Annotated in this window: 56 protein-coding genes and 2 pseudogenes (1 of these 58 cut by a window edge); 37 read left to right on the forward strand and 21 right to left on the reverse strand. The window is 71.0% G+C overall.

The genetic code is table 11. The annotated features are described in order from the left end of the window. From PYR91_RS15350 to PYR91_RS15425, 16 genes are all read left to right on the forward strand, one after another. A protein-coding gene (locus tag PYR91_RS15350) for a geranylgeranyl reductase family protein (protein ID WP_279780476.1) crosses the window boundary here: on the forward strand, window positions 1–429 show its 3' portion. 846 nt of this gene lie to the left of the window's left edge; only the last 429 of its 1,275 coding nucleotides appear in the window; the start codon falls outside the window, past its left edge; the stop codon is at window positions 427–429. A gap of 93 nt (window positions 430–522) precedes the next feature. Continuing rightward, window positions 523–882, forward strand: a complete 360-nt coding sequence (locus tag PYR91_RS15355; RefSeq protein ID WP_030506854.1) for an NADH-quinone oxidoreductase subunit A — start codon at window positions 523–525, stop codon at window positions 880–882. Between the two features lie 39 nt (window positions 883–921). Further along, window positions 922–1,473, forward strand: coding sequence for an NADH-quinone oxidoreductase subunit B (locus PYR91_RS15360; RefSeq protein ID WP_279780477.1), 552 nt, complete (start codon window positions 922–924; stop codon window positions 1,471–1,473). Next, on the forward strand, window positions 1,470–2,147 hold the full coding sequence (locus PYR91_RS15365; RefSeq protein WP_279780478.1) for an NADH-quinone oxidoreductase subunit C: 678 nt from the start codon (window positions 1,470–1,472) through the stop codon (window positions 2,145–2,147). Before PYR91_RS15360 ends, PYR91_RS15365 begins: the two co-directional genes overlap by 4 nt. Then, window positions 2,144–3,493, forward strand: a complete 1,350-nt coding sequence (locus PYR91_RS15370) for an NADH-quinone oxidoreductase subunit D (protein ID WP_279780479.1) — start codon at window positions 2,144–2,146, stop codon at window positions 3,491–3,493. Before PYR91_RS15365 ends, PYR91_RS15370 begins: the two co-directional genes overlap by 4 nt. Further along, window positions 3,490–4,158: an NADH-quinone oxidoreductase subunit NuoE gene (nuoE, locus tag PYR91_RS15375; protein ID WP_279780480.1), complete on the forward strand. Its 669-nt coding sequence runs from the start codon at window positions 3,490–3,492 to the stop codon at window positions 4,156–4,158. The genes PYR91_RS15370 and nuoE overlap by 4 nt, the downstream gene beginning before the upstream one ends. Next, a complete protein-coding gene (gene nuoF, locus PYR91_RS15380; RefSeq protein ID WP_279780481.1) occupies window positions 4,155–5,444 on the forward strand; it encodes an NADH-quinone oxidoreductase subunit NuoF in 1,290 nt (429 codons plus the stop codon). The genes nuoE and nuoF overlap by 4 nt, the downstream gene beginning before the upstream one ends. Then, complete coding sequence (locus PYR91_RS15385) at window positions 5,441–7,852, forward strand: NADH-quinone oxidoreductase subunit G (RefSeq protein WP_279780482.1); 2,412 nt, start codon at window positions 5,441–5,443, stop codon at window positions 7,850–7,852. Before nuoF ends, PYR91_RS15385 begins: the two co-directional genes overlap by 4 nt. After that, entirely contained in the window at window positions 7,849–9,207 is a 1,359-nt protein-coding gene (nuoH, locus tag PYR91_RS15390) for an NADH-quinone oxidoreductase subunit NuoH (protein WP_279780483.1), read from the forward strand. Before PYR91_RS15385 ends, nuoH begins: the two co-directional genes overlap by 4 nt. After that, the gene (gene nuoI / locus PYR91_RS15395) at window positions 9,194–9,709 is read left to right on the forward strand and encodes an NADH-quinone oxidoreductase subunit NuoI (protein WP_279780484.1); all 516 of its coding nucleotides are present in this window, start codon (window positions 9,194–9,196) and stop codon (window positions 9,707–9,709) included. The genes nuoH and nuoI overlap by 14 nt, the downstream gene beginning before the upstream one ends. Next, on the forward strand, window positions 9,702–10,601 hold the full coding sequence (locus tag PYR91_RS15400; RefSeq protein WP_279780485.1) for an NADH-quinone oxidoreductase subunit J: 900 nt from the start codon (window positions 9,702–9,704) through the stop codon (window positions 10,599–10,601). The genes nuoI and PYR91_RS15400 overlap by 8 nt, the downstream gene beginning before the upstream one ends. After that, entirely contained in the window at window positions 10,598–10,894 is a 297-nt protein-coding gene (nuoK, locus tag PYR91_RS15405) for an NADH-quinone oxidoreductase subunit NuoK (protein WP_184978609.1), read from the forward strand. Before PYR91_RS15400 ends, nuoK begins: the two co-directional genes overlap by 4 nt. Window positions 10,895–10,960: 66 nt before the next feature. After that, window positions 10,961–12,811 carry an NADH-quinone oxidoreductase subunit L gene (gene nuoL, locus PYR91_RS15410; RefSeq protein WP_279780774.1) on the forward strand — a complete coding sequence of 617 codons (1,851 nt, stop codon included), beginning with the start codon at window positions 10,961–10,963 and terminating at the stop codon, window positions 12,809–12,811. After that, window positions 12,811–14,340, forward strand: a complete 1,530-nt coding sequence (locus PYR91_RS15415; RefSeq protein WP_279780486.1) for an NADH-quinone oxidoreductase subunit M — start codon at window positions 12,811–12,813, stop codon at window positions 14,338–14,340. Before nuoL ends, PYR91_RS15415 begins: the two co-directional genes overlap by 1 nt. Next, entirely contained in the window at window positions 14,337–15,896 is a 1,560-nt protein-coding gene (gene nuoN, locus PYR91_RS15420; protein ID WP_279780487.1) for an NADH-quinone oxidoreductase subunit NuoN, read from the forward strand. Before PYR91_RS15415 ends, nuoN begins: the two co-directional genes overlap by 4 nt. 12 nt (window positions 15,897–15,908) lie before the next feature. Beyond that, window positions 15,909–16,904, forward strand: coding sequence for a polyprenyl synthetase family protein (locus PYR91_RS15425; protein WP_279780488.1), 996 nt, complete (start codon window positions 15,909–15,911; stop codon window positions 16,902–16,904). Window positions 16,905–17,014: 110 nt separating this feature from the next. Here the strand turns inward: PYR91_RS15425 and rarD are convergent, their stop codons facing one another. Then, window positions 17,015–17,932 (reverse strand): EamA family transporter RarD, encoded by a 918-nt coding sequence (gene rarD / locus PYR91_RS15430; RefSeq protein WP_279780489.1) that lies wholly within the window; start codon window positions 17,930–17,932, stop codon window positions 17,015–17,017. 139 nt (window positions 17,933–18,071) lie between these two features. Here rarD and msrA point away from each other — a divergent pair, with 139 nt between their 5' ends. Beyond that, window positions 18,072–18,731, forward strand: a complete 660-nt coding sequence (msrA, locus tag PYR91_RS15435; RefSeq protein ID WP_279780490.1) for a peptide-methionine (S)-S-oxide reductase MsrA — start codon at window positions 18,072–18,074, stop codon at window positions 18,729–18,731. 141 nt (window positions 18,732–18,872) lie between these two features. Here the strand turns inward: msrA and PYR91_RS15440 are convergent, their stop codons facing one another. Then, on the reverse strand, window positions 18,873–19,307 hold the full coding sequence (locus PYR91_RS15440; RefSeq protein ID WP_279780491.1) for a PIN domain-containing protein: 435 nt from the start codon (window positions 19,305–19,307) through the stop codon (window positions 18,873–18,875). A gap of 402 nt (window positions 19,308–19,709) precedes the next feature. Here PYR91_RS15440 and PYR91_RS15445 point away from each other — a divergent pair. Beyond that, window positions 19,710–19,814 (forward strand): annotated as a pseudogene (locus tag PYR91_RS15445) (peptide-methionine (S)-S-oxide reductase); the annotation flags it as partial. Window positions 19,815–19,912: 98 nt separating this feature from the next. Here the strand turns inward: PYR91_RS15445 and PYR91_RS15450 are convergent. Next, complete coding sequence (locus PYR91_RS15450) at window positions 19,913–21,181, reverse strand: ATP-binding protein (RefSeq protein ID WP_279780492.1); 1,269 nt, start codon at window positions 21,179–21,181, stop codon at window positions 19,913–19,915. A 149-nt stretch (window positions 21,182–21,330) separates the two neighbouring features. Here PYR91_RS15450 and PYR91_RS15455 point away from each other — a divergent pair, with 149 nt between their 5' ends. The 3 genes and pseudogenes from PYR91_RS15455 (at window position 21,331) to PYR91_RS15465 (ending at window position 23,759) form a co-directional block, all read left to right on the forward strand. Continuing rightward, window positions 21,331–21,534 (forward strand): Fic family protein, encoded by a 204-nt coding sequence (locus PYR91_RS15455; protein WP_279780493.1) that lies wholly within the window; start codon window positions 21,331–21,333, stop codon window positions 21,532–21,534. A 507-nt stretch (window positions 21,535–22,041) separates the two neighbouring features. Further along, window positions 22,042–22,251 (forward strand): annotated as a pseudogene (locus PYR91_RS15460) (helix-turn-helix transcriptional regulator). A gap of 245 nt (window positions 22,252–22,496) precedes the next feature. After that, entirely contained in the window at window positions 22,497–23,759 is a 1,263-nt protein-coding gene (locus PYR91_RS15465; RefSeq protein WP_279780494.1) for an endo-1,4-beta-xylanase, read from the forward strand. A gap of 83 nt (window positions 23,760–23,842) precedes the next feature. Here PYR91_RS15465 and lgt read toward each other — a convergent pair whose 3' ends face one another. Continuing rightward, complete coding sequence (gene lgt, locus PYR91_RS15470) at window positions 23,843–24,733, reverse strand: prolipoprotein diacylglyceryl transferase (protein ID WP_279780495.1); 891 nt, start codon at window positions 24,731–24,733, stop codon at window positions 23,843–23,845. A 283-nt stretch (window positions 24,734–25,016) separates the two neighbouring features. Between lgt and PYR91_RS15475 the strand changes: the two genes are divergently transcribed. From PYR91_RS15475 to PYR91_RS15490, 4 genes are all read left to right on the forward strand, one after another. After that, window positions 25,017–25,745 (forward strand): hypothetical protein, encoded by a 729-nt coding sequence (locus PYR91_RS15475; protein WP_279780496.1) that lies wholly within the window; start codon window positions 25,017–25,019, stop codon window positions 25,743–25,745. Window positions 25,746–25,834: 89 nt separating this feature from the next. Further along, window positions 25,835–26,215: a protein kinase gene (locus PYR91_RS15480; protein WP_279780497.1), complete on the forward strand. Its 381-nt coding sequence runs from the start codon at window positions 25,835–25,837 to the stop codon at window positions 26,213–26,215. A 2-nt stretch (window positions 26,216–26,217) separates the two neighbouring features. Then, window positions 26,218–27,102 carry a WD40 repeat domain-containing protein gene (locus PYR91_RS15485; protein ID WP_279780498.1) on the forward strand — a complete coding sequence of 295 codons (885 nt, stop codon included), beginning with the start codon at window positions 26,218–26,220 and terminating at the stop codon, window positions 27,100–27,102. Continuing rightward, window positions 27,099–27,536, forward strand: a complete 438-nt coding sequence (locus PYR91_RS15490) for a hypothetical protein (protein ID WP_279780499.1) — start codon at window positions 27,099–27,101, stop codon at window positions 27,534–27,536. The genes PYR91_RS15485 and PYR91_RS15490 overlap by 4 nt, the downstream gene beginning before the upstream one ends. Window positions 27,537–27,638: 102 nt before the next feature. On the opposite strand, the gene PYR91_RS15495 is transcribed toward PYR91_RS15490, so the two are convergent. Then, entirely contained in the window at window positions 27,639–28,157 is a 519-nt protein-coding gene (locus PYR91_RS15495) for a hypothetical protein (protein ID WP_279780500.1), read from the reverse strand. 333 nt (window positions 28,158–28,490) lie between these two features. After that, window positions 28,491–29,330, reverse strand: coding sequence for a helix-turn-helix transcriptional regulator (locus PYR91_RS15500; protein WP_279780501.1), 840 nt, complete (start codon window positions 29,328–29,330; stop codon window positions 28,491–28,493). Window positions 29,331–29,596: 266 nt separating this feature from the next. Here PYR91_RS15500 and PYR91_RS15505 point away from each other — a divergent pair, with 266 nt between their 5' ends. Together PYR91_RS15505 and PYR91_RS15510 are read left to right on the forward strand one after the other, a co-directional pair. Further along, a complete protein-coding gene (locus PYR91_RS15505) occupies window positions 29,597–30,943 on the forward strand; it encodes a M23 family metallopeptidase (RefSeq protein ID WP_279780502.1) in 1,347 nt (448 codons plus the stop codon). A gap of 153 nt (window positions 30,944–31,096) precedes the next feature. Continuing rightward, on the forward strand, window positions 31,097–32,491 hold the full coding sequence (locus PYR91_RS15510) for a hypothetical protein (protein WP_279780503.1): 1,395 nt from the start codon (window positions 31,097–31,099) through the stop codon (window positions 32,489–32,491). A 106-nt stretch (window positions 32,492–32,597) separates the two neighbouring features. On the opposite strand, the gene PYR91_RS15515 is transcribed toward PYR91_RS15510, so the two are convergent. Beyond that, window positions 32,598–33,341: a class I SAM-dependent methyltransferase gene (locus PYR91_RS15515; protein ID WP_279780504.1), complete on the reverse strand. Its 744-nt coding sequence runs from the start codon at window positions 33,339–33,341 to the stop codon at window positions 32,598–32,600. 202 nt (window positions 33,342–33,543) lie between these two features. On the opposite strand from PYR91_RS15515, the gene PYR91_RS15520 reads away from it, so the two are divergent. Then, the gene (locus tag PYR91_RS15520; RefSeq protein WP_279780505.1) at window positions 33,544–33,906 is read left to right on the forward strand and encodes a DUF2203 domain-containing protein; all 363 of its coding nucleotides are present in this window, start codon (window positions 33,544–33,546) and stop codon (window positions 33,904–33,906) included. A gap of 105 nt (window positions 33,907–34,011) precedes the next feature. On the opposite strand, the gene PYR91_RS15525 is transcribed toward PYR91_RS15520, so the two are convergent. Continuing rightward, window positions 34,012–34,749: a MerR family transcriptional regulator gene (locus tag PYR91_RS15525; RefSeq protein ID WP_279780506.1), complete on the reverse strand. Its 738-nt coding sequence runs from the start codon at window positions 34,747–34,749 to the stop codon at window positions 34,012–34,014. Window positions 34,750–34,802: 53 nt separating this feature from the next. Here PYR91_RS15525 and PYR91_RS15530 point away from each other — a divergent pair, with 53 nt between their 5' ends. Continuing rightward, entirely contained in the window at window positions 34,803–35,471 is a 669-nt protein-coding gene (locus tag PYR91_RS15530) for a hypothetical protein (RefSeq protein WP_279780507.1), read from the forward strand. Here the strand turns inward: PYR91_RS15530 and PYR91_RS15535 are convergent. The 3 genes from PYR91_RS15535 to PYR91_RS15545 all read right to left on the reverse strand — a co-directional run bounded on the left by PYR91_RS15535 (window position 35,407) and on the right by PYR91_RS15545 (window position 39,773). Then, window positions 35,407–36,813 (reverse strand): alpha/beta hydrolase domain-containing protein, encoded by a 1,407-nt coding sequence (locus PYR91_RS15535; protein ID WP_279780508.1) that lies wholly within the window; start codon window positions 36,811–36,813, stop codon window positions 35,407–35,409. The genes PYR91_RS15530 and PYR91_RS15535 overlap by 65 nt on opposite strands. Window positions 36,814–37,023: 210 nt before the next feature. Beyond that, entirely contained in the window at window positions 37,024–38,598 is a 1,575-nt protein-coding gene (locus PYR91_RS15540) for a choice-of-anchor I family protein (protein ID WP_279780509.1), read from the reverse strand. 185 nt (window positions 38,599–38,783) lie between these two features. After that, window positions 38,784–39,773 carry an LD-carboxypeptidase gene (locus PYR91_RS15545; RefSeq protein WP_279780510.1) on the reverse strand — a complete coding sequence of 330 codons (990 nt, stop codon included), beginning with the start codon at window positions 39,771–39,773 and terminating at the stop codon, window positions 38,784–38,786. 192 nt (window positions 39,774–39,965) lie between these two features. Here PYR91_RS15545 and PYR91_RS15550 point away from each other — a divergent pair, with 192 nt between their 5' ends. Then, window positions 39,966–40,778, forward strand: a complete 813-nt coding sequence (locus tag PYR91_RS15550; protein ID WP_279780511.1) for an SAM-dependent methyltransferase — start codon at window positions 39,966–39,968, stop codon at window positions 40,776–40,778. 23 nt (window positions 40,779–40,801) lie between these two features. Here the strand turns inward: PYR91_RS15550 and PYR91_RS15555 are convergent, their stop codons facing one another. The 6 genes from PYR91_RS15555 to PYR91_RS15580 form a co-directional block, all read right to left on the reverse strand. Then, window positions 40,802–41,164: a hypothetical protein gene (locus tag PYR91_RS15555; RefSeq protein ID WP_279780512.1), complete on the reverse strand. Its 363-nt coding sequence runs from the start codon at window positions 41,162–41,164 to the stop codon at window positions 40,802–40,804. 205 nt (window positions 41,165–41,369) lie between these two features. Next, window positions 41,370–42,002 carry a fasciclin domain-containing protein gene (locus PYR91_RS15560; RefSeq protein ID WP_279780513.1) on the reverse strand — a complete coding sequence of 211 codons (633 nt, stop codon included), beginning with the start codon at window positions 42,000–42,002 and terminating at the stop codon, window positions 41,370–41,372. 62 nt (window positions 42,003–42,064) lie between these two features. After that, complete coding sequence (locus tag PYR91_RS15565; RefSeq protein WP_279780514.1) at window positions 42,065–43,660, reverse strand: molybdopterin-dependent oxidoreductase; 1,596 nt, start codon at window positions 43,658–43,660, stop codon at window positions 42,065–42,067. 208 nt (window positions 43,661–43,868) lie between these two features. After that, entirely contained in the window at window positions 43,869–44,615 is a 747-nt protein-coding gene (locus PYR91_RS15570; protein ID WP_279780515.1) for an anti-sigma factor, read from the reverse strand. Window positions 44,616–44,653: 38 nt separating this feature from the next. Further along, window positions 44,654–45,244, reverse strand: a complete 591-nt coding sequence (gene sigK, locus PYR91_RS15575) for an ECF RNA polymerase sigma factor SigK (protein WP_279780516.1) — start codon at window positions 45,242–45,244, stop codon at window positions 44,654–44,656. 118 nt (window positions 45,245–45,362) lie between these two features. After that, a complete protein-coding gene (locus PYR91_RS15580) occupies window positions 45,363–45,950 on the reverse strand; it encodes a hypothetical protein (protein WP_279780517.1) in 588 nt (195 codons plus the stop codon). Between the two features lie 307 nt (window positions 45,951–46,257). Here PYR91_RS15580 and PYR91_RS15585 point away from each other — a divergent pair, with 307 nt between their 5' ends. Together PYR91_RS15585 and PYR91_RS15590 are read left to right on the forward strand one after the other, a co-directional pair. Beyond that, window positions 46,258–46,548, forward strand: coding sequence for a hypothetical protein (locus tag PYR91_RS15585; protein WP_279780518.1), 291 nt, complete (start codon window positions 46,258–46,260; stop codon window positions 46,546–46,548). Window positions 46,549–46,752: 204 nt separating this feature from the next. Next, window positions 46,753–47,604: a 4'-phosphopantetheinyl transferase superfamily protein gene (locus tag PYR91_RS15590; protein WP_279780519.1), complete on the forward strand. Its 852-nt coding sequence runs from the start codon at window positions 46,753–46,755 to the stop codon at window positions 47,602–47,604. Window positions 47,605–47,721: 117 nt separating this feature from the next. Here the strand turns inward: PYR91_RS15590 and PYR91_RS15595 are convergent, their stop codons facing one another. Both PYR91_RS15595 and PYR91_RS15600 read right to left on the reverse strand, forming a co-directional pair. Continuing rightward, on the reverse strand, window positions 47,722–48,237 hold the full coding sequence (locus PYR91_RS15595) for a DUF6114 domain-containing protein (protein WP_279780520.1): 516 nt from the start codon (window positions 48,235–48,237) through the stop codon (window positions 47,722–47,724). After that, on the reverse strand, window positions 48,228–48,824 hold the full coding sequence (locus PYR91_RS15600) for a DUF6230 family protein (protein ID WP_279780521.1): 597 nt from the start codon (window positions 48,822–48,824) through the stop codon (window positions 48,228–48,230). Before PYR91_RS15600 ends, PYR91_RS15595 begins: the two co-directional genes overlap by 10 nt. A gap of 211 nt (window positions 48,825–49,035) precedes the next feature. On the opposite strand from PYR91_RS15600, the gene PYR91_RS15605 reads away from it, so the two are divergent. From PYR91_RS15605 to PYR91_RS15625, 5 genes are all read left to right on the forward strand, one after another. Further along, window positions 49,036–49,497: a PPOX class F420-dependent oxidoreductase gene (locus PYR91_RS15605; RefSeq protein WP_279780522.1), complete on the forward strand. Its 462-nt coding sequence runs from the start codon at window positions 49,036–49,038 to the stop codon at window positions 49,495–49,497. Window positions 49,498–49,605: 108 nt separating this feature from the next. Beyond that, complete coding sequence (locus PYR91_RS15610) at window positions 49,606–50,907, forward strand: glycoside hydrolase family 18 protein (protein ID WP_279780523.1); 1,302 nt, start codon at window positions 49,606–49,608, stop codon at window positions 50,905–50,907. A gap of 87 nt (window positions 50,908–50,994) precedes the next feature. Further along, window positions 50,995–51,945: a glycosyltransferase gene (locus PYR91_RS15615; protein ID WP_279780524.1), complete on the forward strand. Its 951-nt coding sequence runs from the start codon at window positions 50,995–50,997 to the stop codon at window positions 51,943–51,945. Between the two features lie 79 nt (window positions 51,946–52,024). Then, window positions 52,025–52,504, forward strand: coding sequence for an HIT family protein (locus tag PYR91_RS15620; protein WP_279780525.1), 480 nt, complete (start codon window positions 52,025–52,027; stop codon window positions 52,502–52,504). A 91-nt stretch (window positions 52,505–52,595) separates the two neighbouring features. Then, entirely contained in the window at window positions 52,596–53,492 is an 897-nt protein-coding gene (locus PYR91_RS15625) for an NAD(P)-dependent oxidoreductase (RefSeq protein WP_279780526.1), read from the forward strand. On the opposite strand, the gene PYR91_RS15630 is transcribed toward PYR91_RS15625, so the two are convergent. Next, the gene (locus PYR91_RS15630; protein ID WP_279780527.1) at window positions 53,489–54,517 is read right to left on the reverse strand and encodes a zinc-binding alcohol dehydrogenase family protein; all 1,029 of its coding nucleotides are present in this window, start codon (window positions 54,515–54,517) and stop codon (window positions 53,489–53,491) included. The genes PYR91_RS15625 and PYR91_RS15630 overlap by 4 nt on opposite strands. 125 nt (window positions 54,518–54,642) lie before the next feature. After that, the gene (locus PYR91_RS15635; RefSeq protein WP_279780528.1) at window positions 54,643–55,767 is read right to left on the reverse strand and encodes an acetate/propionate family kinase; all 1,125 of its coding nucleotides are present in this window, start codon (window positions 55,765–55,767) and stop codon (window positions 54,643–54,645) included. Window positions 55,768–55,807: the final 40 nt, after the last annotated feature.

Raw genomic sequence — 55,807 nt, forward strand, 5'->3', positions numbered from 1 at the left:
GCCGCGCTGCCGATGGCCTTCAACCGGCAGCCGCACTACACCAACGGCCTGGTGCTGGTGGGCGACGCCGGCGGAATGATCAACCCGTTCAACGGGGAGGGCATCGCCTACGCGATGGAGACCGGCCGCATCGCGGCCGACACCATCGTCTCGGCCCTGTCCGGCACCTCCCCGGCGCGGCGCGAGCGTGTGCTGCGCGCATATCCGAAGACTCTCAAGGACGCCTACGGCGGTTACTTCACCCTCGGCCGGGGGTTCGTCGAAGCGATCGGCAAGCCCGGTGTCATGAGCTTCGTGACGAGGCACGGGATGCCACATCCCACTCTGATGCGGTTCGCGCTGAAACTCCTTGCTAATCTCACGGACCGGCGGGGCGACGCGTCAGACCGCATCATCCAAGCTCTGTCCAAGGTCACGCCGCCGGCATGACATCCAGCACCCGGAACGAAGATCGATGATCGCCCTGCCTAGACTCAGCAACCGACTGACCGACGCTTCAGCGCCAAGAGGGGACGCATAGCGATGGAACTGTATGTGCCGATCGTGGTGCTCGCGGTCCTCGCGGCGGGCTTCGCCGTCTTCTCCGTGGGCATCGCCCCCTTCACCGGCCCCAAACGCTGGAACCGGGCCAAGCTCGACGCCTACGAGTGCGGCATCGAGCCGACGCCGCAGCCCGTGGGCGGTGGACGGTTCCCGCTGAAGTACATGATCACCGCGATGCTCTTCATCGTGTTCGACATCGAGATCATCTTCCTTTATCCGTGGGCGGTCGCCTTCGACAAGCTCGGGGTCTTCGGGTTGGTCGAGATGGTGCTGTTCATCGTCACCGTCCTGGTCGCGTACGCCTACGTGTGGCGTCGCCGCGGCCTGGACTGGGACTGAGAGGCGGCGTGCCGGAGGCGCGCGAGAGGGAGCGTTGATATGGGTCTCGAAGAGAAACTGCCGAGCGGGTTCGTCCTGTCCACGGTGGAGCAGGCGGCCGGATGGGCGCGCAAGAACTCCGTCTGGCCGGCGACGTTCGGCCTGGCCTGCTGCGCCATCGAGCTGATGGCCACCGGCGGCCCCAACCACGACCTGGCCCGGTTCGGCATGGAGCGCGCGTCCGCCACGCCCCGCCAGGCCGACCTGATGATCGTGGCCGGCCGGCTCTCGCAGAAGATGGCGCCGGTGCTGCGGCAGATCTACGACCAGATGCCCGAGCCGAAGTGGGTCATCGCGATGGGCGTCTGCGCCTCCAGCGGCGGCATGTTCAACAACTACGCGATCGTGCAGGGCGTCGACCACGTCGTGCCGGTGGACATCTACCTGCCCGGCTGCCCGCCGCGCCCCGAGATGCTCATCGACGCCATCGTCAAGCTGCACGACAAGATCCAGAACATGAAGTTCGGCGCGCACCGCGCCAAGCAGATCGAGGAGCTGGAGCTGCGGGCTCTGCGGTCGCTTCCGCTCATCGATCAGGGGACCTCCAAATGAGCAGTGACAACCTTCCCGGCATCCCGCAGGAGCCCGTCGCCCGCCGCGGCATGTTCGGCGCCGCGGACGCCGGCGACACCTCCGGCTACAACCGGCTGGTCGTGCGCCGGGCGCCCAAGCTCTCCAGCGCCCGGCCCTACGGCGGCTACTTCGACGAGGTCGCCGACGCGCTGGAGCGCGTCGCGGGCGACTCCTTCGATGGCATGGTCGAGCGCGTGGTCGTCGACCGCGGCGAGCTGACGCTGCACGTGGCCCGTGAGCGGCTGCCGGAGGTCATGTCGCACCTGCGCGACGACCCCGCCCTGCGCTTCGAGCTGTCGCTCGGCGTCTCGGGCGTGCACTACCCCGAGGAGGCCGGCGCCGAGCTGCACGCGGTCTACCATCTGTGCTCCATCACCTTCAACCGGCGGGTACGGGTCGAGGTGTCCTGCCCCGACGCCGACCCGCACATCCCGTCCACGGTGTCGGTCTACCCCACGCACGACTGGCACGAGCGCGAGACCTACGACTTCTTCGGCATCGTCTTCGACGGCCATCCGGCGCTGACCCGCATCGAGATGCCCGACGACTGGGACGGTCACCCGCAGCGCAAGGACTACCCGCTCGGCGGCATCCCGGTGGAGTACCGCGGCGCCACCATCCCCGCGCCGGACCAGAGGAGGTCGTACGCATGACCGCCATCCACGGCGGCGAGACCGCCCACGACGACACCGCCACCGAGGGCAGGGTCTACAACGTCAACGGCGAAGACTGGGACGACGTCGTACGCGGCGCCGCCTCCTCCTCCGAGGAGCGCCTGGTCATCAACATGGGCCCGCAGCACCCGTCGACCCACGGCGTGCTCCGGCTCGTGCTGACCCTCGACGGCGAGAACGTCACCGAGGCCCGCACGGTGATCGGCTACCTGCACACGGGCATCGAGAAGAACATGGAGTTCCGGACGTGGACCCAGGGGGTCACGTTCGTCACCCGCATGGACTACCTGTCGCCGATCTTCAACGAGGCGGCGTACTGCATGGCGGTGGAGAACCTGCTCGGCATCTCCGACCGCGTCCCGCAGCGCGCGCAGGTCATCCGGGTCATGATGATGGAGCTCAACCGCATCTCCTCCCACCTCGTGGCGATCGCCACCTTCGGCCTGGAGCTGGGCGCGACCACGCCCATGCTGTTCGGCTTCCGTGAGCGCGAGCTGGTGCTCGACCTGTTCGAGTACATCACCGGCCTGCGCATGAACATGGCGTACGTCCGGCCGGGCGGCGTGTCGGTCGACCTTCCCGCGGGCGCCGTCGACAAGATCGGCGAGTTCCTGAAGATCATGCCCGGCCGCATCAAGGAGATGCGCAAGCTCCTGGACGCCAACCCGGCCTACACCCGGCGCACCAAGGACGTCGCCTACCTCGACCTGACCGGCTGCATGGCCCTCGGCATCACCGGGCCGATGCTCCGGGCGGCGGGCCTGCCGTGGGACCTGCGCAAGTCGCAGCCCTACAGCGGGTACGAGACCTACGACTTCGAGGTGCCCACCGAGACCTCCTGCGACGTCTACGGCCGCTACCTGGTGCGCGTGGCCGAGATGGAGGAGTCTCTCAAGATCATCAGCCAGTGCCTCGACCGGCTCTCCGGCTCCGAGCTCAAGGGCAAGCCGGTGATGATCGAGGACAAGAAGATCGGCTGGCCGGCGCAGCTCGCGCTCGGCCCGGACGGCCTCGGCAACTCGCCCGACCACATCGCCCACATCATGAGCTCCTCGATGGAAGCGCTCATCCACCACTTCAAGCTGGTGACCGAGGGCTTCAGGGTGCCGGCCGGGCAGGCGTACGTCGCCGTCGAGTCGCCCCGGGGCGAGTTGGGCGCGCACGTCGTGAGCGACGGGGGCACCCGCCCCTACCGCGTGCACTTCCGCGACCCGTCCTTCACGAACCTGCAGGCCGTGCCCGCCACCTGCGAAGGCGGTATGGTCGCCGACGTCATCGCCGCGGTCGCGTCCATCGACCCGGTCATGGGAGGTGTTGACCGGTGACGACCTATTCGCCGGAAGTCCGCGAGCGTCTCGAACGCGACGCCAAGGAGATCATCGGGCGCTACCCGAAGACCCGCTCCGCGCTGCTGCCCCTGCTGCACCTGGTGCAGGCCGAGGACGGCTACGTCTCCGACGCCGGGCAGGAGTTCTGCGCCGAGATGCTCGGCCTGACCAAGGCCGAGGTCGTGGGCGTCTCGACGTTCTACACGATGTACAAGCGCAAGCCCGTGGGCGAGTACCACGTGGGCGTGTGCATCAACGCCCTGTGCGCCGTCATGGGCGGCGACCAGATCTGGGACGAGCTGTCGGAGCACGTGGGCGTCGGCAACGGCGACACCACCACCGACGGCCGGGTGTCGCTGGAGCGCATCGAGTGCAACGCCGCCTGCGACTTCGCCCCGGTCATGATGGTCAACTGGGAGTTCTTCGACAACCAGACCCCCGAGTCGGCCAAGCGGCTCGTGGACGACCTTCGCGCGGGCAAGGAGGTCAGGCCCACCCGCGGGCCCGACCGCCTGTGCAGCTTCAAGGAGGTCTCGCGTGTGCTCGCGGGGCTGCCGGACGGCCAGGCGGGCGAGGGCCCGTCGGCGGCCGGCCCGTCGGTCGAGGGCCTGAAGCTCGCCAAGACCAACGGATGGACGGCACCGAAGGGGGCCTCGGAATGACCACCCTGACTCCGGTCCTCACCGCGAACTGGGACCGGGCGGACTCCTTCACCCTCCAGGGGTACGGGGAGTACTCGGCTGCCAAGAAGGCGCTGGGCATGGAGCCCGACGCCATCATCAAGGCCGTCAAGGACTCCGGGCTGCGCGGCCGCGGCGGCGCCGGCTTCCCGACCGGCATGAAGTGGGGGTTCATCCCCCAGGGCGACGGCAAGGCGCACTACCTCGTCGTCAACGCCGACGAGTCGGAGCCGGGCACCTGCAAGGACATCCCGCTCATGATGGCCAACCCGCACGCCTTGGTCGAGGGCGCCATCATCACCGCGTACGCCATCCGCGCGAACCAGGCGTTCATCTACATCCGCGGCGAGGTCGTCCACGTCATCCGCCGGGTGCAGGCGGCCGTCCGCGAGGCGTACGAGAAGGGCTACCTCGGCACCGACATCTTCGGCTCCGGCTACGACCTTGAGCTGGTCGTGCACATCGGCGCCGGCGCCTACATCTGCGGCGAGGAGACGGCGCTGCTCGACTCGCTGGAGGGCTACAGGGGCCAACCTCGGCTCAAGCCCCCCTTCCCCGCCGTCGCGGGCCTCTACGCGTGTCCCACCGTCATCAACAACGTCGAGTCCATCGCCAGCGTTCCCAGCATCGTCGCCAACGGCGCCGACTGGTTCGCGGGCATGGGCACCGAGAAGTCCAAGGGCTTCGGCATCTTCTCGCTGAGCGGGCACGTCACCCGCCCCGGGCAGTACGAGGCGCCGCTCGGCATCACGCTGCGCGAGCTGCTCGACATGGCTGGCGGAGTGCGGGCCGGGCACCGGCTGAAGTTCTGGACGCCCGGCGGGTCGTCCACCCCGATCTTCACCGACGAGCACCTGGACGTGCCGCTCGACTTCGAGTCGGTCGGCGCCAAGGGCTCTATGCTCGGCACCCGGGCGCTGCAGATCTTCGACGACACCACCTGCGTGGTGCGGGCCGTGATGCGCTGGACCGAGTTCTACGCCCACGAGTCCTGCGGCAAGTGCACCCCCTGCCGGGAGGGGACCCACTGGCTCAAGCAGGTGCTGCGGCGCCTCGAGAAGGGCCAGGGCACCGAAGAGGACCTCACCACCATCACCGACATCGCCGACAACATCCTGGGCCGTTCGTTCTGCGCCCTGGGCGACGGCGCCACCAGCCCGATCCATTCTTCGGTGAAGTACTTCCGCGACGAGTACCTCAAGCACTTCGAGATCGGCGGATGCCCGTTCGACCCGGCGGCGTCCACCGTGTGGGGGGCCAGCGCATGACCGTTCAGACACCTTCGGAGGGACAGGTCGAGCAGCCCGTCGACATGGTCAGCCTGACCATCGACGGCTTCCAGATCGCCGTGCCCAAGGGCACGCTGCTGATCCGGGCGGCCGAGCTGCTCGGCATCCAGATCCCGCGCTTCTGCGACCACCCGCTGCTGGAGCCGGTGGGCGCCTGCCGGCAGTGCCTGGTCACCATCGAGGGCATGCCCAAGCCGGCCGCCTCCTGCACCATCGTGTGCACCGAGGGCATGGTCGTGCAGACGCAGCTCACCTCGCCGGTCGCCGAGAAGGCGCAGCGCGGGGTCATGGAGCTGCTGCTCATGAACCACCCGCTCGACTGCCCGGTCTGCGACAAGGGCGGCGAGTGCCCCCTGCAGAACCAGGCCATGTCCAACGGGCAGGGCGAGACCCGCTTCCAGGAGGAGAAGCGCACCTTCGAGAAGCCCATCCCGCTCTCTACCGAGGTGCTGCTCGACCGCGAGCGGTGCGTCCAGTGCGCCCGCTGCATCCGCTTCGCCGACGAGATCGCCGGCGACCCGCTCATCGACTTCTTCGAGCGCGGCGCCGCCGAGCAGGTCGGCGTGGCCGACGGCGAGCCGTTCCAGTCGTACTTCTCCGGCAACACCATCCAGATCTGCCCGGTGGGCGCCCTCACCGGCGCCGCGTACCGCTTCAGGGCCCGACCGTTCGACCTCGTGTCGACCCCGAGCGCCTGTGAGCACTGCGCGAGCGGGTGCGAGCTGCGCACCGACCACCGCCGCGGCCGGGTCACCCGCCGCCTGGCCGGGGACGACCCGCAGGTCAACGAGGAGTGGAACTGCGACAAGGGCCGGTGGGCGTTCGCCTACACCAACGCGCCCGACCGCCTGCGCAGCCCGCTGGTCCGCGACGAGACCGGCCACCTGCGGCCGGCGTCCTGGCCCGAGGCCCTCACCGCCGCCGCCGAAGGGCTGGCCAGGGCCAGGGGCAGGGCCGGCGTGCTGGTCGGCGGCCGCGTCACGGTCGAGGACGCCTACGCCTACGCCAAGTTCGCCCGCGTCGCGCTCGGCACCAACGACGTCGACTTCCGCGCCCGCCCGATGTCGGACGAAGAGGCCGAGTTCCTCGCCCACGCCGTCGCCGGCAAGGGCATCGAGGTCTCCTACGCCGACCTGGAGAAGGCCCCGGCCGTGCTCCTGGCCGGGTTCGAGCCCGAGGAGGAGTCCCCGATCGTCCACCTGCGCCTGCGCAAGGCGTGGCGCAAGCGGGGTCTGCCGGTCTTCGCGATCGCGCCGTTCGCCACCCAGAGCCTGGCCAAGATGGGCGGCACGCTGATCCGCGCGCTGCCCGGCACCGAGGCCGAGGCGATCGGCGAGCTGATCTCCGGCTCCACGCCCTCCGCCGAGGCGCTGCGGCGGCCCGGCGCGATCATCCTGGTCGGCGAGCGGCTGGCCACCTCGCACGGCGCCCTGTCGGCCGTCCTGCGCCTGAGCGCGGCCACCGGCGCCCGCCTGGCCTGGGTGCCCCGGCGCGCGGGCGAGCGCGGCGCGATCGAGGCCGGCGCGCTGCCCGGCCTGCTGCCCATCGGCCGCCCGGTGTCCGACGAGGCCGCCCGCGCCGAGGTCGCCCGCGCCTGGAACGTCTCGGCCGTCCCGCAGACGCCGGGACGCGACACCGCGGGCATCCTGGCCGCCGCGCTCGAAGGCGACATCGACGCCCTGGTCGTCGGCGGAGTCGACCCCTACGACCTGCCCGACCCCGAGGCGGCGCTCGCGGCCCTGGAGAACACCCCGTTCATCGTCTCGCTGGAGATCCGCGCCAGCGCCGTCACCGACCGCGCCGACGTGGTCCTGCCGGTCGCGGCCGTCTCCGAGAAGAGCGGCACGTTCGTCGACTGGGAGGGCCGCGGCCGCTCGTTCGAGCGGGCCATCGAGGTTCCCGGCGTGCTCAGCGACCTGCGGGCGATCAGCGCCATCGGCGACCACATGGACGTCCACCTGGGCCTGCCCGACCCCGCCGCCGCGCGCCGCGAGCTCACCGCCCTCGGCGCCTGGCGCGGCCCGCGCGCCGCCGGGCCGAACGTCTCCGGCGGCGGGCACGCCGAGCCGGCGGCCGGCGAGGCCGTCCTGGCGACCTGGCACCTGCTGCTGGACGCCGGCCGCCTCCAGGACGGCGAGCCCTACCTCGCCGGCACCGGCCGCGCCGTGGAGATCCTGGTGTCGGAATCCACGGCCGCCGAGATCGGAGCCGTCGACGGCGGTAAGGTCACGATCACCACGGAGGGCGGCACGGTCACCCTGCCCGCACGGGTGGCCGATCTTCCCGACCGGGTCGTCTGGGTGCCGTCGAACTCCGCCGGCTGCTCGGTGACCCGCGACCTGCGCGCCGTGGCCGGTGACGTCGTCAAGATCGGGAGCGCCCAATGACCCCGCGCATGCTTCTCGCCGACCCGAACGTGCCCGGCTTGGCCGACTTCGGCAAGGATCCTCTGTGGATCACCATCATCAAGGCGCTGTTCATCTTCGTCTTCCTGATGCTGGGCGTGGTCTTCGGCGTTTGGACCGAGCGCAAGCTCATCTCGCGGATGCAGCACCGCTACGGCCCCAACCGCGCGGGCAAGTTCGGCCTGCTGCAGTCGATCGCCGACGCCATCAAGATGGGCCTGAAGGAGGACATCCTCCCGAGGACCGTCGACAAGGTGATCTACCTGCTCGCGCCGATCGTCATCGCGGTGCCGGCGTTCCTGTCGTTCTCGATCATCCCGTTCGGCCCGATGGTGTCGATGTTCGGCGTCCGCACGCCGCTGCAGCTCACCGACCTGCCGGTGGCGGTGCTGCTCGTGCTGGCCATGGCCTCGATCGGCGTGTACGGCATCGTGCTCGCCGGGTGGGGCTCGCGCTCGCCGTACGCCATGCTCGGCGGCCTGCGCTCCACGGCCCAGGTCATCTCCTACGAGATCGCGATGGGCCTGTCGTTCGTGGCGGTGTTCCTGTTCGCGGGCACGCTGTCGACGTCAGAGATCGTGGCCAAGCAGGCGTCCGGCGGCAGCTTCGCGCTCGGCGGCCTCGACATCCCGTTGCCGTCCTGGTACGCCGTGCTGCTGATCCCGTCGTTCCTGATCTACGTGATCACGATGCTGGGTGAGACCAACCGCGTCCCCTTCGACCTGCCCGAGGGCGAGGGCGAGCTGGTCGGCGGCTTCCACACCGAGTACTCCTCGTCGCTGAAGTTCGCGATGTTCCAGCTCGGCGAGTACATCAACGTGTTCACCGTCTCAGCGCTGTGCATCACGCTCTTCCTCGGCGGCTGGCACGCGCCGTGGCCCATCTCGCTGTGGGACGGCGCGAACGTCGGCTGGTGGCCGATGCTGTGGTTCTTCGTCAAGCTGGTGCTGCTGTTCGGCTTCTTCGTCTGGGTGCGCGCCTCGCTGCCGCGTATCCGGTACGACCAGCTCATGGCCTTCGGCTGGAAGGTGCTGATCCCGCTGAACCTGGCGTGGATCCTCCTGGTCGCCTCCGTCCGCGCCCTGAACCTGGCCGGCGCGCAGCGCACGATGGTGCTGGTCATCGCGGCGGTCGTCGTGGTCGGGTGCCTGGCGATCTACTTCCGGTTCGACACGGTCAACCAGCGCCGTCGCGAGGCCCAGGAGGAACGGGTCCGCGAGGAGTACGAGCGGCTCGGTGAGGAGCCCACGGCCGGCGGCTTCCCGGTGCCCGCGCTCGACCTGCCGCACTACCACGGCGTCAACGGACGCAAGGAGGTCCCCAGTGGGACTAACTGATTTCCTGAACCCCGTGAAGGGGTTCGGGGTGACCTTCCACCACATGTTCAAGAAGCCGGTGACGGTCCAGTATCCCGAGGAGAAGCGGCCGACCGCGCCCCGGTTCCACGGCCGTCACCAGCTGAACCGGTGGCCCGACGGGCTCGAGAAGTGCGTCGGCTGCGAGCTGTGCGCGTGGGCCTGCCCCGCGGACGCCATCTTCGTGGAGGGCGCCGACAACACCGACGACGAGCGCTACTCGCCGGGGGAGCGGTACGGCAGGACGTACCAGATCAACTATCTGCGGTGCATCCTGTGCGGCCTGTGCATCGAGGCGTGCCCGACACGCGCGCTCACGATGACCAACGAGTACGAGCTCGCCGACTCCAGCCGTGAGAGCCTGATCTACACCAAGGAGATGCTGCTCGCGCCGCTGTCTCCGGGCATGGAGACCCCGCCGCACCCCATGCGGCTCGGCGAGACCGAAGAGGACTACTACCGGTTGGGCCGCAGCAATGGGTGAGACCATCACGTTCTGGGTGCTGGCGGTCGTCTCGGTGACCGCCGCGTTCGGGCTCGTCTTCAGCCGCAAGGCGGTGTACTCCGCGCTCATGCTGGGCGTGGTGATGCTCTCGCTCGCGGCGCTCTACGCCGTGCAGGACGCCCCGTTCCTGGCCGTGGTGCAGATCATCGTCTACACCGGCGCGGTCATGATGCTGTTCCTGTTCGTGCTCATGCTGGTGGGCGTCGACTCCTCCGACTCCCTGGTCGAGACGATCAGGGGTCAGCGGTTCTGGGCGTTCGTGGCGGGCCTCGGCTTCGCCGTCCTGCTCGCCGCGGGCATCGGCAACGTCGCGTTCGCCGCTCCCACCGGGCTGGCCGGCGCGGTCGCCACCGAGGGCGGCAACGTGCCGTCCCTCGCGGCCCTGATCTTCACGCGCTACGTGTTCGCGTTCGAGATCACCTCCGCGCTGCTCATCACCGCCGCGCTCGGCGCGATGGTGCTGGCGCACCGCGAGCGCAGCGCGCCCAAGCCCACGCAGAAGGACCTTTCGCGCGCCCGGTTCCTCGGCGGGCATCCCGCGCCGCTGCCCGGCCCCGGCACCTACGCCCGGCACAACGCGATCGACATGCCCGCGCTGCTGCCCGACGGCTCGGTCTCGGAGCTGTCGGTCAACCGGTTCATCGCCCGGCACGACGTCGAGGGCGGCAGGCTGCCGGACAACCCCCGGCTCGCGCAGGCGATCCGCAACGTCGCCGCGGGCGGCACCCGCGCCGAGCAGCCGAAGGTCGTCCAGGGCGTCGCAGAGGAGCCCGAGGCCGCGGCGCCCGCCGGCGACAAGCCGAAGGCCGCGCAGACCACCGGCCCGGCCGCCGAGAGCCGCGACGGCCGTGCCGAGGAGGAGAGCAAGTGACCACCCACTACCTGGTGCTCTCCGCGCTGCTGTTCGCCATCGGCGGCGTGGGCGTGCTGGTGCGCCGCAACGCCATCGTGGTGTTCATGTGCGTGGAGCTCATGCTCAACGCCTGCAACCTGGCCTTCGTCACCTTCGCCCGCCAGCACGGCAACCTTGAGGGGCAGGTCATCGCGTTCTTCGTGATGATCGTGGCCGCCGCGGAGGTCGTCGTGGGGCTCGCGATCATCGTGACGATCTTCCGAACCCGCAGGTCCGCGTCGGTGGACGACGTCAACCTGCTGAAGTACTAAGAGGTGGCCGTGGAACCCGCTGAGATCGTCCAGCACTCCGGTGGAGTGGTCGGCGCCTCCTGGCTGATGATCGTCCTGCCCCTGCTGGGCTCGGTGATCCTGCTGCTGGCAGGGCGCAGGTCGGACCGCTGGGGTCACCTGCTGGGCGTGGGCATGTCGCTGGCGTCGTTCGTGGTCGCCGTGCTGGTCTTCCTCGACCTGCTCGGCCTCGGCGACGACCAGCGCCGGCGTCTGGTGGAGTTGTACGACTTCATCCCCGGCCCCGCGTTCGACGTCAAGATGGGTCTGCTGCTGGACCCGCTGTCGATCTCGTTCGCCCTGCTGATCACCGGTGTCGGGTCGCTGATCCACATCTACTCGATCGGCTACATGGCGCACGACCCCGACCGCCGGCGGTTCTTCGCCTACCTGAACCTCTTCATCGCGGCGATGCTCCTGCTCGTGCTGGCCGACAACTACCTCGGCCTGTACGTCGGCTGGGAGGGCGTGGGCCTGGCGTCCTACCTGCTCATCGGGTTCTGGCAGCACAAGCCGACGGCCGCGGCCGCCGCCAAGAAGGCGTTCATCGTCAACCGCGTCGGCGACATGGGCCTGGCGCTCGGCGTCTTCGTGATCTTCACGACGTTCGGCACCGTCGCCTACGGCCCGGTCTTCGCCGCGGCCCCGCAGGCCTCGCAGGGCACGCTGACCCTGATCGGCCTGGCGCTGCTGCTCGGCGCGTGCGGCAAGTCGGCGCAGCTCCCGCTGCAGTCGTGGCTCCTGGACGCGATGGAGGGCCCGACCCCGGTCTCGGCCCTCATCCACGCGGCCACCATGGTCACCGCCGGCGTCTACCTGGTCGTCCGGTCCGGCGCGATCTTCGAAGGGGCGCCCACCGCCCAGCTCGTCGTCACCATCGTCGGCGTCGCCACGCTGCTGGCCGGTGCGATCATCGGTACCGCCAAGGACGACATCAAGAAGGCCCTGGCCGGATCCACGATGTCGCAGATCGGTTACATGATGCTCGCCGCGGGCCTCGGCCCGGTCGGGTACGCCTTCGCCATCGCGCACCTCATCGCGCACGGCTTCTTCAAGGCCTCGATGTTCCTCGGCGCCGGCTCGGTCATGCACGCCATGAACGACGAGGTCGACATGCGCAAGTACGGCGGCCTGGCCTCGGTCATGAAGATCACCTGGATCACCTTCGGCCTCGGCTACCTCGCGATCATCGGCTTCCCGCTGCTGTCCGGCTACTGGACCAAGGACGGCATCATCGAGACCGCGATGGAGCACAACGCCATCCTGGGCTGGCTCGCCGTGGTGGGCGCGGGCATCACCGGCTTCTACATGTCGCGGGTGTTCTTCATGACCTTCCACGGCACGCGCCGCTGGGACAAGGACGCCCACCCGCACGAGTCGCCCGCCGTGATGACCTGGCCGCTGATCATCCTGTCGATCGGCTCGGTCTTCGGCGGCGCGTTCCTCATCGTCGGCAACCGCTTCATGCAGTTCCTGGCGCCCGCCGTCGGCCTGCCCGAGGAACTGCCGACCTTCCACCCGTTCAGCGTCCCCGGCCTGACCACGCTCGCGCTCGTCGCGGCCGGCGTGGTGTTCGCGTGGATGCGGTACGGCAGGGCCGCGGTCCCCGAGGTCGCGCCCCGCGGTTCCTTCGTCACCGTCTTCGCCCGTCGTGACCTGTACGGCGACGCCCTGAACGAGGCGCTGTTCATGCGCCCCGGCCAGTGGCTCACCCGCCTCGCGGTGTTCTTCGACAACCGCGGCGTCGACGGCGTGGTGAACGGCCTCGCGGCCCTGGTCGGCGGCACGTCCGGCCGCCTGCGCCGCGTCCAGACCGGCTTCGTCCGGTCGTACGCCTTGTCGATATTCTTCGGCGCCGCCCTGCTGGTCGGCGCATGGTTCGTCGTAGGGAACCTGTGATGCCCTGGCTCTCAATCCTGATGGGCGTGCCCGTTCTGGGCGCGCTGGCGGTCGCGGCGGTGCCCCGGGGCAACGCCAAGCTCGCCAAGCAGCTCACCCTCGGGGTGTCGCTCGTCGTGCTGGTGCTCACGCTGCTCATGGCGTTCCAGTTCGAGGCCGGCGGCCCGCGCGACCAGTTCAGCGAGGTCTACCAGTGGATCCCGGCGTTCGGCGTGCACTACGCCGTCGCCGTCGACGGCATCGCCCTGGTGCTGATCGCGCTGGCCGTGGTCCTGGTGCCGATCGTGGTGCTGGCCTCCTGGCACGACGCCGAGCGGGCCGACGCCAAGCGATCGGTGAAGACGTACTTCGCGCTGATCCTCGTGCTCGAAGCGATGATGATCGGCGTCTTCGCGGCGACCGACGTCTTCCTGTTCTACGTCTTCTTCGAAGCCATGCTGATCCCGATGTACTTCATGATCGGGTCCTATGGCGGCGCGCAGCGGTCGTACGCGGCGGTCAAGTTCCTGCTGTACTCGCTGTTCGGCGGCCTGCTCATGCTGGTGGCCGTGATCGCGCTCTACGCCTCCGCGGGCAAGGGCACGTTCCTGCAGCCCGAGCTGATCGGCGCCATCACCGACCCGAACACCCAGAAGTGGCTGTTCCTCGGCTTCTTCATCGCCTTCGCGGTCAAGGCGCCGCTCTGGCCGTTCCACACCTGGCTGCCCGACGCCGCGGCGCAGGCGCCCGCCGGCGCCGCCGTCCTGCTGGTGGGCGTGCTCGACAAGGTCGGCACCTACGGCATGCTGCGCTTCTGCCTGGAGCTGTTCCCGGACGCCGCCAAGTTCTTCACGCCGATGGTCATCACGCTCAGCGTGATCGGCATCGTGTACGGCGCGATCGTGGCCATCGGACAGACCGACATGAAGCGGCTCATCGCCTACACGTCGATCTCGCACTTCGGCTTCATCACCATGGGCGTGTTCGCGCTGACCGCCGACGCCGGCGCGGGCGCCACGCTCTACATGGTGAACCACGGGTTCTCCACCGGGGCCCTGTTCCTGCTGGCGGGCTTCCTGATCCACCGGCGCGGGTCGCAGTACATCGCCGACTACGGGGGGGTGCAGAAGGTCGCGCCCGTCCTGGCGGGCACCTTCCTGGTCGCCGGCCTGTCGTCGCTGTCGCTGCCCGGCCTGTCGACGTTCGTCAGCGAGTTCCTCGTGCTGGTCGGCACCTTCGAGCGCTACGCGGTCCCGGCGATCATCGCCCTGTCGGGCATGGTGCTCGCAGCCGTCTACGTCCTGTGGATGTACCAGCGCATGATGGGCGGTCCCACGGCAGAGTCGGTCCGCGGGTTCCCCGACCTGAACCTCCGCGAGAAGTTCGTGGTGGCGCCGCTGATCGCGCTGCTCATCGGCTTCGGGTTCTTCCCCAAGCCGCTGCTCGACGTGATCAACCCGGCGGTCCAGGAGACGCTCACGAGCGTGCAGGCACCGCAGTTCACCCCGGCCATACCAGCGGCTGCTGACCAGAAGGGGGCAGGCGAGTGAGCGCGCTCTCCGCCGTGGCCATCGATCCGCCGACGATCGAGTACGGGGAGCTCGCGCCGATGCTCCTCGTCTTCGGCGCGGCCATCGTCGGCGTGCTCGTCGAGGCGTTCACGCCGCGCTACCTGCGCAAGTCCATCCAGATGCCGATCACGCTCCTGTCGCTGGCCGGCGCGTTCGCGCTCACCGTCTGGCAGGGCCTCCAGGGCGTGCGCTCGGCGGCCGCCATGGGCGCGATCGCCGTCGACGGGCCGTCGCTGTTCATCTGGGGCGCCATCCTGCTGCTGGCCATCGTCAGCGTGCTGCTGATCAACGACGACGACCACTTCGTCGCGCAGGCCTCCGCCGTCCCCGGCAGCGCCGAGGAGGACCAGGCGATCAGCGACGGCGGGGCGCACACCGAGATCTACCCGCTCGTCCTGTTCGCCGTGGGCGGCATGCTGCTGTTCCCGGCCTCCAACGACCTGCTGATCATGTTCGTGGCCCTTGAGGTCATGTCGCTACCGCTGTACCTGCTGTGCGGCCTGGCGCGGCGCCGCCGCCTGCTCTCGCAGGAGGCGGCGATGAAGTACTTCTTGCTCGGCGCCTTCTCCTCGGCGTTCTTCCTGTACGGCACGGCGCTGCTGTACGGCTTCGCCGGGTCGGTCGACCTCGCGGCCGTGCAGGAGGCGCTCGCCAACGTCGGCGGCCAGGACGCCCTGCTGTTCATCGGCACGGCCATGCTCGGCGTCGGCCTGCTGTTCAAGATCGGCGCCGCGCCGTTCCAGGCGTGGAAGCCCGACGTGTACCAGGGCGCGCCCACGCCGATCACCGCGCTCATGGCGTCCGGCACGCTGATCGCGGCCTTCGGCGCGCTGCTGCGGGTCTTCTGGGTGGCGCTCGGCGACCTCGACACCGAGTGGCAGCCGGTGCTGTGGGCCGTCGCCATCCTGACGATGGTCGTCGGCGCGATCCTGGCGATCACCCAGACCGACATCAAGCGCATGCTGGCCTACTCGTCGATCGCGCACACCGGCTTCCTGTTGACCGCGGTGGTCGCGACCGGCGGCGCCGAGCAGAACACCCAGGCGCTCGCCGGCATCCTGTTCTACCTGGTGACCTACGGTTTCGCCACGGTCGGCGCCTTCGCGGTGGTCACCATGGTCAGGGACGCCGGAGGCGAGGCCGGGCACCTGTCGCGGTGGGCGGGCCTGGGCAAGCGGGCGCCCGCGCTGGCGGGCATCTTCGCGCTCTTCCTGCTCGCCTTCGCCGGCATCCCGCTCACGTCGGGCTTCTTCGGCAAGTACGCCGTCTTCGCCCCCGCGGTCGCCGGCGGCGCGACCGGGCTGGTCATCGTCGGTGTCGTGACCTCCGCGATGGCCGCGTTCTTCTACGTTCGCGTCATCGTCCTGATGTTCTTCAGCGACCCGGCCCCCGAGGGGCCGACCATCGCGGTGCCCACCATCGGTACCGCGGCGGTTGTGGCGATTTCGGCTGCGGCTACCGTAGTGCTCGGGGTTTTCCCGCAGCCGGTGCTCGACCTCGCGCACTCGGCCGCGCAGTCGTTGTTCGTCCGTTAGGAGTAGTGCTGTATGGCCGCGCCGCCCGTAGTCGACCTGCCGTTCATCGACGAGGGGCTGGCAGCGGACATCGCCAGCGGCCTCGACGCCGTCGACAAGCTGCTCCGCACGTCCGCCGACAGCGAGGACGCCTTCGTCGCGGAGGCGTCCAAGCACCTCATCGAGGCCGGCGGCAAGCGCTTCCGCGCGATGATCGTGCTGCTGGCGTCGCACTTCGGCGACCCCAGCGCGCCCGACGTCGTCCCGGGCGCCGTGGTCATCGAGCTGACGCACCTGGCGACGCTCTACCACGACGACGTCATGGACGAGGCCCGGGTGCGCCGTGGCTCGCCGTCGGCCAACGCCCGGTGGGACAACACGGTGGCCATCCTCACGGGGGACTTCCTGTTCGCCCAGGCGTCGGAGATCCTCGCCGACCTCGGGCCCGAGCTGGTCCGCATCCAGGCGCGCACGTTCTCCCGGCTGGTGCGCGGGCAGATCCGCGAGACGATCGGCCCGCGGCCCGGCGTGGACGCCGTCACGCACTACATCGACGTGCTGGCCGACAAGACCGGCTCGCTGATCGCCACCGCCGGCCGGTTCGGCGCGATGCTCGCCGGCGCGCCGTCCGACGTCGCCGAGCGGCTGACCCGCGCCTGCGAGGCGATCGGCGTGGCCTGGCAGCTCGGGGACGACCTGCTGGACGTGGCCTCGTCGGCGGGGGAGAGCGGCAAGACCCCGGGCACCGACCTGCGTGAGGGTATCCGCACCCTGCCCGTCCTGTACGTGCTCGCCTCCTCCGACCCCGCCGACGCGCGGCTGCGCGAGCTGCTCGCGGGGCCGGTGCCCGAGCGGGACGTCGAGGAGGCGGTGACGCGGCTGCGCGCCAACCCGGCCATGGAGCGTGCCCGCGCGGAGCTCATGTCGTGGGTCGAGCGCGCCCGCGTCGACCTGGCGGCGCTGCCCGACATCCCGGCCCGGGAGGCCTTCCTGGCCCTCTGCGACTACGTAGCCGACCGCTCCGGCTGACCGGCGCCCGTCCGGCGGTGAGGGCCTCGCGTCCAGCGGCGAGGGCCGCGACGGCACTCGTCCGGCGATGAGGGCAGCGCCGGGGCCCGTCCGGCGGTGAGGGCCGTGTCTCAGGCGGTCTCGAAGGCCGGTGCGGCCCGGTGCGCCCGCCTGACCTGACGGGCGTGGCGCAGGCCCTCCCAGGAGAAGACGGCGAGCGCGAGCCAGATGATCACGAAGCCCGCCCAGCGGCTGGCCGGCATCACCTCGTGGAAGACGAGCAGGCCGCAGAGGAACTGCAGGATGGGCGCGATGTACTGCAGAAGTCCCAGTACGGTCAGCGGCACGCGGATCGCGGCGGAGGTGAAGAACATCAGCGGGATCGCCGTCACCAGCCCGGCCCCGGCCAGCAGCGCGGCGTGCCCCACCCCGTGGTCGCCGAACGTGGAGGTGCCCTGGGCGCTCAGGAACGCCAGGTAGCCCAGTGCGGGCAGGAGCAGCACCAGCGTCTCCACGGTCAGGCTCTCGGCCGCTCCGACGTTGGCGGTCTTCTTCACCAGCCCGTAGCTGCCGAAGCTCATCGCGAGCGTGAGCGCGACCCACGGCGGCCGGCCGTGGTCCACGGTGAGCACGATGACCGCCAGGGCGCCGAGGCCCACGGCGGCCCACTGCCACGGTCGCAGCCGCTCACGGAAGATCAGCACCCCGAACAGCACGCTCACGAGGGGGTTGATGAAGTAGCCGAGCGCCGACTCCACGACGTGGCCGGCGTTCACCGCGTAGATGTACACGCCCCAGTTCACCGAGACCAGCGCGGCGGCGAGGGCGAGCAGCGCCAGCTTGCGCGGCTCGCGGGCGAGCCCCCGGAACCACGACCAGTGCCGCCGTACGACCAGCACGGCGACGACCGCGACGAGCGACCACACCACCCGGTGTGCGAGGATCTCCACCGCACTGGACGGCTTCAGCAGCGGCCAGTAGAGCGGGAAGAGACCCCATATGGTGTAGGCGGCAACGCCATACAGGACGCCGCGTCGCGAATCAGGCATGGGGCCTATCTTCGCTGCTCGCAGCCTTAACCACAAATAAGTAAGCCTTGCCGGACCGTTAAGCAAAGCTTATTTGAGGAACAAGCGGGCCCCTACGATGGTTGAGGGTGACTGCAACGCTGTCTGACGGAGGTGCGTGATGGGCTGGCTCTACGGAAGCAAGGCGTCCATGGTGACCCCAGAGGAGGCCCTTCCCGGTCGCGCGGAGAAGATGCCGGTGCCCGAGCGGCACGCCGTCCTCGACGCCCCGCTCGCCGGGCCCTACCCCGAGGGCACCGAGATCGCCGAGTTCGGCCTCGGCTGCTTCTGGGGCGCCGAGCGCAAGTTCTGGCAGACCCCTGGCGTCTTCACGACGTCCGTCGGCTACCAGGGCGGCTACACCCCCAACCCCACCTACGAAGAGGTCTGCTCCGGCCGCACCGGCCACGCCGAGGTCGTCCGGGTGGTCTTCGACCCCGCCAAGATCTCCTACGAGGAGCTGCTGAAGGTCTTCTGGGAGGCCCACGACCCCACCCAGGGCATGCGCCAGGGCAACGACGTCGGCAGCCAGTACCGCTCCGCCATCTACACCCACGGCCCCCAGCAGGAGAAGTCCGCCCACGCCTCCCGCGACGCCTACCAGCAGGTCCTCACCCAGGCCGGCTACGACAAGATCACCACAGAGATCACCCCGGCCCCCGAGTACCACTTTGCGGAGGACTACCACCAGCAGTACCTCTACAAGGTCCCCAACGGCTACTGCGGCATAGGCGGCACCGGCGTCAGCTGCCCCATAGGCCTGACCACCGGCGAGGCCTGACCACGAGCCGTGGGTCGTCCCCGGGGCGGCCCACGCTCAGCGTAGGGTTCTCGTTGCCTGGGGTCTACCGAAGTTGTTTTGCAGTGATGGTCTCGGCATCTTGCTGATGGACAGATCGCTTGCCATACATGTCGACGGCGGTCAGTCGTTCGGCAAGATCGTGAGTCGCTGCCCCTTGGGCAGGTGGCGGGGAGCGACGATCAGATAGTCACGACGATCCAGAGTGGCCACCTCGCGGAGATCGAACCGTTCCGCGAGGGCGATCACGCAGGCGTCGACTGCTTGCAGCCGGAGTGAAGCGTAGGTCATGAGTAGCTCGGACATGCGACGGTAGTCGTGTGGAGTGACTTCGATGACACGGAGTTCGTCGTCTGCGATCGCCGCGCAGAATTCAGCGGCCAGAGCGAAGCTGCCCCGGCGCACCGGGTCCGTAAGCAAGTGACAGATCTCTGTCACGGCCAAGGACGGGACGACCAGGCGGGTCCAGTTCCGAGCGAGGAAACGTACGCAGCGGGCATGGTCGTTGTCCGACTTGTTGAACGCGGCGACGAGTGGCCCGGTGTCGCAGAGGATCACGCGGTGGCCGCCCCGCCCGACTCCTCGTGATGAGGGTAGGTCAGGTAGTTGTCATGGCGTGCGGCAAGATCAGAAGGTCCGTGAAGCGCACCGACAAGAGCGGCCAGATGCCGCGGTAGCTGCGGCTCCTCTAGGGAGGGTTCCTGGACGTCGCCTCCGGGATCGTCATGCGCCATGACCCAAGTGTAAGCGCGAACGCTTACCTCGGGCGGGTCTCTGTGCCTTCCCGCTTTGGTGTCCCGCTTCCAAGCGCCATCCTGCTCTGTCAGTCTCCGACGTGGCACAGATTTGCCGGCTCACGCTATGGCGGATCTCCCGAGAGGTCCAAGACGGATCCAACGAACCGCTGGATAGCGCGAGGGTGTTGGGTCTGGCGGATGGCGGCGTCTGCTGCTTGAAGTGAAGTGTTACCACCAGCAGTACCTCTACAAGGTCCCCCACGGCTACTGCGGCACAGGCGGCACCGGCGTCAGCTGCCCCATAGGCCTGACCACCGGCGAGGCCTGACCAGCTCTGTCGCGGGCCGCACCACGTCCCGGTGCGGCCCGCAGTCATGTGTGCTTGGCGGGGCGCCCGACGGCGCCGGCGGGCCTGAATTCGATTGGTCAGGCGTCCGCGGTGGCTTCCCATAGAGCCGACAACGGAAGGGCGCGCATCCGCTCCCCGAAAGGGAGTGTTTCCTGGCCCGCGTAGAGGACGTATCCAGCGATCAGACGGTCGCCGAGTTTACGAGCCAGGTGCTGGAGTCCCCTGAAGTCGTCGGCGCGTACGGTTTCTGCCGCCTTGACTTCGATGCCGATGACTTCGCCGGAGGCTCGTTCTAGAATGCCGTCCACCTCAACGTTGTCCCGGTCGCGGTAGTGGTAGAGGCGTGCCGGTTCCTCCGACCAGGTCAGCTGACGGGCGAGCTCACCGAGGACGAAGTTCTCCAGTAGCGGCCCGACGGGCGCGGTTATGTCGGTGGTCCGGGCTGGCGTGAGGCCCGCGAGGTGCGCTCCCAGCCCGGAGTCGACCACGAGAAGTTTCGGCGTCGCTATGGCGCGTGTGGTCGCGTTGGACGACCAAGCCGGAATGCGCCTGACGACATAGACGAGGTCGAGCAGGTCGACGTAGCGCTTCACGGTGTTGCGAGGCAGCCCGAGGTCGCGGCTGAGGTTGTCGATGACCGCCAGTCCTGCCATCCGACCGCAAAGGACGTTGAGGAGGCGCCGCATGTCGGTCGGACGCTCGATGTCAGATATCAGTCTTACGTCCCGATTGATCAGGTCTGAGATGTAGGACTCGAAGAAGCGTGCCCTTCTGCGATGTGTGGGGCGGTGAACCGCCTCTGGATAACCACCTCTCAAAGCGCGATTCAAGTAGTCGGCTCGCCGCAACCGGGATCTCGGAACCTTGAGGTCAGGACCGTTGAGGAACGCCGAATCGACGAACCCGTCCGCACTCCGCTCGATCTCCCCCTGGGACAGCGGCCACAGCTCGATCGTCTCGGATCGGCCCGGAAGGGCGTCTGGAAGATCGCGGAGTCCCAGGAGCCGGGCCGAGCCGGTCAGCAGGAAGCGCCCAGGCCGCGGATCGGCATCTACTTCGCGCTTGATGGAGAGAAGCAGGTCGGGCACGCGCTGGATCTCATCGATGAGAAGAAGCCCGTCATGACGGACGATCCCGTCTGGATCTTGTCGCGCCGCCGCACGTACAGCCGCCTGATCCAGGTATAGCTCTCGAGATCCCCGCGTCCTTCGCGCGATCCCCTGAGCCAGAGTGCTCTTACCGACTTGCCGAGCACCGTTGATCACCACAACCCGAGTGTCGGCGAGCGCCTCCGCGGCCATGTCTTCTGCGCGCCGTGGGAAGACTGTCAGCTCATCGATGTCCACAAGGTCAAGAGTAGGGGCGCCCCACCCATCCGCGTGGCAGATCTGCCGCACCGTCCGTGGCAGATCTGCCGCATATGTCGTGGCCGACCGTGACGGCCGCTTCCCTGGCAATCCGAGTACAGGCAACATCCTGTGTCACAGCCCGTGCTGTGGCTGAGACCGGAAGATCGCTGAGGCGGTATTACGAGCTGCATGCCGCGGTGCTCCGCCCGCAGACCACCGTGTTCGGTGCTGACGCCTACCCGGATCTGTGGGAGAAGGCGGCTGCCCTGATGCGGAGCATCCTGATCAAACATCCGCTGGTCGACGGCAACAAGCGACTCGGCTGGGCGGTGGCCGTCGCCTTCCTTTAAGACAACGGGGAAGTCCTGGAGTACCGGGACGTGGAGGAAGCCGAAAGAGTGGTCCTCGCCGTGGCGGCAGGGGAGTTGGAGGATATCCCCGATCTGGCACAGCGGCTCCGCAAGCCACGCCGGTGATGACCGGCGAACGCACGACGCACGATCGCCATCCGGGGCCTGCAGTGAATCGCTACCACCAGCCGTATGTGCACGAGGTACCCAACGGCTACTGCGGCATAGGCGCATAGGCGTCAGTCGCCCCATCGGCGTGACGGCCGGCGAGGCTCGATCGATGGAGCCAAGGGCCACCCATCCGGGTGTGGCGCGTACTCATGCGGCCACCAGCCCGGTAGGACCAGGCGGTCGGGCAGGTAAGTGCCTGCCAGAGTCATTTCGCCGACGTCTTGGACGGGTGGCCAGGAGCGGCGCGCGCGGGGTGCCAGGGTTGGACCGGGAGTTCACGGGCGGGCGGGAAGGCCGCCGTGGATCGATGTGTGCCCGGTCGGATGCCACCAGACCGTGCGCGAACTGTGAGCCCGCCGGTGGAGCCAGGTCGCCCTGGCCGACCGGTGCCAAGTCTCCCGACAGGCCATCAACGCCATCGAGACCGAGCGGTACGACCCCAGCCTGCCCTTGGCGTTCACGATCGCCGACGTCTTCAACCTGACCATCGAAGAGATCTTCCTGCCCGACCGGGCGGACCCGCCGAACGACCCGGCCCGATCCTGATCGCCTCAGGCCGGCTTCCAGCCGGTCGGCGCGCGCTTGGCGTTGGGGGGACCCCACCTCCGTCGTGCGTGGAGAGTCGGCATTCGCCGAGCGCGAGGCACCGGTCCGGTCGGGTCGAGCTCGGGCGGGCGCTCCGGCGGAGACGAACTGACGGCGTCCCCGGCGGCCCCCTCCCGGGATCTGGCGGGACGGATCCGACACGATGATCCCGGGATCTGTCGGTGTGGGCCATCACAATGGCGGGCATGACGTCACATGCTGGCGCTTTCACCGCCGATCCGTCCCTCAGGCGCCGGATCGCCGACGCCACGCTCAGCCTCACGGCGGGCGGAGAGCCGTTCGCGGGGCGGGAGGTGGTCGTCGCGCAGCGCGACCACCGGTTTCTGTTCGGCTGTACCGGCGGAGACCTCGTCCCGCCGAGGGCGGACGACGGTGGCTCGCCCGGCGATCCCGCCGTCCCCCAGGACGAACGGCTCGCCGGTCGCTTTCTCGACCTGTTCAACTTCACCACGCTGCCCTTCTACTGGGGCCGGTTCGAGCCCGAGCGTGGCAGGCCGGAGACCGAGCGGATGCTGAAGCTCGCGCACTGGTTTCGGGACCGGGGGCTCCTGGTGAAGGGCCACCCGCTGGCCTGGCACACCGTGAGCGCCGACTGGCTGATGGAACTGCCGAACGACGCGATCGCCCGCGAGCAGGTCGCCCGGATCAAACGAGAGATGACCGACTTCGCCGGGGTCGTCGACATGTGGGACGTCATCAACGAGGTCGTCATCATGCCGATCTTCGACAAGTACGACAACGGCATCACCCGCATCTGCCGCGAGATGGGCCGCATCCCGATGATCAGGATGGTCTTCGAGGCGGCACGGGAGGCCGATCCGACGGCGACGCTGCTGCTGAACGACTTCGACATGTCGGCCGCGTACGAGTGCCTGATCGAGGGCGTCCTTGAGGCGGGCATCCGGATCGACGTGCTCGGGCTGCAGAGCCACATGCACCAGGGCTACTGGGGGGAGGAGAAGACCCTCGCCGTCATCGACCGCTTCGCCAGGTATGGGCTGCCGATCCACTTCACCGAGACGACGATCGTGTCCGGGCACCTCATGCCGGAGGAGATCGTCGACCTGAACGACTACCAGGTCCCCGAATGGCCGTCGACGCCGGAGGGCGAGGCCCGGCAGGCCGACGAGATCTCCCGCCACTACCGGACGCTGCTGTCGCACGCGGCCGTGGAGGCGTCGACCTACTGGGGCTTCCAGGACGGCGGCTGGCTCGGCGCCCCGGGTGGCTTCGTCCATGCCGACGGCACGCCGAAGCCGGCGTACGACGCGCTGCACTCGCTGATCAAGGGCGAGTGGTGGCTCCCGCCCACGACGCTGGTCACCGACGATGACGGCCGCGTGCGGTTCAGCGGGTTCCTCGGCGACTACGAGGTGTCCGCGGCCGGGAGGTCGGCGACCTTCACGCTGGACGCGGCGGGCGAGGCCGCCGCCGAGGTGGCCCTGTGACCGCTCGCCGGCGTAGGCCGGACAGACCCCGGCGGTCAGGATGTCGGCGACGCCGAGAGCGGCGAAGCGGTGCCGCCGTCGAGTCAGGTGCTCCCGTCGGGATCGGGGGCCTGCCCGCCGTTCTCCTCGTGCGAGGCACTGTGGTGTGAGGCCGGCACCGCGATCTGTTCGGTGTCCTTGTGGCGCGTCACCCAGAGGTAGACCAACGCGCCGGCGAACAGCACGATCGAGGTCCACTGGTTGATCCGCAGCCCCAGGAGCGTCACCGCGTGGTCCACTCCGCCCACCGGGTCGATCCGCAGGCCCTCGATCCAGAACCGCCCGAACGTGTAGCCGGCGACGTAGAGGGCGAACAGGCGGCCATGGGTGAACCGGCTGCCGGCCAGGATCAGCGCGAAACCGAGCGCCGTGGTCCACAGAGACTCGTACAGGAACGTCGGGTGGTAGAGCACGCCCGGCTCGCCGCCGTGCGCCTGGTCGATCTCCAGGCCCCACGGCAACGTGGTGGGACTGCCGTACAGCTCCTGGTTGAACCAGTTGCCCCAGCGGGCGATCGCCTGCCCGAACGCGATGCCGGGCGCGACCGTGTCGGCCACGGCGCCCAGGGACAGCCCCCGGCGGCGGCACGCCAGCCACACGCCCACGCCTCCCAGGGCGACCGCGCCCCAGATGCTGAGCCCGCCCTCCCAGATGAACAGCGCCTGGTAGGGCTCCTTGATCGCGCGCGGGCCGAAGTAGGTCTGCCAGTCGGTGATGACGTGGTAGACGCGAGCGCCGACCAGCCCGAAGATCACTCCAGGGACGGCGATGTCGCTGATCGTGCCCTTCTCGCCGCCGCGGGCGCGCCAGCGGCGCTCGCTGAGCCAGACGCCGAAGGCGATCGCGACGATGAAGCACAGTGCGTAAGCCCGGATCGGGATGATTCCGAGGTACCAGACCCCTTCGGGAGGGCTCGGAATCGAGGCAAGGGCCATGCCGGTGAGGCTACTCAACGTGAGGCCCCTCGGCCGCCTTCGTGACCTGATCGCAAACCTTCCACGACGTGAAGCGGCACAGGGGAACCGGTGCGGTGGCGCTGGTGGCACCAGGAATTGGTACCGTCGGTCGTGTGGCTGAGACACGGCTTCGGCTGCCTGATGAGGCGTGTGAGCAGATCAAGCGGATCGCTGCTGGTGACGCCCAGAGCGCGAGCCACGCGGGTGACGACCGTGGGCGCGCCCCGAAGCACGTGTACTCGCTCGCCCCGGGAGTGCCGATATGAACTTCAGTGACGACGTGCGCTCGGCTTTCCGGCGCGGTGAGAGCGATGCCGTGGTGCGCATGAGTGAGGCCGAGATCGAGCGGGCTCAGGCGGCCGGCGATCCGGCGGGTGAGGTGGAGGCCCGGTACAGCCTGGCCCGGGTCGCGATCCGCGGTGGTGACCTGCCGGGCGGAGAGGCCCGGGCTCGCGAGGCGCTCGCGGTCGCGCTGCGCTCCGGTGACCGGAGCCTTGAGGAACGGCCGAGGCACGTGCTGGCCGCCGTGGCGCGCATGTCGGGCGACCTGCTCCGCGCTCGTGATCTGTACCAGGAGAGCATCGCCCTCAACGAGGCGCTCGGCCAGCCCAAGATGGTCAACTCCGAGTACCACAACCTCGCGTTCTGTGAGCTGGGTCTGGGCAACCTCGACGTGGCGCGGAAGCTCTTCGCCGAGGGACGTGAACGGGTGTTCCGCAACGGCTGGGCTGATTTCGTGCCGTACGTCTGCGTGGCGGGCGCCGCGCTGGCCTCGGCGGAGGGCGATCACGCGCGGGCGGCGCGGCTGGCCGGGGTCGCGGACGGCGCGTTCACGTCGCTCGGCCAGGTACCGGACCCCGACGACGCGGCCGACCTCGCCAAGGTGCGCGCCGCCGCCACCGAGGCGCTCGGCCCGGCCGCCTTCGGCGAGGAGTACACGCAAGGTCAGCTCCTCGATCCGCATGAGGCCTTCGCCGACGATCGACACTGACGCGAGAGGGACCTTCAGGGGGGAAGTCGTCACAACTCCGCTGTCTTCGCCGGCATCTAACGTGGTAGCCGATGGTGGGGGGAGAGCGCATGGCGTCCGTTTCGCCGTTGGTGCCTGGGGACCCGGCGCAGGTGGGAGGGTTCTGGACGGCCGGTCGTCTTGGGGCGGGCGGGCAGGGGGTGGTGTTCGAGGCTTACGACGCCAGCGGGACGCGGGTCGCCGTCAAGGTGTTGCACGGCGACGCCGTCGCGCGGGGGCAGGTGCGGAACAGGTTCGCGAAGGAGGCCGCCGCCGCGCGGCGGGTGGCGCCGTTCTGCACCGCGCGGGTGCTCGCCGTCGACGTGGACGCGCCGAAGCCCTACATCGTGAGCGAATACGTCGAAGGCCCCAGTCTGCGGCAAGCCGTCACGGAGGGACAACCCCCGTTGACTGGTGGCATGACACGGACGAGTGCACGGCAAAGGCGCTGATGGTGGCGTTCAGCCCAGACGAGCAGACCCTGGCGTGCGTGACCGCTTCGAGGATCTCGCTGGTGGACGTGCGCACCGGCAGGACGCTCGCGAGCGGGCCGGTCTCAGATCTGGAATCGGTGGACCGCCTCTGGTTCAGTCCGGACGGCCGCCTCCTCGCCGCCACCGGACCGGCGCGCCTGCGGCTCATCCGCGTGTCCGACGCCCAAGTGCTCCTGGACCAGCCCGTCGCGACGGATGCGGTCGGCTTCGACGGGACGACCCTGCGGTACCTCGCCGACGCCACCGTGGTGAGCCTCGACGTCACCGGCCTGCTCGACCCGGTCCGCCTTCCCGGCCCGGTGCCCGACACCGAACTCTTCAGTCCGGACGGACGTCTGCTGGTGACCCACAAGGCGGGCTCGCGCGCCATGATGCTGCGAGACCCGCGCGGGCGGGTCGTCGGCACCCCGTTGCCGATGGAGGCCGACAGCATGATCCGGGACCCCGCGTTCAGCGGCGACGGCGGCCTGCTCGCCTTCACCGACGGAAGAAGCCGGGACTACGTGAGCCTGTGGGACACCACGAGACGTACGCGGGTTGCCAAGATCCCCATCCCTGACATGTGGTACCCGCATTCCCTCGCCATGGCGCCTGACGGCGCCACGCTCGCGATCGGCGTGTCGGCCGTCGTCGACCCGTCGCGCGCGCGGCTGCTCATATGGGACGTGCGACAGGCGCGATGGAGCAGGTCCATCGGGCGCGTCGGCGAGGTCGAGGTCGTCTTCCGGCCGGGGAGCACGATGGTCGCGGAGAGCCAGGCCGATCCAACCGCCTGCTGGACCTTTCGACGGGAAGGGAGACCGGTCAGGCCCTCGGACCGTCGCGGGTGCGGAGCCCTTCGGTGACACTCGCCTTCAGCCCCGACGGGCACACCATCGCGATGCACCTGCCGCGCGGGCTCGCCTTCTTCGACGTGCGCACCGGGGAGCGGAAGGGATCGGTCTCCGCCATACCGGACTCGGACCAGATCCTCTTCTCTCCTCGCGGGGACGTGGCGGCGTCCATCGGCGGAGACCGGAGCGTACAGCTGTTGGATGTCGCGACCTCGGCCAGGCTAGGAGTCCCCTTCGCGGGTGGTGCCTCCTACTTCAAGTCGGCGGCTTTCGACGCGAGCGGTACGGTGATCCACACCGTCGACGACGCGGGCGTCCTCCGGGACGTCCTCGTCGACCCCGGGCGGATCGCGGCCACCGTGTGCGCCCGCGTCGGCCAAACGCTTACCCCCGCCGAATGGGAGCGCCACCTCCCGGGCCTCCCCTACCGGGACCCGTGCCCCTGATAAGGAGTTGCCGGAGCGGATCGTCCATCCCCACCACTTGCGGAGCATCGTGATCGGGCAAGAAAGGACTCTGAGTAGCAGCGTATCTGGGCGTCCAACGGTTCAGAGGGTCGCGGAGAGCCGTAGTGGGGTGGGGAGCGCCCGGTAGCGCCGGAGAATGGATGACTTGGTGGACGCCTTGACCTCCACGGCCATCGTGGTGTCCGCCTCCTTGGGTGCGCGTACGACCAGCACTAGGCGCTGTGTGCCGTCCAGTGGGAGGTTCCTGGTGCGCTTGAGCTCCCAGCGGGGGTCTGAGCGTAACTCGCGGAGCGCGAGCAGAAAGGGAGTCCCCGTCTTCGGCAGGCTGCCGGTGAGCGCGCCGATCGACGCCTCGACCCCGGCGACCTTGAGCTGCGGCTTGATCTCGAACTGGACGTTGCGCTGGGCGGGGTCCTCGATCCTGGCAGGGGCCATCGACCAGGCTATGGGCTGCTCGGCCGAGCCCGTCGCGGCGATGAGAGTGGCGCGGAGCGTGACGGAGTGAAGCGCCGGCCCCCAGCCGGGGTCGGAGAAGGTGACGGACAGATGCACCTCGTGGTAGCGGTGATGTTCCGCCTCCTGCTCGATATAGCCGCGCATGTCCGGATAGCGTTCGGCTGTCATGAGAAAGGCGACCGGCCCCCCGAGGACGACCCTTCCCTCCAACTCCTCGGCGGGCGAGGACTCCTCCCGGACAGGGGCTGAAGGCCCCCTCGAATCGGTGCCCTCGGATGAGGATCGGTCTCGGCGCATAGGCACGAAGCTGAGCGGCTGCTCTGACAGGTGGGGGAGCTCGAGATGAGTCATCGGCGTCCTTTGCCGGGGATTGGCCAGGGATGACAGACCTGTATCACAGCAAGGTGATCAGACGCGCCCGATTCTCGGCGAGAACGTGGGTCAGGCGAGGTGCGGTTCGCCCGACAGTCGTCCGGCTCACCGAAGGTTGCCGCATGGCGGCATGTTCGCCACAGGATGGGTGGGGGCGGTCACGTGTTCGGCTCCTACGAAGCCCCAGCCTTCCCAGCGTTCCCTGCCCGGCTCCGAGCGGTCTCCGCGGGTGTAGTACCAGACCCTTCCTCCGTCGGCCTGGACTCGTCCGAGCTGCCAGCAGACGAACCAGCTTTTCGGGGTGTCGAGGACGGCTACCTTCTCGGTGCTGTCCGGGTGGCGGTAGAGCGGTGTGTCGGTTCGGTTGACGCACACGAAGTCCCTGGTCCAGGCATGGCCGCCTTGTCTGCCGTCGACCTGCTTGACCCCCCGGCGCTCGGTGCAGGCGTGCGCGCTCTCCGCGTCCGCGGTGAGGTCGGAGCCCGGCCGCCAGATCAGGACCACGGCCATGACGAGGACGGCCATCCCCGCCAGCGCCCATCCCGTGCGTCTCTTCCGCAGGAACGGCGGATACACGCGCGAGCGCTTCGCCGGGGACGGGGGGACCGGTGGCGCGGCGGGAGGCGCGTCCGGCGGCGCCGCGCGGTCGTCCGGCGGGTCGGCCGGCTGGTTCTCGGTGAGCTCCGCCTCCGCCTCGTGCGGGGCCTGCGCGCGCACCCACCGCCGGTGGAGTTCGATGATCTCCGCCTGGCTCGCGTGGCACTCCTTGGCGAACCGCTCCAGCAGGGTGAAGCGCGGTGGAACGCCGTCGCCGGAGCAGTAGCGGTGGAGGGTGGACTTGCCGACCCCGAGCCGCTTGGCGAGGGCGTCGTAACTGCGGCCGGTCTTCTTCTTCAGGTGGCGTAGGTACCCGGCAAGATCTTCGCCCGCAGTCGGCTCCGACACCCCTGGCTCCTCGAATCTCGACCCGAGTTCGATACCCCGAAAGTAACAGGAGAACCAGCAGTATCTCTAGTACATCCCACTTTGTCCCATCGTGCGCGGGATTGTGCTGGTCAAAGCTGGTTTTTGTCCCGTGCCCCCTTCACCGTCCCGACCCCCTTGCTGTGGGACGGACGCCCGGTCACGGTGATGACCGTCAGACGGAGAAACCACCGGTTCTCACCAAGCCCCCCACCGGTCGCGACGACCACTGGACCGTCAGGAGATGCATGATCATGCGTCCGTTCACGTCCTTTCCCTCACCGCGACGAGGAACACGGCACCCCGTCTGGGCCGGAATGGTGACCGCGGCGGCGGTCACCGTCCTCGTCGGCGGTCTGCCGGCCGTTTCGGCCGACGCGGCCGTGGCCGCCCCCAACCTGCAGCTGCCCTTCCCCTGCGGCCAGCAGTGGCGGCTGGACACCTGGGGGCACGCCCCGGCGCTCGACATGGTCAAGGAGCCGGACCAGCAGGGCACCGAGGGCGCCTCGCTGGTGGCGCCCGCCGCCGGGACGGTGAACAAGTCGTACTACCACGACAACGCCGGCAACGTGATCCAGGTCAACCACGGCGGCGGCTATTTCACCACCTACCTGCACCTGCAGTCGCGAGCCGTCGGCGTGGGCGCCAAGGTCGCGCAGGGCGCCCTCATCGGGAAGGTGGGCCGGACGGGTCCCACGTCCAACAACCACCCGCACCTCCACTTCGAGCTCGGTTACGACTCGAACGGCGACGGCGAGGCGTCCTGGGGGTTCGCGGGCGCCGAGCGGGTCAGGCCCACGTTCAACGGGGTCTCGTACGGCGGCGCCAACAACCAGACCTCCAGGAACGTCACCAGCCGCAACTGCGGCGGCGGCGCTCCCGATTTGGGGGTGCTGGAGTTCTATCTGACCGATGACCAGTCTTCCAAGGTTTCTACGCGGCCGGTGTTCCGGTATGGCAATAGTCCGATGGTGCCGATCTCGGGGGATTGGGATGGGGATGGTACTGACACGGTGAGCACGTATGATCCGACTTCGGGGCGGTTCCATATCAGTAATAGTCCGGCGAATGGGCAGGCGCAGTATTCGTTCCGGTATGGGGATGCGAACGGGGTTCCGTTCGTGGGGGACTGGGATGGGGATGGTAAGGACAATGTGGGTGTGCGTATGGGGCGGGTGTTCTATATGCGGACCAGTCCGGTGACGAGCGCGACGGAGACGACGCAGTCGGTGTCGTATGGCGATGTCGCGATGTTGCCGTTGGCGGGTGACTGGGATGGTGACGGCAAGGACACCGTCAGCGCGTATGACCCGCGGGATGCCCGGTTCCATATCAGTAACAGTCCGGCGAACGGGCAGGCGCAGTATTCGTTCCGGTACGGCGACCCGAACGCGGCCCCGTTCGTGGGGGACTGGGACGGTGACGGGAAGGACAACGTGGGGGTGCGCATGGGTTATGTGTTCTACCTGCGGACCAGCCCGGTCACCACGGCGACCGAGACCACGCACTCGGTGGGTTACGGCGACACGGCGAACCTGCCGGTGATCGGCGACTGGAACGGCGACGGCAAGGACAGCCAGGGCATCGCCCGCTGACCTCCCCGTGAACTGGGGCCGCTGAGGCCCCCGGGCCGGCTCCCGGCCAGGCACACCTCGAGCACGACCGTGGCCGGGCGAGATCCGGCCTGCCCTCCCGCCCTGTCTCCCGACGGCTGGAGACAGGGCGCTCGCATCCCCCAGGAGAAGACCGTGACCATCACTGCCCTACGCGCCCGCCCCTCCGTCGTCCGGCCTCTGATCGCGCTCACCGCTCTCGTCGGCGGGCTGCTCGCGTCCGCCGCCGGGGCGACCGCGGCCCAGGCCGCCGGACTCGCGCCCACGCCGCCCGTTCCCGGCCCGGCGGGCCCTCCGGTGCCCGCGGAGCTCGCGGCCGCGCTGGCTTACACCGCCTGCGTGCCGGGCGGCCCGACCGCGGCCGACGGCGCGATCGCCAACCAGGTGAGGCCGAACATGAACGGCCCCCGCATGGGACGGAGCGTGAACGCCTACAACGTCTCGTGCGCCCGGATCATCACCACCACCGTCAAAGGTCGCGGGCTGGACAAGCGGGCGGCCGTGATCGCCGTCACCACGGCGATCACCGAGAGCACCCTGCACAACTACACGGAGGCCGGCGACCACGACAGCCTGGGGCTGTTCCAGCAGCGCCCCTCCCAGGGCTGGGGCACCCCGGCCCAGCTGACCAACCCGGTGTACGCCACCAACGCGTTCATCAACGCCATGCTCGCCAAGTACCCGAACAACTCGTGGATGAGCGGGGACATCGGCGCCATCTGCCAGCGCGTACAGGTCTCGGCCGTGCCGGACGCCTATGCCCATGAGGTCCACGACGCCCAGCTCCTCGTCAACGCCCTGTGGAACGCCGCTCCCGATTTCGGGGTACTGGAGTTCTATCTGACCGATGATCAGGCGTCGAGGGTGTCCACTCGGCCGGTGATTCGGTATGGGAACAGTCCGATGGTGCCGATCTCGGGGGATTGGGATGGGGATGGTACTGACACGGTGAGCACGTATGATCCGACTTCGGGGCGGTTCCATATCAGTAATAGTCCGGCGAATGGGCAGGCGCAGTATTCGTTCCGGTATGGGGATGCGAACGGGGTTCCGTTCGTGGGGGACTGGGATGGGGATGGTAAGGACAATGTGGGTGTGCGTATGGGGCGGGTGTTCTATATGCGGACCAGTCCGGTGACGAGCGCGACGGAGACGACGCAGTCGGTGTCGTATGGCGATGTCGCGATGTTGCCGTTGGCGGGTGACTGGGATGGTGACGGCAAGGACACCGTCAGCGCGTATGACCCGCGGGATGCCCGGTTCCATATCAGTAACAGTCCGGCGAACGGGCAGGCGCAGTATTCGTTCCGGTACGGCGACCCGAACGCGGCCCCGTTCGTGGGGGACTGGGACGGTGACGGGAAGGACAACGTGGGGGTGCGCATGGGTTATGTGTTCTACCTGCGGACCAGCCCGGTCACCACGGCGACCGAGACCACGCACTCGGTGGGTTACGGCGACACGGCGAACCTGCCGGTGATCGGCGACTGGAACGGCGACGGCAAGGACAGCCAGGGCATCGCCCGCTGACCTCGACGTCCACCCGTGACTCCTCCTCCAGCGACGCCACCTCGGCGATCTCGCCGCCGAAGAACACCCGGTCGCCGATCGTGCTGAACGCGTAGGCGCTGGAAGATCAGGCGGTTCGCTGGAGGAGGAGGGTGACGAAGCCGAGGATGCCGCGGTAGCCGTGGAGCCAGGTGTCGCGGTGCTCCAGGGCGGCCGCGCGGGCCGCGGCGGCGTCGGGGCCGGGGTTCTCGTTGGCCCAGCGGAGCAGGGTTCCGGTCCAGGACCATTCGTACTCGTCCCACTCGGCCAGGTCGCTGGTGGAGGCGTAGACGGTGTCGAAGCCGGCGGACTCGGCGGCGGCGACGGTGCCGGGCAGGTCGAGCAGCTCCGACGGCTCGACGTTCAGCCGGGTGAGCGCCTCGGGGGTCGGTTCGCGTTCCCAGAAACCGCCGCCGATCAGCGCCAGGCCGTTCGGCCGCAGGTGACGGCGTACGTGGGCGACGGTGGCGGCGAGCCCGCCGAACGCGTGCGTGGCGCCGACGCAGACCACCAGGTCGTAGTGCTCGACCACCGGGAAGTCGGCGGCCGGCCGCTCGTGGAGTCGGATGCGTTCCCAGACGCCTTGCATCTCCGCGTACCCCTCGGCCGTCTTGAGCGCGTCGGCGGAGATGTCGACGCCGTCGGCGGTCGCGTCCTCGTACATGGCCAGCGCGCGCAGCGTCCAGGCCGCCCGGCCGCAGCCGAGATCGAGGATTCTCGCCGCCTCGGGCAGCCGGGCCCGGCGCAGCAGCCGGGTGACGTGCGCGCCGGAGACCGGCGCGGCGATGGGATGGTCCCGATGTGCGAGATGGCTGATGAGCCGGCGTTCCATGGCACCAATCTGTCGTATCCCCCGCAGGCCGCACCAGCCGTTAATCGCTCCGTCGGGCCGGCTCGACGGCGCGGAGCAGCCGGAGCGGAGGCTTCCGCGGCCGGGCGGCCGGTCGTTCACCGCCTGAACCGAACCGCGTTCGCCATGCGGCGGGGTGGTGTTCGGCTGACGCGCCGGCCGGGCGCGCCGATAACGTCGTGTCGTGGACAGAATCTGGACGGCCGAAGAGGCGCGGAGTCTCATGCCGCAGGTGCGTCGGCTGGTGGACGAGATCATCGCCATTCGGGCCGACCTCGCCGAGCTCGGGCACGACCTGCGGGGTGGCGGGCGGTCTCCGCTGGGCGGGCTGGCCGAGGCCAAGGCCATGGAGGCGCGGGTCGCGGAGGTCCTCGGCTGGTTCGACGAGCGGCAGATCGAGATCAAGGGCATCGCGCCGGTGCTGGTCGACTTCCCGGCGGTTCTCGACGGGGTGTCGGTGCGGCTGTGCTGGATCGAGGGGGAGACCGACCTCGGCTGGTACCACCGCACCGACCTCGGCTTCCCCGGCCGCCGCCGCCTCTTGTGAAAGCCCGAAGGCGGCCGTCGCCCCTCGCCGCTCCACGAGCCACGTGCCGGGGGGACAACGGGCTTCCCCCTGATCTGGACCGGTAAGTCGGGTGCGCACGTCTCATCAGGCGGGTACCTGCCCGGCTCGTTCCGGAGGGCGTGGCAGTACGGGCGTCTCCAGGACGGTGGCCTGTGCGCCGTCGGCGTCCATGAGGTGTTCTTCCACATTGGGGCCGGCGATGTCCAGGTGGTGGCGGTCCAGCCAGCCGAACAGGTCGTGCCCGGCTTGGACCAGGTCGGCGGCCGGCGGGACGACGGCGCGTACCACGGTGCGGGCGGGCAGGATGAGCTGCTCGCCGCCGTGGTCCGTGGTGACCGCCGCGGCGAATCCACCGTCGGGGTGCCCGCGCAGCCAGGTCAGCAGGGTCGCGGGCGGCGCCGGGCAGACGGCGGCCAGCTCGGCCGGGTGATCGAGGCGCAGGTGGCGCACCCGCAGGCGGCGCGGGCCCACTGTGGCCTGCTGCGGCAGGATCGACATCGACGTCGCGAGGTGGTCCTCCACGAGAGCCGCGGTCGCGGCCAGGGCGGTGATGTCACGCCGGATGCCCGTCAGGACCTCCGCCACGGCCTGCCGCAGTCGTTCCTCGGGCGCGTCGAGCAGGTCGGCGATCTGGCGTAGCGGCAGGCCGAGGCGTTGCAGTGCGCGAACGCGTTCGAGCCGGGACAGCTCGGCCACGCCGTACCGGCGGTAGCCGGTGGCGGGATCCACCGCGGCGGGCATCAGCAACCCGATCCGCTGGTAGTGGCGCAGGGTGCGCTCTGAGACGCCGGCCATGCGTGAGAGCTGTCCGATCCGCCACATGTCGCTCCTCATGTTGACCTTGTCCCTGCGGCAGGGTCCTACCGTCGCCGTCCATGACCGAATCGAACGCCCGGACTCGGCTTGCCGGGGTACTACTGCTGAGCTCGCTGGTCGCCATGGTCGCCGGTGCGGCCCTCGTGGTGCCATCGGGGCTTACCCTGAATCCCTCCGATCCGGAGGCCGTGCTGGCCGCGGTGGGCGCGCACGCCGGGACGCACCTGGCTGAGCTGGCCCTCGACGTGCTGGGCTGGCTCGCGCTGGCCGCCGCGGGCCTGGTGACGGCCGCCGGCTCGGCCGAGGCGCCCAGGCCGTATCTGGTGGTGCTCGCCGGCGGGCTGCTGGCGGCCGCCGGTCTGGCGGGCATGCTCCACGACGCCGGCAACCTGGCACTGACCCAGCTGGCCGCCGTCCCCGCGGCCGTGACCGTGGCCACGGCGGTGCTCCTCACCGCCAAGTGGACCGTCAACCTGGCCGGGCTGCTGTGGGTCGCGGCCACCGCCACCACCGCGGCCGGCGTCCCGATGCCCGCGTGGCTTCGCCGTGCCGGCGCCGTCGCCGCGCTCCTGGGGCTGGCCGCGGTCGCGCTCCCCTGGACGACCGGCGTGCGGGGGCCGTCGGCGGAGATGGAGCGGCTCGGCTACGCCCTGCACCTGCCGGTCATGGTGTGGTACGGCGTGCTGGGCTGGCGATTTCTGCGCGGTGGCCGACCTCGACGCCGGTAGCGTCCTTGAGGTTCTGGGCGGCGTCGGGGGCGAGGAGGTAGCCCTGGCGGAGGTTGTGCGCGTCGGCCGCGGCGACGGCGGCGACGTACAGGGCGCGGTGGCGGTAGAGCTGATCGAGGCGGGCCTGGTCGAAGGGGATGTGCGTGCCGAACAGGCGGCAGAACAGGTCTCCGGAGTTGTCGCCGTTGTTGAGGGCGGTGGGCGCCGCGACCTGGGAGAGCCGGATGCCTCCCAGGGCCAGGCCCAGCTCGTCGCGGGCCTTCGTGCCGTCGGGGTTGAAGAGCAGCGGGGGAGCGGCGGGGGGTGCGACCCCTCGCTCGGCCCAGCGGGTCAGGTGGTCGTAGGCGGCGGCGAGCACGTGGTGCAACGGGACGCGGCTGAACGGCGGCTGGTCGCAGGCGTACTCGGGGGCCTGGCCGAGGTCGCGGGTCAGCAACGGGCGCCGGTACTCCTGGCCCGCCCAGCCCGAGTGGGCGGCGCCCGCGACCTCCCAGCGGCGGAACCTGTCGCGGTCCGGGGGGCGGGCCGGTGATCGCACGTCGGTCTCCGACAGCACCTGGAACACCGGCTCGGCGCCCGCGCGGGTGGGCGCGGTGCCGACTATGGTGGCGAACCCGTCGAAGACGCTCTCGATCCGGGGGAGCACGGCGTCGTAGTACACCGTCATCCGGCCCGCGGACTGGGAGGCGCCGACGGCGAGCACCGTGCGGGCCGTCGACCGGCCCAGGGGCGCCTTGCCGCCCCGTGCCCGGACGGCCTTGGCCGCCTGGGAGAAGATGTCGTAGGAGAGCTCGTCGGCGGTGAACCGGCCGCCTCCCGTGACGTCCAGGCCGCCGTAGCGGGCGGGGCTCCAGCCGCGGAGCTGGTCGACCCCCACCCGCTGCGCGGAGACGCCGACCCACGCGTACCCGGCACGGGTGATCTGGTCGGGGCTCCACAGCGCGTCCAGGTCGAACCCGGCGCTCACGTTCTGCCATTCGGCCAGCACGGTGCCGTTGAACGCGGCCTGGAGGGCCGGTCGGCGCACGATGATCCGGGTCCGGTAGGGGACGTCCGAGGCGAGCGGCCGGCCGGTCGTGTCGTAGGCGTCCGCCGTGCCGGAGAGCAGGAACTCCTGCTCCACGTAGCCGCGGGCGGCCAGGTCCCCGCCGGCGGACAGCCACGGGTAGGTGTCGCGCACGTCCGGCGAGGACGGGTCGCCCGGGACGGAGCCCGGCAGGGGCCCCTCGACGGCCGGCGCCGAGACGGGCGCCGGAGCCGAGCGCCGGGCGTCGGCATGGGCGGGGGCGGCCGCGAGCCCGGCGACCACCACGCCCGCCACCATGACCCTGGCCGTTGTCACCAGCGAGACCATCGCGTCACATCCCCTTCCGGCGCGGCCGAGGCGGACGGCCGCACCCAGGGATGGTCTCCGACCGAGGCCCGTTCGGCATCGGTGTAATCACCGGCCGTCGCCACCGGCCGGGTCCGTGCCCGCCCCCCGCCCCGCCCGCGACCTCCCGGACGACGGCGGCTCTGGACGCGATCCCGGCCGGGGTGGGCGAGGTGGGCGCTACCGGACCTCGTAGACGGCGGTCGTGCCGCTCACCTCGTTGCCCACGATCAGCAGCGGCCGGCGGGTCGGGCTGTCCTCGGCGGGCACGAAGAGGACGCCCTCGGGGCCCACGTCGCCCGCCGTCCCCTGTTCCAGGGAGCCGGCGAAGTCGCGGGTGCTGAGGTAGCCGGCGAGGGCCGGGCGCCGGGGGTCGGTCACGTCGTACGCGACCACGCCGCTGACGCGCTCGAGCCCGGCGAACGCGTACGTCCTGCCGCGCACCTCGCCCACGGTGACACCCTCGGGCTCCGGCCCCTTGTTGTCGCTGCGGCTGTCGAAGGAGTCGTTCTCCTCGTTGTCGGCGTTGAACTCCTCGGGCAGCTCCCGGGCGATCAGTCGCTCCAGCTCGTCGCCGGAGTCCCACACCAGCGCGCCCGTGGCGGAACGCACGGAGATCGAGCGGCCGCCGAAGGCGTACAGCTCGGTGTAGGCGCCCGAGGCGTCCTTCGGCGAGTCGGCGGCGACGGTGAGCCGGCCCAGCTCGGTGTCCTTCTTCAGTTCCGCGGCGCCCGCGAACGCGCCCGCCGAGAGCGTCAGCTCCTTGACCCGCACCTCGTCGGCGTGGCAGTCCCACTCACGGCCGTCGCCCTCGTTGGCCGTGACCAGGTACGTCTGCCCGCGGGAGCGGAAGTTCGCGACGCCGTCGGGCATGTACATCCCCTTGACGCCGGGCCGGGGACGGATGTCGATCTTCCCGTCCTTGTCGGAGGCGTCCACGCCCACCTCGCCGAAGTCCTTGAGTCCCAGCGGCACGATGCGCTCCACTTCGGCGCGGTCGAGGTCGACGATCGCGACCGCGTTGTTCTCCTGCAACGTCACCCAGGCCGTGTCGCCGGCCACGGTGACGTACTCCGGCTCCAGGTCGCGGGCCACCGTCGCCTCCGGCCCCGACAGGCGCACACCCGCGGCCCGGAGCTTGCCGGCCTGGCCGTTGAACGCCCGGAAGCCGGCGGTGCGTACGGTGCCGCGTGCCACGTCGATCACGCTGACCGACCCCTCCGGGTCGTCGACGGCGCCCGCGCAGTACGACGCCGGCTCGCCTTCGTTGGCGACGACCAACCGGCGGCCGTCCTCGGTGAAGGTCACCATGTCGGGCAGCGCCCCGACGCGGAACTCCCTGAGCTTCTTGCCGGAGCGTGCCTGGAAGAGCGTCACCCTGCCCTGGCCGGTCTTGCTCTCGGCCTGCTGGGCGACGGCCACCAGCCCCTTGCCGACGGCGACGCTGTTCGCGCCGGGAGCCGCGAGGGAGGTGACCCGCCTCGGGCGGCGCGGGTCGCGGATGTCGAGGACGTCCACCGTCCCGGCCTGCGCGTTCACCACGAAGACCTGCCTGGTGGCGGGATCGTAGGAGGTGATCTCCGAGGCCCCGGTGCCCACCGACCCGGTGGAGAACCGCCCGAGGAACGCCAGACCGATCCCCTTGTTCCCGTGGCCGGGCGACATCGTGGCCTGGGCGGGGGCGACCGTGAGCGTGAGTGACAGGAGGGCGGTGGCGGCGGCTGCGGTTACCCGAAAGGGTTGTACGACGTGCATCCGCCGATCCTGGCGACGTCCGGTGACCGGACGCTCTCCGCGGGATGGACGTGCGATGAACGCTCGTACCGCCCGCGGCCAGGGATCACCTGGTCAGGGCGCTGATCGTGCGGCGCCGCGCGCCTGTGGCCGGGAGTGGCCGCTCCCGGCCGGGTCCGATCATCGTCACGGTGTGTGCCGAGGCGTCAATGGCGGAGCAGTGTCAGGGTCGTCTCGGGGGCGGTGACGGTGAGCCGGGCGTGGCCGCCGATCGGGAAGGTGGCCGACGGCTGCGTGTGGCCGACGTCGATGTTGGCGAGGACGGGGACGCCGTTCAGGGACGGCTGGGTCTCGATGATCTGTTCCAGCAGCGGGCGGGTCATGTGGCTGGCCCGCTGGAACCTGCCGACCGCCAGTCCCCGGACCCCCGCGGCGTCGGGGAGCTGCAGCAGCGAGGTCAGGTCGCGCGCGAAGGTCGCCGGGCTCGACTCGAAGTCGTCCTCGACGATCAGCAGCGCGCCGTCGAGGGACGGCATGTACGGGGTGCCCTGCAGCAGGTTCAGGGTGCACAGGTTGCCGCCGACGACCCGCCCCTCCGCGGTGCCGGGCCGGATCGGCCACCACCCGTCGTTGACGATGGGCTCCCTTCTGTCCTGGTCGAGGAACCACGGGTCGTCGGTCCAGTGCGTCGCCGGGGTCAGGGAGACCGGCGCGGTGCCGAACACGACCGAGGAGAACCAGCCCAGGGTCGGCTCGAAGTGGTCGCGCATCCCGAACGTCGACCAGTGCGGGCCCGAGTAGGTGACCAGCCCGGTCCGGGCGAGGACGGCGTTCTGCAGGGCGGTGATGTCGGAGTATCCGCACAGGATCTTCGGGTTGGCGCGGATCAGCTCCCAGTCGAGGAACGGCAGCAGCTCGTTGCAGTTGTAGCCGCCGATGACCGTCAGGATCGCCGCCACCGACGGGTCCGCGAAGGCGTCGTGCAGATCGGCCACCCGTGAGGCGACGCTGGAGGAGTCGAACGCGTCGCGCTCGTCGATGTGGTCGCCGTAGGTGAGCGTCAGTCCGAGCTGGTCGAACCGCGCCTCGATGACGCCGGTGTGGTCATGCTCCATCACCATCGCCCGCGAGGCCGCGGGCGTCACCACCCGTACGACGTCGCCTTCGCGCAGCTTGCGGGGAAAGATCACGTCCATGACCGCCGAAGCATAGCGGGTGAAGCCTGGGCAGCCGGGGCGATGGCCGTGCGTACGCCCGCGCCGCCCTCGCCGTGCCCGGTGGGCGCACGGGTCGCCTCGCGGTGGGGCTCCCGTGGGCTGTCCGTGACCTTGGGGGGCGGTTATGTTGGCGCTCAAGGAGTGTTTCCACCGGCGTTCTAGGGAGTTCGGGTGGGCGAGCACGAGAACGGCGACCGGCCGCCGGCCGGGGTCGACGTCGAGCGGGCCAGCATCGCACGGGCCTATGACGCGTTGCTGGGGGGCACCGATCACTTCGCCGTCGACCGGGCGGCGGTGGCCGAGTTGCGCAAGGTGTGCCCGGAGATCACCGACGTCGCCGTGCACAACCGGCGCGCGCTCGGGCGCGGGGTGCGGCACCTGGCCGGGGAGCTCGGCATCCGGCAGTTCCTGGACCTGGGGTCTGGGCTGCCGACGGCGCAGAACACCCACCAGGTGGCGCAGAGCCTGGTGCCGGACGCGCGGGTGGTCTACGTCGACATCGACCCGATGGTGCCGGCCCACAGCCGGGCGCTGCTGCCCGACGACGGCAGCACGGCCGTGATCGCGGCCGACCTTCGCGAGCCCGAGACGATCCTCGGCCACCCCGACCTGCACAAGATCATCGACTTCGAGGAGCCGGTCGCCGTCCTGCTGGTCGCGATCCTGCACCACCTGCACGACGACGAGGACCCCCGGGGCATCGTGGAGGCCTACCTCGGCGCGGTCCCGCCGGGCAGCCCGTTGTTCGTCACCCACTTCTGCTCCTCCAGCCCGGACGCCCCGGCCCTGGAGAAGGCCTTCCACGGCGTGCTCGGCACCGGCAGGTTCCGGTCGATGGAGGAGATCCGGGCGTACTTCGACGGCACCGACCTGCAGCCGCCGGGTGTCGTCTACCTCCCCGACCTGTACCCCGAGGTGCCGCGCATCCGCGACTTCACCGTCGCCGGGCGCCTCATGGCGGGCGGCATCGGCGTCAGACGCTGACCTCGGCCCCCGGCCCCCGGCCCCTAGCTCTTGGAGTCCCTCAGCTCGTCGAGCATGCCGAGCAGGTGGGTCGCGGCCTTCTCGATGTCGGTGTAGTCGTTCTGGGCGGCGCGGACCTCGGCCGCGATGACGCCGCACCGGTGCACGTCGGTGAAGTCGCCGTAGGGGAACTTGTGCCGCCCCTTGGTGCCTTCCGCGTGCTCGTCGTCCACGCCGAGGAACCACTTCTCGTACTCGGCGAAGCCGTGCTTCTCGATGAAGTCGTTCTCCTGGCCGGCCGACGGCCGGTGCTCGCTCCAGTCGTCGTTCTGGTCGAGGACGTGGTGCCCGTCGCCGACGCGCTTCTTCGCGAAGTCGAACGACCGTCTGTTCAACTTGACAGCCATGATCTCCTGCCCGCGTGCTCCAGGGAGTGGTTGTCCAGGCCCTCACTCGTGTCTACCCGATCTCACCACGCGTCACCGGTGTCACGCCGGCGAATGCCGGCGACCCGCGAGCCCGCCTGATCCGCGCCGGCGGCTCCCCTCGCGTGGTCCGAGGTGAGGCCGCCGCGCGCGGGGCGTGGCGATCGGAACGTTCCCGCCTGGTGGGTTACTTCGGCATCAGGACGGTGTCGATGATGTAGACGGTCGCGTTGCGGGTCTGCACGCCGCCGCAGACGACGTCCGCGTCGCCGACCTTGTAGCTCTCGCCCGAGCCGCTGGTGCTCAGCATGCCCCCCTGCAACGTGGTCAGGCTGCCGTTCTCCAGGTCCGTGGGGGTCTGGCGGCTGCCGACGACGTGGTAGGTGAGGATGCTGGTCAGCATCTTCTTGTCGGCGAGCACCTTCTCCAGCGTGGCCTTGGGGAGCTTGGCGAAGGCGTCGTTGGTCGGGGCGAACACCGTGATGTCGGGGGCCGAGTTCAGGGTGTCCACCAGGCCCGCCTTCGTGACCGCGGTGACCAGGGTGGACAGCACGGGGTTGTTGGAGGCGGCGGTGGCGACCGGGTCCTGTGCCATGCCGGAGAAGCTGCCCGCGCCCGAGTCGGGGACGGCCGAGCACGCCGCGCCGAACGGGGCGGCGGCGGCCATCGGCGTCTCGGTGGCGGGCGCCGGAGCGGCTTCGGCGGTCGCGGGGGCGGAGGGGGCGGCGGTCTGCGCCGCGGTGCCGGAGTCCCCGCCGCAGGCGGCGGTGAGGGAGACGGCGGCGGCCAGGGCCGCGAGGGCGAGCATGCGGTGCTTCACAGGTGGTTCCTTCTCTCGGGGTGGGCGGGTCGCCGGTCGGCGGCTCGCGCGGGGGTTCGAGGTCACACGACGGTGACCACGAGTGAGTGCCGGCCGGTGGAGCCGTCCGGGAACGGCGGCACGCGGTCGGGGGTCTGGGTGTCGCCGGTGGTGTCGGTGGCGCGGACCTCCAGGCGGTGGGAGCCGGCCGTCGCGTCCCAGTCGAGGCGCCACTGCCGCCAGGTGTCCGGGCCCGCGGACGGGGCGAGGCGGGCGGGCCGCCAGGGGCCGTCGTCCACGCGGACCTCCACGGCGGCCACGCCCCGGCGCTGCGCCCACGCGACCCCGGCGACCGCCGTGCGGCCGGCGGGGACGCGGGCGAACGCCTTGGGCACGTCGATGCGTGAGGCGGTCTTGATGGGGGCGTGGTCGGCCCAGCCGCGCCGGGTCCAGTACGACCGCTCGTCGGCGAACCGGGTGAGCTTGATCTCGGTCACCCACTTGGTGGCCGACACGTATCCGTACAGGCCCGGGACGATCATGCGGGCCGGGAAGCCGTGCTCGGGCGGCAGCGCGCCGCCGTTCATCCCCACGGCGAGCAGCGCGTCGCGGCCGTCGAGCACGGTCTCGATCGGGGTGCCGCACGTCCAGCCGTCGGCCGACCGCGACAGGATCTGGTCGGCGCCCGCCTGGACGCCCGCCTCGCGCAGCAGCGCGGCCAGGTCGGCGCCGAGCCACCGGGCGTTGCCGGCGTAGGGGCCGCCGACCTCGTTGGACACGCAGGTGAGGGTGATGTCCCGTTCGACGAGCGGGCGGGCGAGCACCTCCTGGAAGGTGAGCTCCACGGGCCGGTCGACCAGCCCGGTGACGCGCAGGCGCCAGTCGGCGTGCGGCACCCGGGGGACGACGAGCGCGGTGTCCACACGGTAGAAGTTCGCCGACGGGGTGGTGAAGGGGGTGAGCCCGGGGATCCGCAGGTCGGCGCCCACGGGCAGCGCGGGCGCGGGCCTGGCCGGGCGGGGCAGCACCAGGCGTGCGCCGGAGGCGGCGGCGTCCCGCGCGGCGGTGAGCGCCCGGCCGGCTCCGCCGCTGATCGCGGCGAAGGCCAGCGTCGTGGCCCCGGCACGCAGGAAGGCCCTCCGCCCCGTCGCCGCCGCGCTGGGCGCCGGGACGGAGGGCTGCTCGGGGCCGGGCGCCGGGGGCACCCGGTGCTCGCGCGCGCCGGGGGGCCGCGGGGAGGGCCGGCCCGGCCCGGCGACGGTCCGCCGCAGCAGGGTGAGCGCGACGGCGCCGGCCACGGCCGCGACCAGGGACGGCAGCGCGTCCAGCGGCGCCGCGGCGGGCCGCGACAGGGCGGCGACGGCCGCGAGCAGGCCGAGGCCGGAGATGACGGCGAGTGCCGTGCGCGGGCGGCGCGGCGCCAGCAGGCCGGCGAGTGCGGCGACGGCGGCCACCCCGGCGCCGAGCCCGGCCAGCAGGACGAGCTTGTCGGCCTCGCCGAAGGTCCGGATCGCGAACTCCTTCAGCCACCGCGGGGTGAGGTCGACGAAGGCCGCTCCCACGGCCGCCAGCGGGCCGGCCTGTGGGCGCAGCAGGCTCGCGGCCGCCTCGGCGGCACCCAGCGCCGCCGCGCCGGCCAGCAGCCCGCACGCCGCGGCCGCCGGGGCGAGCCTCTTCACCTCTTCACGGTTCACACCCGGCGTTCGGAGCCTTCGGCCGGGCGGATTGGTGGCGGACCCGGCCGGAGGGCCGTACACCCCGGCCATCGCGGCGCGGAGGGGCGGGGACCGGCCCCGGGAAAGCCGTCCCGGCCTGGGGGAGCCCCGGCCGCCGGCAGGGCGGCCGGGGCTCGGAAAGAAAACCCGCGGTGGGGGCCGGCGGCGGGCGTCAGGCGGGGGGCAGGGGCATGACCATCAGCGGGGAGGTGGTGGGCTTGGCGGAGCCTCCGGCGGGTTCGACGGTGATTCCCACCTGGGTGGTGTCGCCCAGCTTCCCGAGGACGAGCGGCGGGGTGCGGCCCGAGGGGTCGGGGCGGGTCAGGCGGTCGGGGAGCGGGCCGGCGGGGCCTATGCGCCAGAGCTGGTAGGTCTTGCCGTCGGGCAGGGGCGCCAGCCCGGCGGAGAAGAACACCATCGTGCCCTGCGAGCGGGACATGACCACCCGGGCGCTGACCCCGCCGTCGGCGGAGCTGACGGTGGTGGCGTCGGGCGCGGCGAGCACGGCGGCGACCCGGCTGTTGGCCTGGCGTTCGCGGTCGAGGAGGTCCTGGGTGCGCAGGGCGACGACGCCCAGCGTGACGGCGGCGGCCAGGGCGGCGGCGGCCAGGCCGCTCACCACACGCGGCCACAGCGGGCGGCGGGACGCGCGATGGCGATCGAGGTCGGCGACCGGTGAGACGGCCGGCGGCAGTTGGCGGACGACGCCGATCTCGGCCAGCACACGGTCGCGGAGCGCGGCGGGCGGTTCCTGGGCGACGGCGCTGCCGAGGCGGGCCGCGGTCTCGCGCAGCCCGCGGGTCTCCTCGGCGCACTCGGCGCAGCGGTCGAGGTGCTCCTCGAAGCTCGCGCGTTCGGCGGGGTCGTCGACGGCGTGCAGGGCGTACGCGCCGGCCAGCGTGTGCGGGTCGCGGCTCATCGTCCCACCCCCGGGCGGTCGCGCGTGCGGGTCACGGCTCATCGTTCCACCCCCAGGCAGTCGCGCATGCGGATGAGCCCGTCGCGCATCCGGGTCTTCACCGTCGCGAGCGGCACCTTCAATAACTCGGCGACCTCCCGGTAGGTGTACCCGCCGTAGTAGGCGTAGGTCACCGACTGCCGTTGCAACTCGGTCAGCCCGGACAGGCAGCGGCGCAGCCGCTCCCATTCGAGCGTGGCCTCGACCGACTCGGCGACGTCGTCGTAGGGCCGGTGCACCTCCAGCCGCGCGGCGCGGTCCTCCCGTACGGTCGACGCCTGGGCGGCGCGCACCCGGTCGACGGCCCGGTGGTGCGCGATCGTCATCACCCACGACATTCCGGAGCCCCGCGAGGCGTCGAACCTGGCCGCGGCGCGCCACACCTCGACCAGCACCTCCTGCGCCACCTCCTCGGACTGGGCGGGATCGCGCAGCACCCGCAGGACCACTCCGTAGACCGGCGCGGCCACCATGTCGTACACCCGCTCGAACGCGACGCGGTCGCCGAGCGCCACCTGTCGCAGCAGTTTCTCCAACTCGTGCCGGTCGTGCCGGCCGTCATCCACTGGCAGGGCCCGACGAGGCCTCATGCACTCCTCCAAGCGTCGGCCGGCATGTACACCTCTACTTCGGCGCGGGCGGCGTCGCGGATGGGCGCGGGAGGCGCCGACCGCACGGGCCGTAGAGAGGGGCCGGGACGTCGCCGGGTCAGGCGCGGGGGGACATGACCCGGCGCAGGAAGGCGGCGAGGTCGTCGGCGGCGAGGCCGAGGAGGTCGGCGCGGTGCGCGGCCATGAGGAGCAGGTGGGCGACCAGCTCGGTGCGGCGTTCGTGGTCGCCGAACCAGTCCCAGAGGCGGTCGAAGCCGAGGTCGTTCAGCTCGGCGCCGAGGCCGTACCGCTCGCGCACCTCGGCGACGACGCCCGCCATGGCGTCCAGCGGTGAGGCGCCCGGGCGCAGGCACACCAGGCCGGGACGGGCGGCGTCGGGCAACCACCGGCAGCCCGGGGGAGGATCGGCCTGGACGGTGGCCCAGGCGCCGGTCTCCTCGCCGGGCGCGCCCGCGGGGTCGAGCAGCAGCAGGAAGGCGAACACCGGCCGGCCTTCGGCGTCCGCGAGCAGGGGCGGGTGGACGTCCAGCACGTTGAGCACCCGCTGCTCGGCGACCAGCTCCTGGAGCTGCCACGCGGCCATTCGGGGGTCGTCGACCGTGACGGTTCCGACGCCGGGCAGCGACGCCTGCCACAGACCGTGCTCGACCTCGACGATCGTGGCGACCGGTCGCGGCTCGTCCATCCGGCCTCCTCCGCCCGCACCCACCTCAGAGATTAGGCGCCGGGCGGGTGCCGAGTCCTGGATTCGCCCCCTCGGGGACGCCGCGCGCCGCTTCGCGCCGGGCCGTGCCGCGTGCCTGTACAGGCCGTTCACCTGCGGTTTCCCGGCCGCGACCGGGGAGGTGCGCGCGAGGGTCGCGGGGGGTGGCAGCAAAGTGCCAGCGGCGGGCAGCTTGCTGCCGCCCGTTCATCTGGTTCCGAAGCCTCGAAAAGCGGAGAGTTGGTTGTGCGAGAAGAAAACAAAAAAACCACCGGAAAGAGGATAAGAAATGAACGCCACCACCACCTCCCTCACCGCCAAGATCTCCGCCGGCTTCGTCTCCGCCGCCGTCTCCCTCACCGCCGCGATCGGCCTCTACGCCGCCACGAGCCAGGCCGCCGAGTACGCCCCAAGCACCCACGTCGTCGCCGGCACCACCTGGGACACCCCCGCCGACAAGGACGGCACCACCTGGGACTCCGCCTCCACCAGCGACGACGACGGCACCACCTGGGACTCCGCCAAGCTGCTCGCCGAGGGCGAGATCCCCGCCGACGACAACGGCACCACCTGGGACTGATTCAAAAAGAAAGCGAAAATCCACCTCCGGCCCGACACCATAAAAGAACCGAAACAAAAGAACAGCCCCAAGAAGCCCTGAGAAAACCCGGCAGAGCCGAAATCAGAGCCGCTTTCCCCGCAGAGGCGTGACGCCACACCGCCCAGGGAAACCGCGCCACCCGCCCGCCGGTCACCGAAACCCCCACCCCCGCCGGGACCATCCATGCCCGCCCACGCCCCCGCCGCGCCCGAGACCACCCACACCAGCCTCAACAGCACCACCACCCCCGAGAACACCACGAAGGAAGGCACTCCGATGATCACGACCCTCTCCCGCACCCGTGACAGCGAGATCTTCTGGGCCGACCCGCGCCGGGAGCCGGTCGACGTCCTCACCAGCGTGCTCGACCAGCGCGAGATGGAGCGGGCGATGACCTACCGCCGCGACGCCGACCGCCGCCGCTTCCTGACGGCCGCCTGGCTGCTGCGCACCAAGGTCGGCGAGAGGCTGGGCATGGCGCCGGAGGACGTCGAGGTCGAGCGGAGCTGCGGCGACTGCACCCGCTACCACGGCAAGCCGTACATCATGAACATCCGCACCCCGCTGCACGTCTCGATCTCCCACTCGGCCGACCGGGTCGCCGTCGCCGTCACCGAGTCCGGGCCGATCGGCGTGGACGTCGAGCGGATCCCCGACGTGCCGCTGGAGGAGCTCATCCGCCTCGGGCTGTCCCCAGCCGAGAAGGAGATCGTCCTGTCCCTGCCCGAGCACATGAGGCACGCCGCGTTCACCCACTACTGGTCCAGCAAGGAGGCCGTCCTGAAGGCCACGGGCCACGGCCTGCGTATCCCGCCCGCCCAGGTGCTGATCAGCCACCCCTTCCAGGAGCCGCCGGCGCTGCTGGCCTGGCCGCTGGAGATCCCCGTGCGGAATGTCCACCTTCGCACCCTCGACCCGGGCCTCGGCTACGTCGGCGTCGTCGCCGTCATCGCCGACCGGCCGACCACCGTCACCGAGGTCGACGTCACCGAGATGACCCGCGTCCCGTCGTTCGACCTGGCGAACGCCGCCTGATCCGCGGTGACCACGGCGCGACATCGCCGGCCGACGGCGAACAGGCCCCCGACGGCGCCGCCCCGCATGACGCGGCGCCCGGGACGACATACGACGACAACTGCACAGTGGACAGGCTCATCGCTCCTCGACCGCGGCGGTACGGCGCAGCTCGCCGGCACCCCCCGCGTCCGATCGGTCCTCGCTACCCCGAGGGCCGCGGCTCTCCGGGGACGGCGCCTCGGGCCCCCACGCGGCGGCGAGCGCGCCGCCCACCAGGCCGAGTACCGCGCCCAGCAGGAACCCGCCCACGTTGGCGTAGAGGATGGACACGATCGACAGGACGACGGCCAGCACGCCGAGCAGCACCCGCTGGGCCGGCTGAACCAGGATGAGAACGCCCAGCACGATGATCAGCACGGAGATCAGGTGGGCCATGCCCGCCTCCACCGAGCGGATCAGCCATGGGAAGGCGTCGAGCGCGAACGGGATGCTGAGCAGTTCGGCTCCGGCCAGCACCGTCACCAGACCGCCCCAGAACGGTCGCGTGCGCCGCCATGACCAGATCGCCCCGCGGCCCGGGACGAGCCGCCACGAACGCCGGCGCCGTCCGGCCCGCGCGGGCGACCCGGGGCCGGACGGTGTCAGAAGCACGTGTTCACGCCGGTGTGGATGGTGGCGGTGAGGTTGGGCAGGTGGAAACGCGCGGCGGTCTGGGCCAGCACGATCTGCTTGAGGTCGCGCACCACGACCGTCTCGGCCTGGGTGCCGAACCTGCCGAGCTGGGCGACGGCCGCCGGCGGAATGTCCAGCGTCTGGGCGTCGCGGCCCACCTCCAGGTCGGTGTAGGTGGTGTCGCCGTTCTGGTAGACCGCGTCGACGACCAGGTCTCGCGCGATCGCCGGCTCGCCCTCGTCCGCCGCGGTGAGCCTGAAGGTCACGGTGCCCACCGGAAGGTCCAGGACGACGCTCTGGCACAGGTCGGTGATCGACGCGTGACGGATGGAGGTCACCAGCACCGGCACCAGACGTCCGTCGGCGGTCTTCACCACACTGCGGAAGTCGGTGAACACCCGCCCGCGCAGCTCGCCCGCGGCGAGCTGGAACTTCTCTCCCGACACCGCGAACGCCGCGCCTATGGCCCCCTGGACCACGGCGCCCACCAGCAGCAACGCCACCGCGAGTGCGGGTAGGAAGATCATCGTGAAGCGCTTCCACCGCACGCGTCCCTGTTCGCGCATGGGCCCACTCCAACTCGCCTGCTCGCCGGCCACCCGTTCGTGACGGCCGGACTCCGCCGTCATGCCGAGGATCACGATCTTCGTACCTCGTCCTCAACGGGCCACGCCGGACATCGCGGTTTGTTTGCCCGTTCTTCGTGCCGGCCGTCCCCCGGAGTGCGGGCACGCCCGGCCGAAGGCCCGCGGGCGGCGCCGTCGTACAGTGAGATCCATGAGCCCGAAGATCGCTACCACCGATTCGGTGACCCGTGACCAGCTCGTCGAGTTCATCCGTGACCGTCACCGGGCGATCGTCATCACGACGCGCCGCGACGGCGGCCCGCAGGCCTCCCCGGTGGCCTGCGGCGTGGACGAGCTGGGACGCATCGTGGTGTCCACCTACCCCGAGCGCGCCAAGGCGGTGAACGCCCGCCGGGACGCGCGGGTGAGCGTCCTGATCCTGTCGGACGACTTCGACGGCCCGTGGGTGCAGGTCCAGGGCACCTGCGAGGTCCTCGACATGCCGGAGGCCCTGGAGCCGCTGGTCGACTACTACCGCTCCATCGCGGGCGAGCACCCCGACTGGGACGACTACCGCGCGGCCATGGAGCGCCAGGGCAAGTCGCTGCTGCGGGTCACCCCCACCACCTGGGGCCCGGTCGCGACCGGCGGCTTCCCCGCGCGCCTGGGCTGACCCTCTCGGGCCGAGGGCATTGACGCGCCGGTCGGCGGACTCTACGATCCGGGAAACTTATAGGAAACTTTCTTGTGAGTTAAGCCCCGAGAATCAGTGGAGACGGCCGTGCGACGTCCTTTCCAGCACCTTCTCACCGCGGCGCTCGCCGTCGGCCTGGCCGCGGTCGCCGTACCGGCGCCGGCTTCGGCCGACCGGGCGGACACCGCCTCGGCGAGCGCCGCCACCGGCGGCGGCGACCGCTACAAGCGGGTCGGCTACTTCATCCAGTGGGGCGTCTACGGGCGGAACTTCCACGTCAAGGACGTGGACACCAGTGGCGCCGCGGCCAAGCTGACCCATATCAACTACGCCTTCGGCAACGTCAACGCCGAGGGCGTCTGCGACTCCTTCGACGCGTGGGCCGACTGGCAGCGTCCGGTGCCGGCCGAGCAGAGCGTGGACGGGGTCGCCGACCCCGCCGGGCAGGAGCTCAACGGCAACCTCAACCAGCTCAAGAAGCTCAAGGCCAAGCACCCCGGCCTGAAGGTGCTGATCTCGCTCGGCGGCTGGACCGGCTCCAAGTACTTCTCCGACGCCGTCGTCACCCCCGAGTCCCGCGCCAGGCTCGCCGCCTCCTGCGTCGACCTGTGGCTGAAGGGCGACCTGACCGGCCAGACGGCCGGGACGGGCGCCGGCGTCTTCGACGGCATCGACCTCGACTGGGAGTGGCCCGGCTCGGACGGCGCGCCCGGGAACGTCATCCGCCCCGAGGACAGGCGCAACTTCACGCTCTTCACCGCCGAGCTGCGCCGGCAGATGAAGGCGTTCGACGCCCGCAGCGAGCTGACCGCCTTCCTGCCCGCGGCGGCCGCGAAGATCGACGCAGGGTTCGAGGTGCGCGAGGTCTTCAAGCTGCTGGACTTCGCCACGATCCAGGGCTACGACCTGCACGGCTCCTGGGAGAACAGGACCGGCCACAACGGCAACCTGTTCACCGACCGCAGGGACCCGAACCCGGTCAAGTACAGCGTGGACACGACGGTGCGCGACTACATCTCCCGCGGCGCCCCCGCCCGCAAGATCGTGGTCGGCGTCCCCGCCTACGGGCAGGGCTGGACCGGCGTGACGTCCACCGGCAACGGCCTGTGGGCGCCGGCCGCCGGCCCGGCCCCGGCCACCTGGGCGCCGGGCACCGAGGACTACAAGATCCTGGTCGACAAGCCCGGCAGGAGGTACCGCGACCTGCTCACCGGCGCCAACTGGCTGTACGACGGCAACGAGTTCTGGTCCTACGACGACCCGGCGACGCTCGTGGAGAAGGCGGCCTACATCAGGCTGAAGGGCCTCGGCGGCTCGATGATGTGGTCGCTCGACCAGGACGACGCCAAGGCGTCCCTGACCTCGGCCCTGTACAAGGTCCTGCGCTGACACGGCGGGCGGGGCGCGGGTTTGTCCCGGCGCCGATGAGGCTATGGATGCCTTAGGCGCTCGCGCGGCATCCGGGGGTGAAGGTCGATGGTCCTTCCCGCCGCGCCGGACCCGCGGGACGCCTGCGCCCCGCTCACCGTGGTGATCGCCACCTGGAACCGCCGCGAAGGACTGCTGCGCACCCTCGCCCGGCTGAGCGGCCTTCCGGAGCGCCCGCCGGTCGTCGTCGTCGACAACGGGTCGACCGACGGGACGGCGGGCGCCGTCCGGGCGGCGTTCCCTGCGGTGTGGGTTATAAGCCTTCCCCGCAACGAGGGCGCGCCCGCGCGCAACGCCGGGGTGCGCGCCGCCCGCACCCCCTACGTCGCCTTCAGCGACGACGACTCCTGGTGGCGGCCGGGCGCGCTGCGGAGGGCGGCCGAAATCATGGCCGCCCATCCCCGGCTCGGCCTGATCGCGGCGGGCGTCCAGGTGGGCCCGGAGGGGACGCCCGACCCGCTCAACGCGGTGCTGGCCGCCTCGCCGCTGCCCGCGCCGCCCGGCGGGCCGGGCCCGCAGGTCCTCGGCTTCCTGGCCTGCGCCTCCGTGGTGCGCCGCGAGGCCTTCCTGCGGGCGGGAGGCTTCAGCCCGGTGCTGTTCTTCCTCGGCGAGGAGCAGCTGCTCGCCTACGACCTCGCGGCGCTCGGCTGGGACCGGTGCCACGTGCCGGAGGTGGTGGCCGTGCACGAGCCGTCGCCCGTCCGGGGGCCGCTGCCGGCCAGGCGAAGGCTGCAGCTCCGCAACGCCCTGCTGACGGTCTGGCTGCGCCGGCCGGCGCCGGTGGTGCTCAGGGAGACCGGGCGGATCGCCGCCGCGGCGATCTCGGACGCCGACTCCCGGGCCGCCCTTCTCGCCGCCCTGCGGCGGCTGCCGTCCGCGCTCGCCCACCGGCGGCGCCTGCCTCCGCCCGTCGAGGCCCTCGCCCGGCTGCTGGACGCCCCGGCGTGGACGCCGGCGGCGTCGCTCGCCCGGGCCGGAGGGCGGACGACGCCGGGGTGACCGCCGTGCTCATCACCGGCGACCGGCTTGGCCCCCACCCCGGCGCGGGGCGCCGGAGGGTGCGAGCAATCATTGGGATATGGACGAACCCGGTACCTGTGTGTTCTGCGACGTCGTCGCGGGCCGGGCCGAGGTGAGCCTGGTCCACCAGGACGACACCGTAATGGTGATCATGGACGCCAACCCGGTGAACCCCGGGCACGTCCTGGTGCTGCCCCGCCGCCACCTGGCCGGCCTGGAGGACCTCGGCGACCAGGTCGGCGAGCACCTGTGGCGGACGGCCCGGCTCATGGCGATGGGGCTGCGCCGCTCGCGGCTGCGCTGCGAGGGCGTCAACATCTTCCTGGGGGACGGCCAGGCGGCGTTCCAGCAGATCCTCCACGTCCACCTGCACGTCTTCCCCCGCTACGACGGGGACGACTTCGTGATCGACGCCGACTGCGAACCCCGGGAACGGCGGCTGCTCAACCAGGAGGCCTGGGCGCTCCGGGACGCCGTCAGGTCGGTGTTGCGCCCGCCGGCCCCGGTGTACGGTTCCCGCCACGCTCCGGGACCCTAGTGCCCGGGACCTGGCCGCCCCGGGCGCCGGGCCGCCGTCCCGGCGACCACGGCGGGCCGTCCGGGCGCCGATGAACGACGGGAGACCGACCATGCGCGTCGCCGTGCTCGGGATGGGACACATGGGCCGGGCGGTCGCCGAGCGGCTGCTGGGCCAGGGCTTCGACGTCACCGTCTGGAACCGCACCCCCGGCAGGGTGGCCGGCCTGCTCGGCGTCGGCGCCACCGAGGCGCCCACGCCGCGGGACGCGGCGCGCGACACCGGCGCCGTGCTGATGTCGCTGGCCGACGACCGGGCGGTGCTGGACGTCATGGCCCGCCTCACCGGCCGGCCCGCGCCGAGGACGGCCGCGGACGCCCCGGGCGGCGCGCCGACCGGCTCGGGCCCCGTCGTGGTGGACATGAGCACGGTGTCACCGGCGACGTCACGCCGGCTGCGCGACGCCGCCCCCGGACGGCGCTTCACCGCCGCGCCGATCATGGGCGGCCCGCAGGCCGTCGTCGCGGGCGAGGCCTCGGGTCTGCTCGGCGGGCACGCGACCCTCGTCGAGCGGCTGGAACCCCTGTGGACGCGCCTGTTCTCGGTGTACTGGCAGTGCGGCGACGACCCCGGCGCCGCCACCGCCTACAAGCTGCTGAACAACTACCTGCTGATGTCCGGCGTCGCCGCGCTCGCCGAGGCGGTGGCCACGGCCGAGGCCGCAGGCCTCGACCCGGCGATGACCCGCAGGCTGCTGTCGCACCTGCCCACCGTCGCCCCCGCCCTGGGCAACCGCCTGGACGACCTCGTCGGCGGCGACCACCGGGGCTGGTTCGCCACCCGCCTCGGCGCCAAGGACGTGCGGCTGTTCGCCGAGGTGGCCGAGGCGCACGGCGTGTCGCCGCCCCTCGCCCGCCTGGTCGAGCGGCGGTACGAGGAGGCCGCGGCCCGGGGCTGGGCCGAGGCCGACATCGCGGCCGTCGTCGAACTCCTTCGCGCCGGCCGCTAGATCCGCGGCTCGGCGCCGACGTGCAGCACGGCGGCGCCGTTGACGCGGTCGGCCGCCAGGTCGCCGAGGGCCCGGTCGGCCTCGTCGAAGGGGTAGGGCGTGGTGGCGACGCTCAACGGCTGGAGGGTGGCGAAGGACAGGAACTGGTGGCCGTCGTTGCGGGTGTTGGCGGTGACGCTGCGCACGCCGCGCTCGTAGAACAGGTGGTCCTGGTAGTTCAGCGGCGGCACGTCGGTGAGGTGGATCCCGGCGACGGCCAGCGTGCCGCCCCGGTCGAGCGCCGACAGCGCCACCGGCACCAGGTCGCCGACCGGGGCGAACAGGATGGCCGCGTCGAGCGGCTCCGGCGGGGCGTCGTAGGCGTCGCACGCCGAGGCGGCCCCCAGCTCCAGCGCCAGCTCCCGCGCCCGTGCCGAGCGGGTGAGCACATGCACCGTGGCGCCCTGCTCGACCGCGACCTGCGCCACGAGGTGCGCCGAGGCGCCGTAGCCGTAGATGCCGAGACGCCCGCCCGACGGCAGCTCGGCGCGGCTGAGCGCCCGGTAGCCGATGATGCCCGCGCACAGCAGGGGCGCGAGCCGTTCGGCCGGCACGTCGTCGGGCAGCTCGTAGACGTAGTCCTCCATGGCGGTGGTGTACTCGGCGTACCCGCCGTCGGCGTCCCAGCCGGTGTAGCGCGAGTTCGGGCACAGGTTCTCCGCGCCGCGCACGCAGTAGCGGCACTCGCCGCACGTCCAGCGCAGCCACGGCACGCCCACACGCGTGCCGATCGCCAGCCGCCCCTCGCCGGGGCCGTGGGCGACGACCCGCCCGACGATCTCGTGCCCGGGGACGGTGGCGGGCCGTCTCGGCGCGAGGTCGCCCTCCGCGAGGTGCAGGTCGGTGCGGCAGACCGCGCACACCTCCACCTCGACCAGCACCTCTCCCGGGCCGGGGCGGGGCACGGGCAGCCGCACGCGCCGCAGCGGCCCGGTCTCCATCGGCCCCGGCTCGGCGACCACCCACGCGGACATCGTCTCGGCCATACCCCATGATCACATGACCGGCGCGACCCGGCCCGGCGGGCGCACCTGTGGTTTTCCCCCGGGTGAGTCGCCGGTTCGTCCCCATGGTGGCGGGCGCGGGCGCTGCGTACCTAGGAGGGGGCCCGTCAGGGGGAGTGCTCGACGGCGGCGAGGGCCTCGCGGGCGAGCTGGAGTTCCTCGCGCGGCTGGACGACGAGGACCGGGACGGCCGCGCCGGGGGCGCTCACCACGCCGTCCTCGGTCACCTCGCCCCGGGCCGGGGGCGCCACGCCGAGCAGGCGCAGACGACGGCACACGTCCTCGCGGACCTCGGGCTGGTCCCAGCCGATCTCGCCGGTGAACACCAGCGCGTCCAGGCGGTCGAGGCCGGTGGCCGAGGCGGCGATCTCCCGGGCCACCCGGTGGGCGAACACCGCCAGCGCCAGCGCCGCCGCGGGGTCGTCCGACGCCACCAGCTCGCGGGTGTCGCCGGAGCTGCCCGACAGGCCGAGCAGCCCCGACCGGCGGTCGAGCCCCTCGCGCAGCTCGTCCAGGCCGAGCCGCGCGTCGTCGAGCAGCCACAGCAGCATGCCGGGGTCGACGCTGCCCGAGCGGGTGCTCATCGGCACGCCCTCCAGGGGCGTGAAGCCCATGGAGGTGTCCACGCTGACGCCCTCGCGCACCGCGCAGACCGAGGAGCCGCCGCCGAGGTGCGTCATGACCACGTGCAGGGACGAGGCGGGCCGCTCCAGCAGGGCCGCCGCCCGCCCCAGGGCCCACGCGTACGAGAGGCCGTGGAAGCCGTAGCGCCGGAGGCCGTAGTCGCGCCGCCACTCGGCCGGCAGCGGGTACGTCGCGGCGGCCTCCGGCAGGCCGGCGTGGAACGCGGTGTCCGGGCACAGGACGTGCGGCACGCCGGGCAGCCGGCGCCGGGCGGCCTCCACGAGCGCCAGGGCGGGCGGCACGTGCAGCGGCGCCAGGTCGGCGTACCGTCGGACGGCCTCGACCACCTCGTCGCCGGCCACGGTGGGCGTCGTGACGGCCTCGCCGCCGTGCACGAGGCGGTGGGCGACGACCGTGATCTCGTGGCCGGGCGCCTCCCGCAGGAAGTCGTCGATCACGCGCTCGATGCCGGCCGGGTCGGGCGGCCGCTTCTCGACGTACGACTCGTGCAGCACCCGCTCGTCACGCACCAGTGTGAGCCGGAGGCTGGAGGAGCCGGCGTTGACGGTGAGCGCCACGGGTCGTCCGGCGGAGGACGCGGAAGTCATGCCGCGAGCCATGCCCGGCCAAGAAATCTTCAATCATCCA

Source organism: Sphaerisporangium sp. TRM90804 (assembly GCF_029846175.1).
GTDB lineage: Bacteria > Actinomycetota > Actinomycetes > Streptosporangiales > Streptosporangiaceae > Sphaerisporangium.

Bases quoted from the DNA above. Each gene is read 5' to 3' on its own strand.
- PYR91_RS15355 (WP_030506854.1), top strand. From the start codon at position 523: ATGGAACTGTATGTGCCGATCGTGGTGCTCGCGGTCCTCGCGGCGGGC.
- PYR91_RS15360 (WP_279780477.1), top strand. From the start codon at position 922: ATGGGTCTCGAAGAGAAACTGCCGAGCGGGTTCGTCCTGTCCACGGTG.
- PYR91_RS15365 (WP_279780478.1), top strand. From the start codon at position 1,470: ATGAGCAGTGACAACCTTCCCGGCATCCCGCAGGAGCCCGTCGCCCGC.
- PYR91_RS15370 (WP_279780479.1), top strand. From the start codon at position 2,144: ATGACCGCCATCCACGGCGGCGAGACCGCCCACGACGACACCGCCACC.
- nuoF (WP_279780481.1), top strand. From the start codon at position 4,155: ATGACCACCCTGACTCCGGTCCTCACCGCGAACTGGGACCGGGCGGAC.
- PYR91_RS15385 (WP_279780482.1), top strand. From the start codon at position 5,441: ATGACCGTTCAGACACCTTCGGAGGGACAGGTCGAGCAGCCCGTCGAC.
- nuoH (WP_279780483.1), top strand. From the start codon at position 7,849: ATGACCCCGCGCATGCTTCTCGCCGACCCGAACGTGCCCGGCTTGGCC.
- PYR91_RS15400 (WP_279780485.1), top strand. From the start codon at position 9,702: ATGGGTGAGACCATCACGTTCTGGGTGCTGGCGGTCGTCTCGGTGACC.
- nuoL (WP_279780774.1), top strand. From the start codon at position 10,961: ATGATCGTCCTGCCCCTGCTGGGCTCGGTGATCCTGCTGCTGGCAGGG.
- PYR91_RS15415 (WP_279780486.1), top strand. From the start codon at position 12,811: ATGCCCTGGCTCTCAATCCTGATGGGCGTGCCCGTTCTGGGCGCGCTG.
- PYR91_RS15425 (WP_279780488.1), top strand. From the start codon at position 15,909: ATGGCCGCGCCGCCCGTAGTCGACCTGCCGTTCATCGACGAGGGGCTG.
- rarD (WP_279780489.1), bottom strand. From the start codon at position 17,932: ATGCCTGATTCGCGACGCGGCGTCCTGTATGGCGTTGCCGCCTACACC.
- msrA (WP_279780490.1), top strand. From the start codon at position 18,072: ATGGGCTGGCTCTACGGAAGCAAGGCGTCCATGGTGACCCCAGAGGAG.
- PYR91_RS15465 (WP_279780494.1), top strand. From the start codon at position 22,497: ATGACGTCACATGCTGGCGCTTTCACCGCCGATCCGTCCCTCAGGCGC.
- lgt (WP_279780495.1), bottom strand. From the start codon at position 24,733: ATGGCCCTTGCCTCGATTCCGAGCCCTCCCGAAGGGGTCTGGTACCTC.
- PYR91_RS15475 (WP_279780496.1), top strand. From the start codon at position 25,017: ATGAACTTCAGTGACGACGTGCGCTCGGCTTTCCGGCGCGGTGAGAGC.
- PYR91_RS15480 (WP_279780497.1), top strand. From the start codon at position 25,835: ATGGCGTCCGTTTCGCCGTTGGTGCCTGGGGACCCGGCGCAGGTGGGA.
- PYR91_RS15495 (WP_279780500.1), bottom strand. From the start codon at position 28,157: ATGCGCGGCTATATCGAGCAGGAGGCGGAACATCACCGCTACCACGAG.
- PYR91_RS15505 (WP_279780502.1), top strand. From the start codon at position 29,597: ATGATCATGCGTCCGTTCACGTCCTTTCCCTCACCGCGACGAGGAACA.
- PYR91_RS15515 (WP_279780504.1), bottom strand. From the start codon at position 33,341: ATGGAACGCCGGCTCATCAGCCATCTCGCACATCGGGACCATCCCATC.
- PYR91_RS15525 (WP_279780506.1), bottom strand. From the start codon at position 34,749: ATGTGGCGGATCGGACAGCTCTCACGCATGGCCGGCGTCTCAGAGCGC.
- PYR91_RS15530 (WP_279780507.1), top strand. From the start codon at position 34,803: ATGACCGAATCGAACGCCCGGACTCGGCTTGCCGGGGTACTACTGCTG.
- PYR91_RS15540 (WP_279780509.1), bottom strand. From the start codon at position 38,598: ATGCACGTCGTACAACCCTTTCGGGTAACCGCAGCCGCCGCCACCGCC.
- PYR91_RS15545 (WP_279780510.1), bottom strand. From the start codon at position 39,773: ATGGACGTGATCTTTCCCCGCAAGCTGCGCGAAGGCGACGTCGTACGG.
- PYR91_RS15555 (WP_279780512.1), bottom strand. From the start codon at position 41,164: ATGGCTGTCAAGTTGAACAGACGGTCGTTCGACTTCGCGAAGAAGCGC.
- PYR91_RS15570 (WP_279780515.1), bottom strand. From the start codon at position 44,615: ATGAGCCGCGACCCGCACACGCTGGCCGGCGCGTACGCCCTGCACGCC.
- sigK (WP_279780516.1), bottom strand. From the start codon at position 45,244: ATGAGGCCTCGTCGGGCCCTGCCAGTGGATGACGGCCGGCACGACCGG.
- PYR91_RS15580 (WP_279780517.1), bottom strand. From the start codon at position 45,950: ATGGACGAGCCGCGACCGGTCGCCACGATCGTCGAGGTCGAGCACGGT.
- PYR91_RS15585 (WP_279780518.1), top strand. From the start codon at position 46,258: ATGAACGCCACCACCACCTCCCTCACCGCCAAGATCTCCGCCGGCTTC.
- PYR91_RS15590 (WP_279780519.1), top strand. From the start codon at position 46,753: ATGCCCGCCCACGCCCCCGCCGCGCCCGAGACCACCCACACCAGCCTC.
- PYR91_RS15600 (WP_279780521.1), bottom strand. From the start codon at position 48,824: ATGCGCGAACAGGGACGCGTGCGGTGGAAGCGCTTCACGATGATCTTC.
- PYR91_RS15605 (WP_279780522.1), top strand. From the start codon at position 49,036: ATGAGCCCGAAGATCGCTACCACCGATTCGGTGACCCGTGACCAGCTC.
- PYR91_RS15615 (WP_279780524.1), top strand. From the start codon at position 50,995: ATGGTCCTTCCCGCCGCGCCGGACCCGCGGGACGCCTGCGCCCCGCTC.
- PYR91_RS15620 (WP_279780525.1), top strand. From the start codon at position 52,025: ATGGACGAACCCGGTACCTGTGTGTTCTGCGACGTCGTCGCGGGCCGG.
- PYR91_RS15625 (WP_279780526.1), top strand. From the start codon at position 52,596: ATGCGCGTCGCCGTGCTCGGGATGGGACACATGGGCCGGGCGGTCGCC.
- PYR91_RS15630 (WP_279780527.1), bottom strand. From the start codon at position 54,517: ATGGCCGAGACGATGTCCGCGTGGGTGGTCGCCGAGCCGGGGCCGATG.
- PYR91_RS15635 (WP_279780528.1), bottom strand. From the start codon at position 55,767: ATGACTTCCGCGTCCTCCGCCGGACGACCCGTGGCGCTCACCGTCAAC.